This window comes from Enterococcus sp. AZ191, from assembly GCF_051713845.1.
GTDB lineage: Bacteria > Bacillota > Bacilli > Lactobacillales > Enterococcaceae > Enterococcus_B > Enterococcus_B durans.
Window position 1 is genome coordinate 2,343,258 of record NZ_JBIOQS010000001.1, and the last position, 57,671, is coordinate 2,400,928.

The following is a 57,671-nucleotide window of genomic DNA, read 5'->3' on the forward strand; positions in this document are numbered from 1 at the left end:
TACCAGCAGCAATCAGCCCACCGATAATCAAATACCGGCCTGTGTCAAAAAACTCATCGATGCTATGAGTCAAAACGTGTCCTGTTTGCTGTCCGAATCGTTTCACTTTATTTGTCTTTATTCCAGTGATTTCATGATGATGGTGCGTGGATGTTTCAATTTTTTGGCTTATCTTCTCTTTTAATACAGATTCCTTTTGGAAATAGGCTAACCAAATACCTATGATGAGTGCTACAACAAAACTACCAAGCATCCGCCAACCTGCCATTACCCATGAGTTACCGAAAGCGATAAAAGTAGAAAAAATCACGATCGGATTGATGATCGGCGCAGTAAGCATAAATGCGAAAGCAGTATGTACAGGAACGCCTTTTTTTACAAATTGATGAACGATGGGAACGATTCCACACTCACAGGAAGGAAAGAAAAATCCTAAGATCGAGCCAGTTAAAATCGATAAAAACCGATTTTTAGGTAGCCAACGCTTCACTCTTTCTGGTGTTAAAAAAACTTGGAGGGCCCCAGAGATGAGACAACCCAATAATACAAATGGTAGTGCTTCGATCACGATCGATAAAAAGATCGTACTCATTTGCAAAACCGAATTTGGTAAAAAAGAAAACATGATTTCTCTCCTTACTTTAAGCTACATTTGCCAAAATAATATACGCTTTCCACTAAAAAAAAACAAGAGAAGTTGTTATAATTTACACAACTCTTATTTTTTCGTTTTTATCTAAAAAGCAATTCAATTGACATATTCCGTAATTCTGTTTAAATAAGAACAGTATTTTCTTCGTAGCTTTCTTATTACTGGTTAATTTAATAACTTGCTGATTGCTACCAGAAAGGAATGATCCTATGAAAAAAACAACTAATCTATCTGAAGTCCAAGCAGCACTCGCTCAAGCAGAAACTGTTGCTGTTTACTTATCGATGCCAAATTGCAGTGTTTGTCATGCTGTAAAGCCTCGCTTTGAAGAATTATTGTCCCACTACGCATTTCCAAGTTTTCACTTGGATGCTGTAGAAACACCAGAAGTGGCTAGTACGTTCCAGGTATTGACTGCTCCAGTTATTTTGATTTTTCATGAGCAAAAGGAGATCGAACGTCAAGCGCGCTTCATAGATTTCCATCGTTTGACGCGCCTGTTTGAACAATTGGATACAGCGAGTAAACTGAGTTATGAGGACTTATTTAAGTAACTATCAGAATAAGAGCGTTCCAGAGTTAGCTGCAACTCTTGGAACGCTCTTTTTAGGCTCTATACTTTTTGAGGCTGGGACAGAAGTGTTTAACTCCGAGAAATAAGAAGAAATTCACGAAAATTGCTTTTCAAATTTTTGTGAATTTCGGCTTATTTAAGAAGGAGTTGCTTCTGCTCCCACCGTTTATTCGTTTTTAAAGAATGAGACAAAAGTGTTTCTTACTTTTGTCCCACGCTCATCTGGCAATGAGCCATCATTTATTGAAGAGATCATTACGATTTCCAGTTTATTCCTCGTCTAATTCATGGAATTGGCGATAGACTTCTTGCTTTTTTAATCCATTTTGTACGGCTACGGCTTTGATTGCTTCATTGGTTTTTTTGCCTTCTGCAATCAATTGTTCCACTTGCTCTTTCAATGAACCGACAATCTTAATTGTTTCTTCCTGAATCCCTGTACTTCCTTCTATGAGAAGACAACATTCCCCTTTGATTGGTTGGTCCTCGATATACGAAAGCAATTCTTCGATGGTTCCCCGCAAATATTCTTCATGGATTTTCGTCAATTCGCGACATAATACGACCCGACGATTTCCTAAAACAGTTAACATGTTTTTTAAAGTCCCACTGATTCGATAAGGAGATTCATAAAAAATCAGTGTTGCCGTATGATTCTTTAATTTTTCCAATGTATTTTCTTGCTCTTTCTTCTTTCTTCCTAAAAATCCATAAAATAGGAATGGTTGTGGCAGTAGACCAGAAGCAATCAGCGCTGTCATGCCGGCCGTTGCACCTGGTAAGGAAACAACAGGAATACCTTCTTCGATACAAGCAACTACCAATTCGTGCCCTGGATCGCTGATCGAAGGCATGCCAGCATCACTGACTTGAGCAATCGACTGACCGTTTTTCAATACTTCCAGAAATTGAGGAATACGCTCTTTATAGTTGTGTTCATGCAAACTTTTCTGAGGCGTATGGATCTCAAAATGATTCAATAATTTTTGCGTATTTCGCGTATCCTCACTTGCAATCAATGCAACTTCTTGCAACATCCGAACACTTCGATAAGTCATATCTTCCAAATTACCTATTGGCGTAGGTACTAAGTAAAGTGTTCCTGTTGTGTGATTTCCTTTAAAACTTTTTTGGTTGAACATTTTTTTATCTCCTATAAAAAAACTGGAGCAGGATTTTCTACTCCAGTCTATTATTTACTTTGATCAGCGTCCGCTCTCACGGTAGATGACTTCTAAACAAAAGGCACAAGGTTCATCATTTTCTCTTCTTGAACCATAAAGATCATAACAGACATGGAAGCCTTCTTCATAAATCTTTTCTAAATTCATACGTGATTTTGAAAGTTCTTGTTTCACATTTTCTGCTGGTGCTTGTGCTGCTTGGTTCAATTCGCGCAAATGTTCTCTTAAACGCTGATTTTCCATCTCTAGCGTTGTATTTTTTTCAACGATTTCATGTAAGGCTTGTTTCATCTCGACCAATTCAGTCAACGTATTTCTAAGCTCTGATTCTAATTGATTCAAACCGTCATATAATGATCGTTTATCCATTCATCTCACCTACTTTGATGAAACTTTTTAATTCGTCCCATTCATATTCAACAGGATTTTCCCTTCCAACTAATCGTATACTTACAAGACGATTAAGAAGGTTCAATCCAACGACTTTCCCTTTACCATCAGGCGTATCTACTACGTTTCCAAAGTCAGGGAGTTCTTTCTTTGTTCGTTCATATTCTTCGCTCTCATACTGCAAACAACACATCAAACGTCCGCATAATCCAGAGATTTTTGTTGGGTTCAATGACAATCCCTGATCTTTTGCCATCTTGATCGAAACAGGAACAAAATCTCCTAAAAATGAGGCACAGCACAACGGACGACCACAGGGACCAATCCCACCGATCAATTTCGATTCATCTCGCACACCGATTTGTTGAAGTTCGATTCGCGTGCGAAATACCCCAGCTAGATCTTTGACTAACTCACGAAAATCAATACGTCCGTCTGCTGTAAATGAAAAGATCAGTTTACTGCGATCCAATGTATATTCTACACGTACGATCTTCATCGCAAGTTGATGTTTTTCTATTTTATCTTTGGCGATTTTGAACGCACGTTTCGCATCTTCTCTATTTTTGTTATCTTTCTTCAGCTCGTTTTCTGTTGCTTTATGCAAAATGGGACTAACTTTATCTGGCAGGTCCTCTGGATCCATTTCTATTTTGGGAACGGCAACAGTTGCGATATGTAAGGTTTTCTGAGATTCAACCAAAACCTTTTCTTGATAATAATACGTTGAATCACCAGGTGAAAAATAATAGATATGACCTGCATCTCTATAACGGACACCTACTACTTCGACCATTTCCTTCCCCCTTGACCCTTCTTTTGCTACTTTTTAGTTGATCGTTCGTAGCACCAATTGTTCTGCTACTGCTTGAAAGCTGACATTGTTTCTCAGTTTTTGTTCTGCAAATAATATACGCTCGATCGTCTGATTGATTTTTTTTACTTGCATGATTTTGTCTTTCTCTAAGGCTTGCTTCAATGCCTCTTGATAATAAAATAGTAAGATCGATAAAGCCGTAAACTGCTGTGATTTTTCTTTAAATAACTTTATCAGCTTTTTTTGCACATAGATGAATGCTTGTGTATCATTGCTTTGCATGTACACAAACCACTGCTGAATCGAATCCTTAGCATCATTAAACCATTCATTCTGCGATATTTCAACTGCTTTTGTGAAACTGTTGGTTAAGAACGCCAAAAGTTTTGCTTTTTCCACAGGTATCCCCGCTTCTTGCAGTTTGTGGATCAATACCTCTTTAGACAATTCTTGAAAATGGAGGATTTGACACCTTGATTGGATAGTTGGTAAAATTCTCCCGACTGAATCTGTTTCGAGGATCGCCAAAAATTCTCCTGGTGGTTCTTCTAGAAATTTCAATAAACTATTGGCCGCACTACTATTCATCTTTTCAGCTTCTTTAACAAGAAAAACTTTCTTGCGCGACTCATAACCACTTCGACTAAATTCTGTTTGCAGCCGTCTGATTTGATCCACTTTGATGGTTTGACCTTCTGGTTCGATCGTTAACACATCAGGATGTTCCTGATTTTGGATCCGCTGGCAATTATTACAAGTGCCACAAGGAAGTCCGTTTTTCATATCTGTACAAAAAAGATGTTGTGCTAACCAAATTCCCATCTCGTGTTTTCCCGTACCTTTTTCTCCTTCAAAAAGATAAGCATGAGCGAGTCGCCCATGCCAAAAGCTGCGTTGAAGCTGTTGATACACGATAGGTTGCATTTGATCTAGAGTAAATTCTTGATCCATAGCTCCTCCTAAAATTGGTGAAATCCTTCAACTGGTAATACAAAGACTGTTGCTCCGCCTACTTCAACTTCTACTGGATAAGGAACGCCACCATCCATAGAGATGTCTAAAGTGACTGGGGTCGACACAAACTGTTTTCTGGATTCACAAGTTTTTTTGATGATCTCTAACGCATCTTCCACACGGTCATCTTCGATCCCTACGATGAATGTACTATTTCCTGCTTTCAAAAAACCACCTGTTGAAGATAGTTTTGTCGCACGAATATTGGCATCGATCAGTTCATTTGATAAACGGTTGCTGTCTTTGTCTTGAATAATAGCTAAAATGATTTTCATATACAGTCACCTTCCTAATTTTCAAAAAATTGTGGATATTGTTCAATAATCGCTCTATAACTAGTTTGTAAAACCTCTTCAAAACTCTTTCTTGCATCGATCTTATGGATACGTTCAGGATTTTCCTCTGCCAACTTCAAATATGCATGCCGCACACGTTGATGAAATTCAAGCCCTTCAGAATCTAAGCGATCGATCTGATTGTGACGATGTTCTTCAATGCGCCGCAACCCAGTGTCTGAATCAACATCAAGATAGAGGGTAAAATCTGGTGTCGTACCTTCTGTAGCAAACTCATTCAGTTGAGCAATCTCAGAAATACCGATCCGTCTACCAGCCCCTTGATAGGCTAGTGAGCTGTCCACAAAGCGATCGCATAAGACGATATACCCTTTAGATAGCGCTGGTAGGACTTTTTCGACTAGATGTTGTCTTCTAGCTGCTGCGTAAAGCAATGCTTCTGTCCGCTCATCCATTCGATCGTTTTTTGGATCGAGAATCACTGAGCGGATCTCTTCCGCAATCGGGATACCTCCTGGCTCTCTTGTTTGAATGATCGTTGTTTTTGCTACTTTTTTCAAAAGAGGGAATAGTTCATTTAAAACACTTGTTTTACCTGCACCATCTGGCCCCTCGATCGTGATAAATAGTCCGTTCACATTTTTGCCCCCATCTCGTGTTCCTTCTCTATTGTAGCTGAGAAATTTAGTTTATAACAATTTATAACTCGCGTCTGCCCTCGACAGCTTTCAAAAGCGTTACTTCATCGGCATATTCAATATCTGAACCAACGGACAAGCCATGTGCTAGACGTGTCACTTTGATGCCAGCTGGTTTGATCAATCGGGAAAGATACATCGCCGTTGCCTCACCTTCTGTCGTAGCATTTGTCGCAATGATCACTTCTTGGACCTGTGCATCATGTAATCGTTCAAGAAGCGAAGAAATATTGATGTCTTCTGGTCCAGTTCCTTCCATTGGAGAAAGCACACCATGTAGCACGTGGTAAAGGCCATGATATTCACGCATTTTTTCTAGAGCCATGACATCCTTGGGTTCTTCTACCACCAAAATGACTCCTCGATCTCGTGAAGGGTCTTTACAGATCTCACATGGATCTTCTTCGGTGATGTTTCCACAAATACTACAAAAATGCAGATCACGTTTTACACTTAGCAAAGATTTGGCAAATTCGTTGACCACTTCATCCTTCATATCGATCGTATAAAAAGCTAATCTCGTTGCTGTTTTTTGACCGATACCTGGAAGTCTCATATAACTGTCGATCAACTTTGCGATTGGTTCTGGATATTGCATCTTTCATTACCCCTTTAGGAAAAATTAGAAGGGTAGGCCCTTTGTGTATTTTCCCATTGTTTTTTCAGTTTCTACATCGATTTTTGCAAGTGCATCATTCACTGCCATGATCACTAAATCTTGTAACATTTCTGTATCTTCCGGATCAACGACACCTTCGTTGATTTGTAGATCTTTCATACGGCGGTTACCAGTAAAAACGACTTTGACTAAATCATTCGTAGCTGCTCCAGTAAATTCTGTTTCATTCAATTTGTCCTGTGCCTGTACCATTTCTTTTTGCATTTTTTGTACTTGTTTCATCATACCTTGCATGTTGCCCATTCCACGCATCATAATATCATTCTCCTTTAGTTCATTTAATTGCTATTCATTCTATAATCACTTGTTAATCATCGACGATAGTCACAATGTCAGGTCCAAATATCTCTTCTGCTTTTGTAACGATCGTTTCTTCTTGCGGTTCATTTTGAGGAATCAATTCGATTTCTTGTGCTTCATCTTCTGGCGCAAATGAATCTTCTGTGCTACTGTCTTTTGCTTGGATCAGATAATCTTTACGGATCAGAGGCCAGCTTTCTCGGGTGATGTAAACTGGCTCTGGTGCATAATCTTGGATCATCCGACTAAGGTTGTTATGGATCGAAAGCTTTAGTTCTTCATCATTCGCTGCTCGTTGACAGACGATCTCATAGTCAAAAGCAATCACTAACCCATTGGGACTAGCAGCAACAGGTTCACTTGCTTTTAGCATCGCTCGTTGAGTCACAGATAGGCTCATTAGCAGATCATCCCAGACTTCTTTGACATTATTCAAATGTTTTCTTGTCGCTTCTTTTAATACTTTATAGACACGTTCAGTTGGTACGCGATACGTACTTGCTTGCTTTTTCTGAACAGGTGCGTGCGTTTGCTTGGCAGGTGCTTGATTGGCACCTCCATTGGTCTTGATAGCACTGATTTCTTTTTTTAGTTCACTGATTTCTTTTTTTAGTTCACTGATTTCTTTTTGCAACTGCTTCACAAGCTGATCAGCTACTCCGCTTTCTTGGCTTGTACCATTACTAGGAGCCTGTGCTAATTTGACTGTCGCTACTTCTAAATAGATCGTTGCACTGTTCGTAAAACGAATCTCATTTTGTGTGTCACTCAATATGCGGATCATTTGGAATAAGCGATCAGCTGTGACCTCTTTAGATAGTGCCACAAAAGGCTCTCTGATAGATGTCGTTTGTTCCGCTAAAAGGTTCGGTGCTTGTTGGAACATCAATAGATCCCGACAGTATTGTAAAAGATCCTCTAAGAAACGGCGAGATTCCTTCCCGGCTGCCAAAATATTGGTCAACGCCTCTAATGCCTTAGGAACATCTTTATTCACACACGCACTTAGATACGCATCCATCATCTCATTTGTCAGACTTCCGGTCACCTGCATCGCATCATCCAAAGTAACGGTCCCATCACTGAATGAGATCGCTTGATCCATGATACTCAAAGCATCACGCATCCCGCCTTCTGCAGCTCTTGCGATCACGCCCAGTGCTGGTTCTTCATATGTGATATTTGATTGGTCTAAAATAAATTTCAGATGTTCAACGATATCTGCTGCGGTGATCCGCTTGAAATCAAATCGTTGTGTTCTTGAAATGATTGTTGCAGGAATCTTGTGCGGTTCAGTGGTTGCTAAAATAAAAATAACATTTTCTTTTGGTTCTTCTAATGTTTTAAGTAAGGCATTGAATGCTCCAGTAGAAAGCATATGGACTTCGTCTATGATATAGATTTTGTACGCTGCTTTAGTAGGTGCATAATTGGCTCGATCTCGGATAAAGCGGATTTCTTCCACCCCGTTGTTGCTTGCTGCATCGATTTCAATGACATCTTCTTGCGTTCCTGCAGTAATCGATTGACACATTTCACATTGGTTACAGGGTTCACCATCTTTACTATTTGGGCAGTTGATTGCTTTTGCAAAAATTTTAGCTGCACTCGTTTTACCAGTTCCCCGTGGTCCTGTAAACAGATAAGCATGAGAAGTTTTGTGGGAAACGATAGCATTCTTCAAGGTCTGGGTAACTGCTTTTTGTCCAACGATATCGTCAAAACGTTGGGAACGCCAGACGCGATAAAGTGCTTGATATGCCATGAGGATCCCCCTTTTTTTTTAAAAATTCACTATCTTTTATTATACGTGATTTTAGAAAAAAAAACTACTATAGTTCTCGTATAGTTTCTGCTTTTTTATCGTTGCTCATTCATTAACTACCCCCACATAAGAGTACTTTTTCCCTATAAATTCTTTCGTTCGAAGCCTGATTCTACATCTTTCGACCGAGCGCTTTTCATTTCCCCTATGGTATAATGAAATCATCAATTTATTACAAAAACACTTTCATTAGGGAGGAATTTTTTATGGGTCTTATCAAAGCAGCAACAAGCATGATCGGCGGCGGATTAGCAGATCAGTGGGTGGAGGTCATTGAACCTGATGATATGAGCGATACCACCGTCATGACAAAGGGCGTAAAAGTACGAAAAGATGACAAACGTGGGTCAAACCGAAAAGGCACAGAAGATGTTCTAACAGATGGTTCAGTGGTCCATGTCTATCCAAATATGATGATGCTTCTCGTAGATGGTGGAAAAATCATCGATTATACTGCTGAAGAAGGCTACTATACGATCAAAAATGATTCTGCTCCCTCAATGTTCAATGGTTCATTGAAAAGCGCGATTGCAGAAACTTTCGACCGTTTCAAATTTGGCGGTGTCACACCTCAGAAACAACAGGTTTTCTATATCAATCTGCAAGAAATAAAAGAAATCAAGTTTGGGACAAGTTCACCACTCAATTACTTTGATAATTTTTATAACGCTGAATTGTTTTTACGTGCGCATGGTACGTATTCGATCCATATCACTGATCCGATCTTATTCTATACCAATGCTATCCCTAAAAACAAAACACAAGTGGACATCTCGGATATCAACGAACAGTATTTAGCAGAATTTTTAACCGCTTTACAATCTGCAATCAACCAAATGTCTGCAGATGGTCAACGTATCTCTTACGTTCCTTCTAAAAGTTTAGAATTAAGTAAATATATGGGAAATGTCTTAGATGACTCATGGAACGAGCTACGCGGAATGGAAATCGTTTCTGTTGCGGTCGCAAGTATTTCTTATACAGATGACTCTGTCAAATTGATCAATATGAGAAACGAAGGTGCTATGTTAGGCGATCCTAGCGTCCGAGAAGGTTACGTCCAAGGATCAATCGCTCGTGGAATGGAAGCTGCTGGTAAAAATGATGCTGGTGCTATGACTGGTTTTATGGGTATGGGTATGGGCATGAATGCAAATGGAACGTACCTTTCACAAGCTGCACAAAATAATCAAGAACAGATCAACCAACAACAAGCAGAAAAACAAAATCAACAAGCAGCTCAAGGCAACGAAAACACTTGGACTTGTCCTGTCTGCAGCACAGAAAATACAGGTAAATTCTGCTCGAACTGTGGTACAGCAAAACCTGTCGCAAACGTCCAACCGAAATTACAAATGAAATGTAGTGAGTGTCATGAAATCGTGGATCTTTCAAATGGTATCCCTAAGTTTTGTCCAAATTGCGGAAAACCATTCAAAGGTATCCCACTTGATTAAGTATTAGAAAGGTGTGGCGCGGATGGATGTTCTTACGCATAAATGTCCCAACTGTGGTGGTCCCTTAACATTTGACCCCAATGATCAAAAATTCCATTGTGATTACTGTCTAAATATCTATACGGAAGAAGAAGTTAGCCAATACGAACAAGAACAAAAAGAAGCTCGCGGTGCCCAAACACAGCAAACTTCTGCTGAGGAAAACGGAGCCGATCAATTTACCTTTACTGCGGAAGAACAACTAGATCAGATGGACGATGCAGAGAAAAAAGCATTCGCAGAAGCTGGTGGACTATCTGATTCTGCAGATGATACAACACCAACTGGAACGATGGAAAATGAGGATAATGAGGCAACAATGGAATTGTTTCTTTGCCCAAGCTGTGGTGCAGAAATCGTGACAGATGCAACGACTGCAGCAACTTATTGCTATTATTGTCATAATCCGGTTGTTTTGTCCGGACGACTGAGTGGCAAATTTTTACCGAATAAAGTCCTACCCTTTGCTGTAGAAAAAGAAGAAGCCATCACTAAATTCTTAACGTGGACAAAGAAAAAATGGTTTGTTCCTAAAGCGTTTTTCAACAAAGACCAAATAGATAAATTAACAGGAGTCTACTTCCCTTATTGGGCAACTGATGCTACCGTAGATGGTTCTTTGCAAGCAAATGGAACTGTTATCCGTATCTGGCGTGTCGGTGATATCGAATATACGGAAACAAAACAGTTTGCTGTACACAGAGAAGGTTCTCTCTCTTTTAAAGAGTTGGTAAAAAATGCCTTATCAAAAAATACCCAACAAAAAATGGTAGAAACTGTTCAACCATTTCCTTTAGAGAAAGCCATCGACTTTAAAAGTCAGTATTTGGCTGGCTTCCAAGCTGAAAAACGTGATATTGAATACCAAGCAATCAAATCTCAAGTCCAATCTGAGCTTCAAGACTATTCAGAAAAACTGCTACGAGATACTGCAAGTGGCTATACGACACTAACGAACGTCCATGCCTCTGCGGATATCACAAGCGAGAAAAATGAGTATGTTCTTCTTCCTGTATGGCTAGTCACCTACCGTAGCAGTGATAAAAATAAAAAAGTTTACTACTATGCAATGAATGGACAAACAGGTAAAGTCAGTGGTGTTTTACCCATCAGTCACAAAAAACTTGGTCTGACAGCCTTTGGAATCTTTGCCGTCTTAGCAATCCTCTTTATGATTGGAGGGTATCTAATATGAACAAAAAAATTCTCCTATTTTTCTTGACAGCTATCGGCTTGTTCTGGACCTCTTCTGTTCAAGCTACCACACCGCCGATCAACGATGAAGCTGGCCTGTTCACTCAAGAACAGATCCAATCCTTGGAAAAACAGGTTCAGCCTCTAAATGAAAAAATCAAGGGGCAAGTCTTAATTGTGACGACAACTTCGAATTCCGAAGAACCACGTGATTTTGCTGACGATTACCTAAGAGAAGCAGTCGGCAACAACAATAACGGCTCCGTCTTATTACTAGATATGGGCCAACGTGAAATCTATATCTCTACTTCAGGTAATATGATCGACTATCTAGATGATAATCGAATTGATGCGATCCTTGACGACGTCTACGATCAAATGTCAAACGACGCATATTACGAAGCGGCGCAAGCTTATCTGACAAAGGCAAGTGAATATGTCACAGATGGCGTACCAGGCGGTCATTATCGCGTGGATGAAGAAACAGGGAAAATCACTCGCTATAAAGTCCTAACACCTGTTGAAATAGTGATTTCGATTGTCCTTGCTTTGGTTTTAAGCTTGGTCTTCTACTTTGTGACAGTTTCAAGGTATCAGTTGAAATCTGGTACGTATAAATACCCGTTCCGTGAAAAATCAACAATAAAATTAACGGACAAAACGGATCGCTTAACGAACTCATTCGTCACTACCCGCCGTATCCCAAAAAGTCCCCCACCTGGCAGTGGCGGAGGCGGAAGCACCACCCATTCAAGTGGCGGAGGCACCTTTGGCGGAGGCGGACGAAGCTTCTAACAATGATCATCTTTTCAATAGTCCCATTTCCCCATATCGCTGAACTCTAAACCACCCGTTCACACGGGTGGTTTTCTCTACGACTGAAAGCCTATTTTACCGGTATAATCCTCAAAGACTGACTGAATCAGTGCACTTTTACCGTTCTTTTATACTGTAGGATTAAATTCTTTGAGCAGTGTAAGCTGATCTGCTAACTAGTGTTCTCTCGGTTGATTACGAATCATACAAAAAATCTAAGACAGAAATTTGTTCATTCTGTCTCAGATTTCATTTTATACAACTCTTCCAACCTTATTGCCAAAGAGCTAATTAAATCCGTTTCATCAATGCTTTATTTGCTTTAAGCCGGGACTGGTGATACCGTTCTGGTGCTAAATGGATAAGCTCTTTGATCAAAGCATCGATCACATACAGTTGATTGATTGCGGCGGTAAAAGAACCTGCATCAGATGAATATTCCTTTGCTGAAGCGATCAGAGCAACTTGGCTAATTTGAGCGACCGTTGAGCCCATATAATTAGTGATCGCAATCGCCTGACAGCCCTGAGATTGTGCTAACTCTATATTAGCAATCACTTCTGGTGTGTTTCCAGAGGTACTGATTGCAAAACAGACTTCCCCGGGTATCATATATGCTGCATTGATACTTTGGAGATGCCCATCTTGAACGAATTCCACATGTTTTCCCAGACGTTTCAACCGATTCGCCAACTCCGAACCAATCAGGCCAGAACTCCCTACTGCAAAAATCACGATCCTACTCGTGTTATGAATCAGGCGGGCAGCTGCAGCTAAATCGGCTTTTTGGATAAATTCTCGGGTTTCTTGCAAACTTTGTTGATACTGATCATAAATTAAATCGGCATCCGTTTTCTCCTCGGAATCGCTTGCTCGGACAATTGCTGCTTGACTCTTAGCTAACTCAAATTTCAGATCTTGGTACCCGGAGAAACCAATCTTTCTAGCAAAGCGAATGATCGTACTTTCACCAACCCCAGCCATCAATGAAAGTTCATTAATGGATAATTTAGGAATTTCATCTGGACTACTTAAAATAAGTTGTGCCACTTTTTTTTCAGATTTACTCAAAGACGGAAAATAACTGCTAATTTTAGGCAGTAAATCCATACCATCCCCTCCTATCGTTTCTTCCATTATAGATTTGATAGCGCTAAAAGAAAAGGACCTAGTATAGTGTTGAAATAACTAATCAAACTGAAAATTAGCAATTAACAGTTCTTCGGGGAAATCATCCAAAACTAACTGTTGCCAATTCATTCATCCACTTGATGACCTCGACACTACACTAGTTGTGCATCAGAACATTTTTGTCTCACCATTTATCCGTTTTTAGAGATACGAGAAGAGACTAAGACAAGTGTTGTCCCAGTCTCGAAAACCAGATCGTAAATTCTGCTATTCCGCTTAAAACTCGATGGATTCACAAAAACGTTTCACATATAGTTATATCTAATTAGAATAAGCTAAGATAAACGGAAAGATTATAGTGGCTAAAACTTATCCTATTAAAACGTAAGAGAAATCTTAGCCACTTTTTGACAATGTAAGAGAAGAAATACCAAAAAGTTATCTTCAAATTTATTCCGTCATTTTGCGACAGATGCTCTAGTCTTCGGCTCAGAAAATTTCGAGCTTATAGGTACTGGCTGGAAGTTTCCATGCTAAATTTTTAGTTAAAAACAAACTGAATACAGCCTCAAAAAGAGTGTTCAAAAAAAGCACCCGAATAACCTAGATATTACTCTGCAGTCCAAGTGATCAGAAATCACAGTTCCATGACTTTTGAGCGTTTCAGTCTAAAGTTATTCGGGTTATATTAGATATTTTTTAGTTCTATACTTTTTTCTTAAAGAAAGATTGATTAATTTTTTTCTCGATTGGTTAAATAAACAAATGGTAGATAGATGACCACCCCTAAAGCTAATAAAATAACTTGTAAAACTGAAGCCTTCCAATCGCCATTAGTAGCTAAATAACCAGAAAGGATTGGTGGTGTCGTCCATGGTATCAAAGCAGATGTTTTTGCGATCAAGCCAACACTCGTTGCTATATAAGCAATACTTGTCGTTATGATTGGCACCAAAACCAAAGGAACTGCTAACAGCGGGTTGAAAACAACTGGCAGACCAAACATCAACGGTTCACTGACATTAAAAGCTGATGGAATCAAACCAACTTTTGTGATGGAACGATAATCTTCTCGTTTTGAAGCGATTAAAATCGCAATCACCAAGCAGAAAAGCATTCCGCCGCCACCCATCCAACCAAAACAATCTAGGAATGGTTTGGTGACGATATTAGGTAGTTCAGCTCCTTTTTTCAACGCATCCATATTTTGTTGGATCGCTGTCAGCATAACGGGTTCTCCAATTGAACCTAAAATGAATGTTCCATGTAAACCAAATGCCCACAAAAGGTTACTCAAGAATACATAGATCAAAACGCCACCTAAAGATTGAAAAGAAGCCAGTAGCGGTGCTTGAAAGAAGCGTTCAATCAAAGATGGAATATCTGCATGAAGCAACCAAATCACCAAAACTTCAACCAATCCCATAATCGTAGTTACCAAAAATGCTGGAATCAAAATGTTGAAGGAACGAGCGATGGAAGGAGGAACACTTTCATGCATTTTGATCTTCAACTTATCATTTTTAGAAAGTTTATTGAGTAAAGTTACTGAAATCAAAGTAGCAATAATTGCTAAAAACATTCCGGTCGCACTAGTTTGAGTTTGGGTCAAGACTGCCCCAGCCGTTACGCTATTGCCTTTGATATCCACTAATGTCGTTTGGGCTGGTAAGACTAGTACGAAAGACACAATCCCCATTACCCCGCCAAACAATCCATCCTCACCGTAGCTCTGGGATAATTTATAACCAATCGTACATGCGATCAGGATCCCCATGATTCCTAACGTTGCATTATAGACTTGCCCGCCCAAATCCATCCAACGAGCAGCTCCAGCAACGTTTTTCAAAAGACCATTCTGAGGACTTAAGATGAGATTATTGATTAATACCCAAAACGAAGCAATGATAGTCAATGGAATCAAAGCAACAAAACCATCCCGAATTGCTGTAATATGTCGCTGACTTGAGAATTTGTTGGCAAATATTAACAATTTATTTAAAAGTGCATTGTCTTGCATTTATTTCTCCTCCTCTAAAGTAATTTGGCAATTAATCTCAAACATCCGTTTCCACGGAAATTCCAATTTCTTAAAGTGGAACGTCTCCCCTTTGAAGCTATTTGATAAATAAAATTGAGCTAACATTAAAAGGGATTTTTTACAAGCCTCCATAACTTCCTGTTCTTTACCTACAATGTCAAAATAATTTTTACCTAATTGAGGTAGCAAATCATCCGTCAGATTGCGACGAACGCTTGCTTGATAAAAGGCATCTTCAAACAGATTACTAGCTAAATTATCCAACCGCTGTGCCTCATTAGGATGTTGCAAGACAAAAGTCATCGCTGCTAGGGTGCTGCCCAAAGAATTACAATTGGTATTCCACGCTTTGTAACACAGCAATTGATCTAAGATTCCTTGTTTGTCCAACATTGCAATCAATTCCAAGTCCCCACCATTAGCAAAAGCACTGTCGCAGATGGCAACTTTTCGCCCTACTGCCAAATCGAGTTTGATTTCTCTGACAAAGGTCAATAGATGACGATATGAATCATAAGTCACATCCTTTTTCGTTAATTGATCCCACGACTCTTGCATGATTTTCCCTGGCGTGTTATAGGCTAAAATCAAATCAGCCGTTCGGCGATCTGACCATAGCTGCATCCCAGCTACCATGACATGGGCCTTCAAACTTTCGTTAATTATTCGGTCCTCATAAAGCGGTACCAATTCGGCCCCAAAAGTCGAAGCAAAATGAACATAGACTTTTGGTATCAATTGATGGTAATCATTGTATGCACGAGCTAACAACGTAAAGCCTACTTCATCTGCTCCTGGATAAACCATAACCTGGTCTTTGAGATTTTTTTCCGCAATTGCTCCGTAAATTTTCTGCTGATCAATCGCTGTATAGCCATAAGGAGCGGAATCATCTTGGGGAATCGCTAGAAAATCGATTACACCCGCTTCTAACAACCGAATATTAGTCAAATCCACCTCAGCATTGAAGATCCGTCGCTTTTCATAATCAACAAGATACTCAGTTGGAATCTTTTGTTTCAAAAGCGCTAATTCACCGGTTTCTTCCTCCGTTAAGCCTTCTCGTACTGTTTTATCCTGCAACCAACCATGGCGAAAAATCGCCGCGCCATATGTTTCATAATAATCTGGCTCTTCATCGCTGCTGTCATACTTAGGAGTGCGCATAATCAAATTGGATAGATACAGTTTCAGCTGAGGATTTTCCGTTTTCAACTGTCGAATTTTTTGTTCATAGTCGCTGATTTGAAACGTCTCAAAATGATGCAACCGTGATGGTAATACCCCCCCATATAAAAGCATTTCAGTTGAGATTACCGCATAGTCCACCTCTTTAGCTGCTTGAGCAATAAAATCGGCGATTGCTTTCCTATTACCTGGTGTTTTCTTATATCCCATCAATCCTTTTGGCAAAACCAACAGCTCAATATCCTGTGCAACCATCGCAGTATTGACGGGATAATCAATATTACAAGGTCGTTCATCTAATGGTACATATAAAATTTTGACCATTTTAGTTAGCTCCTTTAGTTTGTTGAAAAATATCTTTGACAACCTCACCGACATTGGAACGATAGAACATTGCCTTTGCTCGGATCTGTGCTGTAGCTTCTTGCACGGCATAAGAATTTGGTGTCAGAGAAAACATAGACGTATCACTTTCTGCATCTCCAGCAACATAAACCTGATCTTTTCCCAGACCTAACCATTCGATCACACGTTGCACAGCGGCACCTTTAGAAGCTTTGTTTGAAAAAATTTCCAAAGACGACGAACTCGTCATGACGATATTCACTTTATCTTTTCCTAACGTCTCCTCAATTTTTTGACGAATCACTTCAAATTCCTTTTTTGTGCCAAAAGTCAGATAAATCGTCGGTTGTTTTTCCTTTTCTGCTACAAAAGCCGGTAGATCTTCAATTATGATAGAAGAATCCACAAATTCAGCTACATTTTCAGGATCCCGTGGGCTAGGAAAGAGTCGGTTTGTCAGATTTGAAACCTCCGTCCGCAATCCTTGACTAAAAATCACTTCATTTAAAGCTTTGATATAGTCTAAAGGAATCGTTGCGCTGGCTACTAATTGGTTTTTTTTATCATAGATCACAGCACCATTTTGACTGATTCGATACTCACTTTTAATGCCAAGTTTCTCTTCAATAAATTGAATATCTGTGTCCATACGTCCTGTACAAACAACAAAATGTCCCCCGTCTGCGCAAAATTCTTTGATCAAAGTTAAACTTTTTTCATCAATCTGACCTTGTGCATCCAGTAATGTTCCATCCAGATCACACACTAATAATTTATTTTTCAAACTGGTATTCATGCCGGTGTTCCTTTCTGTGCCGCTGCTACATAACGTTGTGTGATTAAATGCGGACGCGTGATGATTGAACCTACCACAACGGCAAAAGCACCCAATTTAAAAGCTTCGGTCACTTGAGCTGGTTCATTAGTGTGACCTTCCATGATCACTGGCACAGTCACATTAGCAACGATTTTTTTTAATAGATCAAAATCAGGGCTCTCAGTTTTATAGGAATAAGGCGTATAACCTGCTAAAGTAGTCGAAACGATATCAAAGCCATTCTTCTCAGCAACAATTGCTTCTTCCAATGTTGAACAATCTGCCATTGCCAAACGATCAGCATCGTGAATCTGTTTTACTAAGTCTGTTACTTTTTCTTGCTGTGGTCGTACTTGTTTCGTGCCGTCCAAAGCAATAATCTCAGCGTCAGTCGCCAATAGTTCGTTGACTTCTTTTTTCGTTGCGGTAATATAAACCGCTGAATCAGAGTAATCCCGTTTGATAATACCGATAACCGGCAATTGAACTGTTTGCTTGATTTCGTCAATATCTACAACTGAATTAGCTCGGATACCAATCGCTCCACCTCTTTGCGCTGCTAATGCCATGCGCCCCATGATAAAGGGACTGTGGAGTGGTTCATCCTCCAATGCTTGACAAGAAACTACTACGCCACCTTTGATTTTTGCTAAAACTTCGTTCATTTTTCTGCCTCCAGGAATTAAATTCCATTTATAATTTATTTTATGGTGTAATACTACACCATAAAATAAAAAATGTAAACAGTTAAATTACAAAAATATTTTTTCCTAATGATTTCTCATCGATGCCTATTATCAAGTAAATTTAGCCAAGTCTAAATTGGCGAACTTGCAATTCGAACTCCATTCGACTCATTTGGGGATAACCATCTAACCGAAATATTTACAAATAGTAACAGATGGTCCAAATTTTGCTAAGTCGTAGCGCTGAATCTACTTAAAAAGAAAGGGGTATTCGAGGTTGAACAGTATCTTAGATTTATCTAAAAATTGCGGAAATATCCGCACTAGAATATTGAACTTCTGATTTGAACCCACGATTCTATCGTAATTCAACGACTGTTCCTGCCTACATTTTTTTAAAAAACGCATTCCCATCTAATAAAGAATTTACCCAGCTTTTTTGAAGGTAATTCCTTCCTTTACCGCAAAAAGCAATGTTTGATAAAAAGCTAAAGCAACATAATCTTTGTTCCAGATGCAAAGATAATAAACAGTAGACATCATCTATCTTCTAGTGGTGCTGCTAGTTTGTTCGTATATAAAAAAAGAACAGAAAGATTTTTTTGTTCTTTCTGTCCTGATTATTCTAAGATTTCTTATTAACGACATCATTTATCAATGAGCCTAAAAAAGCTAAGCAGTTAAGCTTAACTTTCAATGATCCGTTTTTATAGGTGCATGACGCTTTTTGGGATCACTTCAAAAAGGATCCTTGTTCATCCTTGTTAAGTATATTTTTGTTCTTAGAAAATGATATTGTCTTCTAGTAAGTCCATATTCGTAATGATGATCCGATGGTCTTTCACTTTGATAATCCCGCTTTTTTTCAGCTGCTTTAAAATACGGCTAACACTGCTTGCTGTAGAGATCCCACAGAACTTAGCGATCTCTTCGTTAGTAATAATGAAATCGATCATCAGTCCCTCCTCAGTTCGAACGCCAAATAGGTCATATAATTCATATAATTGTGTACAAACCGCCCCTAACTTTCCATTCAATAACATTTGTTGCATTTTTTTCATTGAATAGAGTAAGCGATAACGATAATACTCTTTGACGTAATGTTGCATCTTAGGATCATCGTTGATCTGCTCCCAAAACTTTACACGATTGATTCGATAAAATTCTGCATATTCTGATTCTACTCGAATATTATAAGGAGAATCAATAAACTGAGAATATTCATCTTTGATCAGTGAGACGATTTCAAGATCTTTTATGTATCTCAGATTGAATTCTCTTCCGTCATTTGAAATGACACTCGCTTTCACCGTTCCTTCTTTCAATATATAAGTGTAGCAATCTTCCACACCTTCAAACGTCAGATACTTATGATATCTTTTTCGTACAATTGGAAAATTATTTCTTTCCAAATATTCCTTCAGTACTCTACTGTCCAATGATGCTCCCCCATCCAAACTTTCATATAAAAAAGATAATACAAGATTTCTGTACTTTTTAAAGTTCAAAAGTATTTTACTAATGATATTAACATTTGTTAAGTACTATTTTATATTACGTACGCGATTTTTTTCTTTTTTTTGTTTCGGTATACTGCGAATGTAAAAACTTTTAAGAATAGAGGGAAAAAAATGAACTATTGGATGAAAACAATCATTAATCGACTTGAGACGGCTTATCAAACAAGATTTGATATGAAAGCATCATTAGTCTTCTTAAATGATGCGTATCAAAACTCTATTGAGTTAGTTAAAGCCGTGGATGAACAACCATCAAACGAGTTAGAAGAATTTCTTGATCTATTTATGACAACTCGTGATTTATTTATTCGTCAATTGGTGGATCGTTATCCGTCAAACTATCATGACGTCGAAGTCCAAATTGAAAAATTAAAAGCATATTCAGATTAAGGGGACCTTACAGAGCACATGGAAAAGAAATTATTCAATAAATATTTTATCGGAATCACACTTATCAACTTCATTGTCTATTTGATCTACTATTTACTTATGGTCATCATCGCAGTCATTGCGCAAGATGATCTACATGCTACCATGAGCCAGGCAGGTTTTGCATCAGGGATTTACATTATTGGTACACTATTAGCTCGCTTATTTATGGGAAAACAATTGGAACTTTTCGGTCGTAAGTTCACATTGCGTGGCGGTGCGATCTTTTATTTCCTTTCAACTCTAGCTTATCTTTACACACCATCAATCGGTGTTTTATATCTTGTTCGCTTTTTAAATGGTTTTGGTTATGGAACAGTTTCAACTGCAACAAACGCGATCGTAACTGCCTATATTCCTGAATCTAAAAAAGGTGAAGGAATCAACTATTACGGTTTAAGTACAAGTTTAGCTGCTGCTATTGGACCATTTTTAGGAATGATCTTACTTAATTTGACAGATTTCCACTTTATTATTTGGTTCTCAATCGTACTTGTTTTTCTTGTAACAATTGCTTGTATATTTTTCCCAGTGAAAAATATCGTATTGTCTGATGAACAAAGAACTTCATTACGTTCTTGGAACATCAACGGCTTTATCGAAAAGAAAGCTTTATTTATTACTGGTATCGCATTTTTGATGGGTCTTTCTTATTCAAGTGTTTTGTCTTTCTTATCTTCTTATACTAAAGTCATTCATTTGGTTTCCGCTGGTTCATTTTTCTTCGTAGTATATGCTTTAGTCATTACCTTTACTCGGCCATTAACTGGACGCATCTTTGATGCAAAAGGTGAACAATATGTCATGTATCCTAGCTACCTATTTTTAACAGCTGGTTTATTCTTATTAAGTATAACAACAAATAGCATTACTTTATTGCTTTCTGGTGCACTCGTTGGTCTAGGATACGGAACATTTATGTCAAACGGTCAAGCGGTTTGCTTAAAGATCGTGAAGGAGCACCGAATCAGTATTGCTCTTTCAACCTACTTTATCGGTTTAGATTTAGGTCTTGGTGTCGGCCCTTATTTGATGGGTATATTGAAATCACTCACTTCATTCAGAGGATTATATGTGATTTCAGGGGTTATCCCATTGATTTGTACTGTTCTTTATTTAGGATACAATCATAAAAAGAAGCAACAAATAAAACTTGAAATGAATTAAGCTGAGCATTTGCCAACAGAATGATTCTCACATAACGCAACGATTTCACAAATAGCCAGATGGTCGCAAAAATATCTTTCATATTTTTGCGACCATCTGGCTTATTTTTTTTCTATAAAAATGATTCGATTCATCTACTCCTAAAAAAGTTTTTATCTTTCCTTTTTAGTTAAGCCATATGCTGCCAATTCATAAAGGCGCACTGCCGAGTCAGCTCCTTGTGTTGGTTGACTAACAGTCAATCGAATAAATCGTGCGGGCGTTGCTGTAAATGTATTGAGGGTATTGCTAGAACTATTGTTTACCGTACGAGAAACTTCATGAAAATTTATTCCATCTTCACTCAGCTCAAGTGTGTACGCTCTCGTGTTCATACTTGCACTTTCTCCTCCTGCTGAGGCATGTGCCATCTGTACTTCACTTACTATTTTTACTGATCCTAAATCAACTGTCAGGGTATGTGGCGCACTACCTGTTGCACACCATTTTGTTCCTAAATCTCCATCAACAGCGAACTTTGGTGCTTCCACTTCACTTACATAAGAAGAAGCTTCTACTTTGGCATCTTTAGATAATAAGGTTAAACCATTTTGTGCTTCATTGGTAATAGTGATGATTCCTTTCATTCTATTCGTGGTTGTACCTGCCTCATTGGTTGCGGTCAATTGAACATCGTAGACCCCTTCTTTAGAATAAGTCACCACAGTATTTTTGTCTTGACTTGATTCTATTGAGGACCCTTCAAACGACCATTGGATATTTTGTGTATTTGCCGAAGAAGTGTTTCTAAACTCAATTTTTTCACCTGGCGCCGCTATCGTTTTAGATACAGAAAAAGAAGCCTTAGGTGGTTGCATCTGTGGCCAGTCAAACGTGACGATCTGTGACGATTGGCCTTGCTTGCCGTAAATGTCAACAGGGACGATTTCGATACCTGTTACTGATTCTCCTTTCCGTTCAAGCGCATCAATAAAATGTTTTTCTGCAGATGTTGCCCCGATAAATGAACGCTCACCATTTTCCAGTACACGGAAAATTTCATAGCGTGCATTTTGTTCTGGATGAATACTATTCCATGTCAATCGAATGCCTGCATGTATCCCTTCTTCATCAAATTTAGCCTCTTCGATTACGGGATTTTCAACAATTGACGCGGATACTTTTCCTTGTGGTGCCGCAACGATCTGTCCAACATTCAATGTATATTCGCTATTGTCAGTGAAAGAAGATAGCTCATAAGAGATGGCAGTCACTACTTTATCCGTCGCTTTATTTAAGTGATAGACAACCGTAGTCCAATCATTTGTCACTTTTTTATTTCCTTTAAATGTTTCACTTGTTCCATCCTCAAATTCCAGTATGAGGTCTAAGTTTGTGCGGTCCGTTGCTTTTGCAGTAGTTGTGAATGTCATATTTTTTTCGATTTTAGCTTTTGTTTGATACAACTTGATTTTATTTGGTTCTTTTGCAGCTATCTTTCCAGCTAATGCAATTGAACTTCCACCATTATAAGCAGTCGTATAATCAATACTGCCGGATAACTCACTGCCGGATCCCTGTTCAATGATCCAGCGATATGTTGGCATGATGTCTTGCAGACTACGATTGTTCCATTCTGTTGTTGAAATCGGTGTTCCATTCAAATAATAGCTATAGCCATTTCCAACATTGAAATTCGTTACAAAAGGCCATTGTGTAATCGCGGTTTGCTCAACTGCGAAGGTAGAGATCCCTGGCCATTCAATCCCTTCTGGTAAAACACCCTTAGTCGGATCATTCTGTTTGTTTACCCAGAAATCTTCTTCTTTTTGTTGATATTCATTTGGATCACTAGCAGAAGAATAGGTCCAGCTTGGAACATATAAGCCTAGCGAGGTATAGGGTGTTCCTTGATTGTCAGCAAAAAGATTCCATCTTACCGGTGTATCATATCCTCTTTCTTGAACATCGATGCCGGCAAACAAATCATATGGATCAATCCCTAATGTCTCAGCTTTTTCTTTTGATTTACGTAATAAATCTTGACTGGCTAGTCGGTCGGTATTCCACCAGAAATTAAGAAACATGCTGTCTGCTACAGGATTCAAATCGGCATCCACTAGATAATCTTGATTTTTCTCTGTCAGTGCATTCTGCCAATCCATCTTCCCCTCATTTGTCATCGAATCATACCACATGACTTCCAATTCATTACTCGTTTTTTCCTTAAATTCAACGATCAGTTCTTTCATAAGATCTGCATGGGTTTTCGTTAAGCCGATCTCTGTTTCTTGGTTGATGAACCATCCATCAAACCTATACTTTTGAGCAACTTCGATCATTTTATCAACAATTGGAAAATGGCCTGTCGCATCCTTTTTTAAAAATGTATCAAGCCATTCGATTTTTCCGCCATGTGCTCCTTGAGGGAAGAAGATCGTTCCAAGTACTGGCACACCGTTTTTGTGCGCTGCATCTGTCACATCTGGACTTGGTGGAACGATTATTCCTTCACCAGCCGAACCGCCCCAGTAAACTAACTGATCAATATATTGCCAATTTGAAAAAACATTCGCATCAAACGTGTTCGAACCTCGTGGCGCATTACCGCTTGTACTACTATTCATGATCGATAAAGCAACCACTTTCATCTGTTCATTTTGCGTTTTGTTTGCTTTTATCAATTGAGATTTTTCTACTCTTTTTGCTAACGGTTCCGTACTGACGTTATATTTAGCATCTGCATCTTTCGCAAATGACCACTCTAACAATTCATCTGGGAACCAGTAAGATGATTCTGGCTGATTCTCCATTGAAGTGGCCACTGCACCTTGTGTTTCAGGTTGTTCCTCAGCAATGACAGGCATAGTTCCAAAAAATAATCCTATGATTCCAAACCCAACTAGTGTTCCTACTTTAAAAGTCTTCGCTAGCTTTTTCATTCAGTCCTCCTATAATATGATGCAACCTTTATTTTAAATAAAAATATTCCCGCTTGATCCTCCTTTCTATACAATAATTGTTACAATTAAAATGATAGCGCTTACTAAAAGGTGTGTACATGAACATATTATAGATTTATCAGCACAAATCATAGATTATGATACGGAGTTCTAGGCATCAATAAAAACAACGAATATGATGCTCATCCATTTTCGCAAATTGATCATTCTTTAGTTCTTTACTTGTCACTAAATAATCAATTTCATGGCACGCAATCGCTTGATGCATGAAGCGCTGCCCTACTTTCTCTTGTGTTGCCAATACCATCAAATGGTTTGCCTGCTTTCGGAACGCTTTTTTTAATAGTGCTTCTCCTTCATGTGTTTCGGTCACTCCTTGAGTAAAATCGAAGCCACGACAACTAATAATAGCTAAATCTGCAGAATATGTCAGTACGTCGTTGTAAGCTTTTGAGCCATTGATCGTCGCTCGTTTTTGAACGATCGTTCCACCTACGATCGATACTTTTGCTGATGTAAATTCGTTTAGCATCGCTGCTGTGATCACGCCGTTTGTAATGATCTGCAATCCTTCATATCTTCCTAGATTTCGAATCAGGTGCAAACTAGTCGTACTAGAATCTAAAAACAAGACCATATCATCTTTGATCAAGGATGAGGCAATGTCTGCGATCTTTCTTTTTTCTGTTTCTTCATCTAATTGATTGATTTTCATCAAATATGGCACATCGATTTTTTGATTATCTACTAACATTGCACCGCCACGAACTCGGCGAATCAAGCCACTCTTTTCTAAGGATACAAGATCACGCTTGATCGTTGCCTCACTGTAATTAACTAAATCGATCAGATCAGTGATTCTTACAAACTGATTGCTTTTTAAATGATTCACGATTTTCTGTTGACGATCTTCTACTTCACTTAGCATTTTCGTCTCCTCCTATTCTTTGTATCTACTTTAACACCAAAAAGAGCTTTGGCAAAAGCCAGCGCTCTTTTGGATCATGACTTTTTAATATAGTTCTGCTTTACCAATCGTATTCAGTACACCCATTTTATGCTTCACTACCTCTTGAACTTTTTTATTTGCGTAAGGATAGACAGCATTTGGTTCATACATTTCTGGATTGTCGCTCAATATTTCTCGTAGTGCATCAAAGAACACACTCTTGAGATCTGAACTGAGATTGACTTTTGCCACCCCATATCTGACTGATTCACTGACTTCCACATCTGGATTACCTGAACCACCATGCAATACAAATGGCTTATCGATTTGCTGATTCAACTCTTTCAATAATTCGATGTTCAATTTTGGCGTTTTGTCTTTAGGATATAATCCATGAGCTGTGCCGATAGCAATGGCTAATGAATCGATATTCGTTTCTTCGACAAAATGTTTTGCTTGTTCAGGATCTGTATAGATGATGTTCGCCGCCCCACCTTCTGCAGAGCCGTTATTGCCAATCGTTCCAATTTCTGCTTCTACTGAGACACCCACTGCATGAGCTAATGCAACGACTTCCTTGGTAATCGCTAAATTGTCTTCAAAAGATTGTAAAGATGCATCGATCATCACCGAAGTATAACCATTTCGTATCGCCCGCAAAACATCTTTCACTGTACCACCATGATCCAAATGAATCACTACAGGAACCTTACTATTATGGGCATACGCTCTAACGGAAGCAACGAATTCATCATTGAGATAAGCAATTTCATCAGGATGGATCTCTAAAATAACTGGAGCATTTAATCTTTCAGATTCTTCTATGATTGCTTTCAACATATCATAACTACAGATATTGAAAGCCGGAATGGCAAATTGATTTTCCTTTGCAACTTTTAGTAACTCTTTCATTGTATATAACATTATGCTTCCACCTCATTTGTTAGTTTTTCTTCTTTTACTTTTTCTGTAACTGTCTTTTCTTCCACTGATTTTTTTAGCAATCCTAAGGAAAGTGCTGTAACCACTGTTCCAGAGACAATCGCGACTAGATACATTGGTAAATCATTCAATACATTAGGGATCAGCATGACCCAAATACCGCCATGAGGGGCCATCGAAGTTACACCAGCTCCCATCGAAATCCCTGCAGCAGTAGCAGACCCGATAATCAAGCTAGGAATAACGCGAATAGGGTCAGATACCGCAAAAAGAATCGCTCCTTCTGTAATATAGGAAGCTCCTAGTATCCAGCATGATTGTCCAGAAGTTTGTTCTTCCTTCGTAAATTTTTTCTTGAACAAAATCGTCGCTAACGCGATACCTAAAGGCGGCGTCATCCCTGCAGCCATACAAGCTGCAATCGGTGCATTCACACCTGCCGACATCAAACCGATGGAAAATGTAGAAATCGACTTATTGATAGGGCCACCCATGTCAGCCGCCATCATGACCCCAATAATCAGACCAAACATCACCCCCGATGTATTTCCTAAACTATTCAACCAGTTAGTCAATGTATCCAATAACCAAGAAATCGGCTGTTCGACAATGAAAACCATGGCTAGACCAACAATAAGAATCGATACAAGCGGCACTACGATCAACTGATAGATCGAAAGAAGTTCTTTTTTGATCGTTACTTTATTTGCTAGAAAATCAGTCAGATACCCCGCTAATAATCCACCGATCATTCCGCCAAGAAATCCAGAACCTCCAGTTGAAGCAAGTAGGCCAGCAACAATCCCTGGAGAAAATCCAGCTTTTCCAGCAATCGAAGTAGCGATACCTGCTCCTAAAGCCGGCACCATCATGGCAAACGCTGTATCGCCACCAATACGTGACAGCGCACCTGCTAATGCATTATAATTTTCTGATTGCGGATCTGAAGCTGTAATACCGAAAGCAAAGCTCAACGCAATGATAATGCCTCCAGCAATTACAAATGGCAGCATATAATTCACGCCACTCATAAAATGATTATAGAGAGTTGGCTTTTGATTTTTTGTTGCTTTTTGTTTCGTTTCTCCTGAAACTTCACTTACTCCAATTCCTTCTAATGCCTCTTTGATCACCAGTTCTGGTTCTTTGATCGCCCGACTCGTGGATATTCTTTTTACTTTTTTACCTGTAAACCGTTCCATATCGATCTCTTTATCAATCGCTAAAATAATTGCTTGTGCCTCTGCAATTTCACTTTCCGTCAGTGTATTTTCAGTTTTGATTCCTTGTGTTTCAAACTTTGCTTCAAGATTCATTTTCTTAGCAGTAATCTCTAGTTTTTCCGCTGACATATACGTGTGGGCAATTCCAGTAGGACAAGCTGTCACACCAATTATTTTCATCGTTTTTCTCCCCCATCTGCTTTTTTACTAGCATACTTCTGATACCTGATAACAATAGTTCATCTTTTGGATAGTCACTTTACTCAGTTAAACACGTGAGGATTTCTGCTGCAGTAACTGCCTCTTTCAATTGTTCTCTAAATACTGGATCAATCAATTTTCGTGACAATGAGCTCAAAATTTCTAAATGTTCGTCTGCTGACTTTTTAGGTACGGCGATTGCAAACACACATTCAATCGGTTGTTCGTCCATTCCAACATAGTCGGTGATCCTTCCACTATGGACAAAACAGAGTGTCGGCTCCAACACATACTTACTTTTTGCATGAGGGATACCAAATCCATCCTCTATCCCCGTTGAGGTCTCATTTTCTCTTTTTAGAAAATCCTTGATGATTTTTTTAGAGTTCTTGACTCTGCCACTTTCTTCCAACCTTCTACCTAAGCAATCAAACAATGAACTTTTTGAACGAATCGTCTCATCGAAAATAATCAATTCTTCTGTAATCAATTGTTCAATATTCATTTCCATCACCTCTCTATTCTCTTTGTTATCGCTTTCTTTTTTAACTGTGGCAAGTATAGCATCGCTAGCTGAACCGTTCAATGCTTTGACCGAATAACGAAAACAATGCAAATTTACTAAAAATAAATCATAAAAATGAACGATTTAGCTCACTTTTTTCACTAATTCATGACACAAGCTAGAGGAATTATGTTCAACTTCGTCCTTTTCTATTTACGACATGATGTAAAAGTGATTATTCGCATCCCATCTTTTCCTGCAACCTTATCAAACTAATCGACATTGACGTAAAGTAAAAAAATAAAACCATAAATCATAAGATACGAATTGAAACCCGTAAAAAAATCCAACGGATGGCTTATTTGGACATTAGAAAGAGATCGAGACAAAAGTCGTTTAGGTTTGAGAAATTGGAGTTAAACACTTCTGTCCCAGCTTCATTTATCCTTGTGAAAATTTTATAAAACCTTTATCAACAAAAAACGGAGTAGATTTCTCTACTCCGAAAAAGTATGAATTTTTGAGGTTGTTTTCTGTTTTGACAGCTTTTATTTAGTACTCAGTTAAATTTTTTCCCATGCCCCCCATTGTTGGACCGTTTCTGGGTTGACGTTTTGATTCCACCATTTTGCACGATATGTTTGACTGTTAAGTGTGACGATTTGTCCAGTAAGATAAATAGCAGAAGGATTCCATTTCCCATCTTTTTCAGATTCTTCTGGATTGACTAGTGACCAAGGCCCCCATTCTCCTGATTCGCTTGGACGATTATTTTGCGTCCAATGATTAGCTATATATTCTTTGCCTTCAAACATCACTTTTTCTCCACCTAAGTAAATCTTATTAGGATCCCACTGTGGAATTGTTTCTGTGCTTTCTTCTTTCGTTACAAACGATTTACTGACTTCATCCGATTCATTGCCAGAGGTATCTACCGCTCTTACAGCTACTTTATATTCTTCTCCTGCTTGCAAACCACTAATCGAATGGTTTAGGGCAGTTACTGTTTTTTCAGTCGTCACCCCTTTTCCAGAAACATTGATGATGTAGTGAGAGACAGCTACATTATCCGTTGAAGCTTTCCAAGAAACAGTTGCGCTTTTTTCTGTAATGTTTAGAATCGATAGATTACTTGGCGCTGTAGGTTTTTGATTATCAACAGGCATCTTTTCTGTTTGTACCGTTAATTCATTACTTAACGCAGAAGTATTTCCTGAAGTGTCAATTGCTTGTACACGATACGCGTATTCTTTTTCTGCTTCTACAGTCGTGTCCGTGAAGCTAGTTGTTTTTGTCGTACCTATTTTGTTTCCATCACGGAAAATCAAGTATTCTTTCACAGCTACATTATCTGTTGCTGCCTCCCAGTTCAGCGCTACTGAGTGATGCGTTATTTTACTTGCAGTTAGATTTTTTGGCATTGTTGGTGCTTCTGTATCTGGCTCAATATCACTTTCACCAAATGTTTGCGCAACTTTCGTAAACTCAAATCGATTCTTGACTTGGCCAACACCGTTATCGATTTTTGCATCTCGATTGATCGACCAGAAGGAAACCATCCCGATGTTCTTCTCAACCGCGTGATCGACAACTTGTTTCATCATTTCTGTCGTAAAGTATGGATGTCCGGTATTTTCAAAACCAACAGATGGTGTTGTTCCTAATTTTGCATAGGCTTGTTCTGTGGTTAAATCAATCCCTGCATATTTTTTGAAGTAATCTTTCACTTGCTTCATTGTATTATCCACAGCATCAATTGATCCTTTTGCATAATCTGGTACACTAGCACCATAACACATCGTCATGATATTTATATTTTCTAGATCAACACCTTCTTCAAGGTATGCTTTCAATACATCAAGCCCCGTTTGGATCAAACCTGTTGGCATTACCGGTAATGTAAGTGTCACCTTCACACCAGTAAGTTCTTGGACTTTCTTTATCGCTTTTGCATTTGCTTTGTTGTGCTGATAATCCATTGCTCCTGCTTCTACATCTAGGTCAATTCGAGTCAATCCGTAACCTTCGATCAATTCCTGATATGCATTAGTCAGGATCGTGACATCTTGTGTCAACTCCCAGAAAGCACCAGAATTTAGTCCACCAAATGAAAGAGCTACATCTCCACCCTCTTCACGTAGTTCACGAATTGCTTTTTTGATTCCTTCATATTGCCACTGGTCATTGTTTAGTTCGTTAAGGTCGCTGAATCCACCCCACGACCAATTTAGTCGACCATTCACTACACCGGTTGCTTGCATAAAGCCAAGATTGAAGAATTTAGTTTCCGATTGTTTTGCAATTTCAGCTAAATTAGGTGCACCGTTATTGCTGAATTCCCTATCAGAAACATAAGCTGTCATGTCGACGAATGGTGCCATGACTTGTGCTGGCCATTGGATTCCTTGTCCAACACCAAAATCAACTGTAGCCTTTTGTTTGACGGTTATCGTTCTTTCTTGACGAGTCGTATTGCTGTCACTATCTGCCACAGAATAAGCTAAGGTGTATACTCCCACTTTCGTTGTATCAACACTACCAGTTACCTTGATCTGATTTGTCAGATCACCATCTTCTTTGTCCGTCGCTGTTACTCCTGCTAATAGATCAAAGCTTTCGCCTACTGTGATGGTTTGATTGTTTACTCCGAAGAATTGTGGTTTTTCATTACTGATTTCTTTCTTCTCAACCGTGATCACGCGTTTCGCAATCGTCTCATTTCCATCAGAATCGGTCACTGAATAGGTAAGTGGATAATTTCCTTCTTTAGCTGTGTCCACCTTACCAGTTACCTTGATCTGACCTGTCAGATCGCCATCTTCTTTGTCCGTCGCTGTTACTCCTGCTAATGGATCAAAGCTTTCGCCTACTGTGATGGTTTGATTTCCCACACCAGAAATCACTGGTGCTTGATTACTTTCTACTTCCCCAATGATTGTTTGAGAGGATAGTTGTGTTTTATCGTCATAGTATTGTTCTAAGACCACCGACTCGATCTGGTCTGGAGAGACCTCTTGACTGTCATTACGCACCAGTTTGAATGTGTATGTATTTCCAGGAGTCAAGAAACGGCCATCGTAAACAGCAGATAAGTCGACGATCGACTTGTCTCCGTCAACAGTTACAGCACCTGCCTTATAATCTCCACGTGCTAAAGTTGCACCATCTTTTAGAGTGAAAATCAGTTTAGGACGTTTTACTGTACTATAAAATTTATCTGCTGGTTGTAACGCGTTTCCAGCGTAATTTTCTAAAACTTCATTGTTTTTAAGTGTGAGTTCAAAACCTTTTTTCCCAGAATCTGTTGATCCTAATCGAATAGCCATATCCACGTCTAACCGTAAATCATAGTCCTGTTTTTGTACTGGTAATGCTTCTTTTCCAAATAGACCTTCTTTAATGGCTTTAGTTAATTCATCACGGACTGCACTATTATTTGTCGCTTTATCTTGTGAGGCCATCCATGAGATCATTCCACCTAATTGATGTTTTTTAACGTATTCTGCTTTCGCAGTTACTGAGCGGACGTTATCGAATGTATAAAAATCTTTTGTAGATTCACTATACATGAATGGTGCTTGTGCCTCTTCATCCCAATACTCTTTTAAGTCAGGCATCTGTGCTTTTAGCTTGTCGATACTGCGATAAGACCACACACCACTCATTCTCCCACCATCACCAATAGCCGCTGGCGCTTCATTGTTTGCTCCTTTTGAAGCAGTTCCGTCCGCATCTTTATTTGTCGCACTAGCAGGTTGAAAAAGTCCTGGTCGTGAAGTATCTCCGCCTTTTTCGACAGTATCCCACCCTCTAGTATAAAATGCTGCACCAATGACGATTTTTTTGGGATCAACATTTTTACCAAGTAAATAATCAACGACAGCATCAATAGAGTAGCTTGTTGGGTCATTTGGATTTGTATACAATGCTGTTTGGTGTCCTGCTTTTTCATCCCAAGCACCATGTAGATCATAGGTCATCACGTTTCCGAAATCAATGATATCGAATAAGCGTTTAACATCCATGTGTTCTGCTAGTTTTTCTTTCGCTCCATGAATGGCTGTTGACAATTCATAGGTCTTACCAATCTCAGCTCCTTGTTTGTCCAGAGCGTTACGGAGATCCTGCATCAGTGTTAGATAATTTTCACGATCTTGCGGCCCTGCATCAGGTGTTCCCTCATCATTTTTATTATCGACTAAATCTGGTTGACGAACACTATTCGGATATTCCCAATACACATCGATAAAATCCATATCTGTATATTTTAGAAATTGCATCACATTTTTTACATATTTAGCTCGCTTAATTGGGTCTGCTGCTACTTTTGAAAAGTCGCCAGATTTCGACCACCCACCTAAACTAATACCCGTTTTGATATTCGGATTTTTTTCACGGAGAGCTGCTAACGCTGGAATGATTCCACCAAGTTGGCTTCCCCATTCATGACCAGAGCCAACCCCTGAAGCAAATGCGGCATCTTGATCCGGTAAAAGCAAATCACCATTGCTGTCCATGTCAACAAAAGCAAAATTGATGTGGGTATACTGATCAGCTGGCATATCTTTTGGAAAATAATTCCCTTGCCCACCATAAATCGACCAGTCACCATAGTACATGACATTTCGATAGGTTGGTTGAGTTTTTTCTTGTGAGTTTGTTTGAATATTTGTTTCCGTTGTTTCATTCGCGTAGGCATCTGCTACTGACGCTACTAGCGACATTGGAATAGCAGACATAACAGTTAGTGCTGCAGAAGATAACGACATTGCCTGTTTGATTTTTTTCTTCATTGTTTTTCCTCCTTTGTATATCTGTGATGAGAACATTGTTATACCTTTGATCAAGGTATAACTTTACTATAGCAATAAATAACTGATACGAAGTTTCACTTTTTTCCATTACCAAGAAGTTCTTGCTTTTCTGTTTGAGGTATTCAAAATCAAGCAAAATAAACAAAAAAGAATGTAGAACAAATCTAAAATTCAGGTTTGCGACAGACTCTCAAATAAACGGCGGCCAAAAATCAGTTTTTTCGAAAATTCCGAAAAAAACAAGCAATACAAAAAGCGTATTGCTCGTTTTTCTCTCCAATTTTTCAAAACTAAGCGACTTTTGTCTCGACCTCATTTTTTAAATGTCTCTCAGTAACACGTCCACGTCGCATTATCTACCGCTTTTGTAATTCGCTGTGACTATCTATCCTTTTATCTTCCATGCTGCTGAATGAGTAGGCTCTTCCCTTTTATTCCACCACTTTGCTTGATAAGTGACACCATTGTAGGTGACCGTATCACCTGCTACTAAACAGTCACTTTATTCTAATTCTTTTTGACAGTATTTGTTCCTCCGATAGGTTCCCAGGCTGGTGAAGTATCTGGTGTTTCCCCTTTTACCCACCATTTTGCGCGATAAGTTACCCCGTTATATATGACAATATCACCTAATACGTATACTTTTTCCTTACTCCATTGCTGATTAGATCCGGGATCATTTATTGCTTCCCATACATCAGAAACACCAGGAACCGCTCCTTTATTCCACCATTTTGCTCGGTAGGTGATTCCTTTATACGTTACGATATCTCCTGCCACATAAGCCGACTCCTTAGCCCAAGTGTCAGAAGAACTATTTTCTTCTTTGGTAACTACTGTTAAACTCTGGCTTTTGTCTGACTCATTGTTTTTTGCATCATACGCACTGATTTGATAAGTATAAGTAGTGTTGCTATTTAAATGAAGATCTGAAAAATTGGTTTGTCCTGTTTTTGCAATCCATTGACCGTTTCGATAAATGTTATACCCTGTTACGCCTACATTATCTGAAGCAGGATTCCATCTCAACTGAACAGAATCAGAAGTAACTGTTGCTACTATATTCGTTGGAATCGTAGGAGCTTGTGTATCTTCTTCGATATTGCCAATTTCTCCAGTCATCTCATCGCGATACTCCCAAATTTTCTTCGTTAGTTTTGGTAATGCCGCTAATTCTTTTTTGCTCTCATTCGTTACTTCAATACCCCATTGCTCAAAAAATGGAGTTAGATTTTTTCCACTGATCTTTGAAGCAGAAACTACAAAATACTGGCGTTTTGCTTGTTCGGACGAAAGAGACTTTTGTTCTTCTCTGTAGCGTTTATGTAAATTAGGATAGAAGTCTTCTCCAAAGGCAAGTTCTAATTGCCAAAACATTCCTAATCGCATCCAAACATCTTGCTGATCAAACTCTTTTTTCGTTTGATTCAGATAGTTAAACATTTCTCTGTAAGTATTGCCCTCTTCTAGTCGACTACGTTGCCCAAACGCTTTTTGTGCCCGTAAAGAATAGATGTTGACCGTCACTTCGACCATATCATGCCAATCCATACGCTCCATTTGATAGGTATGACCAATTTCATGCCACATGCCCCATTGATTTAATTTTTCAGGTTCTAATAAGGCGTCCATTGTTTCCGTATGATAAGCGGTGTGTTGATAAAAAGCATACATAAATGCATCCGCTTCTTTTGTTTCCCGCATATGTTGAACCAAACCAGTTGGCCTACGATGTAGCGAAGAACTTCCGTCCAATCCTGCTGTTTGAGCATGAAGTCTCACCACTTTTTCCTGTGTTTCTAAAATTTTCGTTGGATCTTTGACTAGATGAATAGATTCATTTGAAGCAGTAATCAATACTGTGTCACCCACTAGCTCGTACCCTGGGGCATCGGGATAATTACTTACTAACTCTTGCCACTCCTGATTTGTTGTTTCGCCTAGAATAAATCGCGGAACAGTAATCCCTCCCCTGATTTCTACATGAATACTTCCTTGTGATGTTTGTTCGGTTTCATTTTGAATATGAATGATTCCTTCCATACTCCCAGCAATGATATTCTTGCCCTTTTTTAGTGTCTCACCAGAATTTGCACCTTCGTTATAGTCATTCAAAGCAATACCTGAAATCGTATAAGAAGGCATTTTTCGCTGATCCGTCTGCTCATCCACATAAATTTCAATGACTTCGTGTGCTCGTTTGTAGATACCCGTTGATTGATTCGTACTTGGACCAAACCAATTATCTAAAATTCTTGCGCGATAATTTTCGACATGTTCACTTTGCTTGATTTCCAAATACTTGGCAATATTTTGATTTGATTTTGTTGTGCTTGATACGAACTCTCTTTCATTTCCTTCGACTTCCACACTTAACCTGTTTGAAAAAAGAATGATCCCTAACATTGAACAACAAAAAAGAAGCTTTTTTTTATTTTTCATAGTTTCTCCCCATCATTTTTATTTGTGTACAAAATAACGGTATCATACATAAAGAAAAAGATTTATCCATCTTTTTCTTTGAATAGAAATTAATAAAAAAATACAAAAAATTAGCTTTTTTCTTTTCAGTTCAACATTTCACTGGATAAAAAATAAAATTACTTTCTTTTTAAAATAACTAAAATTACAAATGATATTTTCAATCCGTTAGAGAAATCACTTGTTGCATTTCCTGATTTCATCAGCAATATCCCTATAAAAACAAGGATCTTTTTACAACTTAGATACCTGTTAGATAAAATGCTATTCTTTTGTGTTCAGTAACTTGTTTCAAGAGATTTTACTTATAAAATAATCCAAATAGGAAATTTTTAGAGGCTGGGACAGAAGTGTTTAACTCCGAGAAATAAGAAGAAATTTACGAAAATTGCTTTTCAAATTTTTGTGAATTTCGGCTTATTTAAGAAAGAGTTGCTTCTGCTCCCACCGTTTATTCGTTTTTAAAGAATGAGACAAAAGTGTTTCTTACTTTTGTCCCACACTTTTTTAATTTCCAAAAAACCTGATTTTTGGACGCCGCTTATTCGAGAGTCCGTGGCAAACCTGATTTTTAGCTTTGTACCACATTCTTTTTCGTATTTTCCACCTGTACCAAAGGCCAGCATAACATCACTTGAAAATCCTCTTCTTCTGATGATAGTTCCAGATACCCTTACCAATTCTTGAATAATAAATAGGCCTAATCCTGGAGAATCCTCACTATCCGCTAAATTCTCAGAATAAAATTGAGTAGTCAAGCAAGCTAAGTTTATGATTGGCTGCTGCGTTTTGTTCCGCAAAATCAGCTGCATAAATTTTCCTTCATGATGCAAACGGATCGTCAAATCATCTCGCCCATGTTTCAATGTATTACTAAAAGATTTTGCAAGATGCGTTCTAATAATTCCATATCATTTTCGATCCACAAATCTTCTTCAATATCCAAAGTTACCTTGAATTGATACTGTGTGAGTGAATCATAAATGGATGGCTAAATCTAATGTAGCTTTTTCCTGTTGACTTGTTATTTGCAGCATCTGCAATTCAGAAAAAAGATCATTGATTTCCTAAATCATCTGATTCAAAGCACGACTATACATTTTTGTTGTTAATACAACATTGGAATGATTCTTCCGTTTTTCTTATATTTCTTGTGCACTCTTTTTGATTCCCAGCACTTGTCGCACATATAAAATACCGACTAGCAGACATAAAAAAGTGATAAAAACTGTATAATAGATCATTCTGACGCTCCTTTTAGTCGAACCCCTAGTCCCCAAATCGTTTCGATATACTTTAGACTCTCATCTAGTTGCGCAATCTTTTTTCATAAATTACTTAAATGTGTGTTCAACATATTGTCACCGGTCAAATAAATTTCGTGCCAAACGTTTTCATATAACTGTTCCTTCGTAAAAATTTGCTCAGGATGTTCCACCCACGTCTTTAAAATTGCAAATTCTTTTTTTCCTAGATGAATTTCTTGATGCCCCTTTTTCAAAGTAAAATCTCGACCATCTAAAATCAGCTCACGAAAATTCCAACTGGTGATCTCTTGTTGATTTTTTTCCTGATCCATTACGCAACTGCACTGTAACACGAGCGAGTACTTCATCTAAATCAAAAGGCTTCGTGATATAATCATTCGCTCCATCCAGTAATACTTGACTAACCTTTTTCTTATCACCTAAAGCAGTTAACATAATAACAGGTACATCACTACTCTTTCTTATTTCTCGTAACACTTCTTCGCCATTTTTTCCTGGTAACATAATATCCAGTAGTACTAAATCAAAGGATTCTGTTTGAAAGTAAAGTACTGCTTCTGTACCAGAAAAAGCTGGCTGCACTTCATAATATGCTTGTAAATGCTGACACAGTATTTCATTGATCTCATCCGTGTCTTCTACAACTAAAATCTTTTCCACACTTTTCACCTCATCTTTCAAAAATAGTCCCCTTACTTTCAAAAACAATCGTCATATCCAGCTGGTTGTTTCTCCAGTCAAATTTCAAATGACGCTTCCTGAACTGCGCTCATCCTAACGTGTCCAGCTCTCTTGACACTATTAAAACAAAGCCAGCCCACTGATTTGTCAGTATTAGAGCCACAAAACACAGACCAAAGTAGTATCACTATTATAGAACACAAAAAAACAGACCCCACCGTAGTGAAGTCTGCTAAACCTTGATTGCTCAATGTTTTTATTATTCCGCAGCGTTTGCGTCTTTGAGACCGTATTGAGAGCTGCGTTACTTTCTAGTGTTATCTGCTAAATAGAAAACAGCTTAAGTACAGGATTCTTGAGGAATTACAAAACCTAATAAAGTTCAGTAAAATTTGATTGAGAAGGTCAAAAGTATGGTCAAAAAAATCTCGCCAGTATATTAATTTTTCAACTCACGTTTTATGCTCACAGATTGAATAAATAAGAAGGCTGTAAAAAAAGAAAATATAACAAATTGGATCACACTAAGAAAAGCAAAGGTGATCCGGTTTCCCACGATAAATGACTGATGTACTAGTAATTGGGGCAACATTGGGATAATTGAATAAATCGTAAGTATGATAAAAATTTTCCATGCCCTCAAAAGATAATGATCTTTGATTGCTCTTTTTCGAATCATATAGAGCATTGCGGAAAAGGTCCCAACCAGTAACATCAGCATATCCATAATAGTTGATACACCATCTACACGTATCACCTCTAAATCTGCCAAAACATCTTTGATTACTAGTAACAATACAAATAGCCCGCATCCTCCGACAATAGCTCTCCCATGATAATAAATCATCCGTTTATCCATGCCTTTTTCAAACATCACCTATTCCTCCCAAAATAAGTCATCTAAAGTAACACCAAAAACTTTATAGATCCTGATCCACAATTCTAAAGTCTGTTGTATTCCTTTTTTTTATCGCACAAATTGTTTGCTTCGAAACATTGACCTCATCTGCTAAATCTTTTCGAGTCATGCCATGCTGAGCACGCAATGCTTTCAACTTTTTATTTATCATAGCATAGTAGCTAGTAGCATTTTCCCTAATCTTTTATGACCTGATTATAAAGCATAATTGCCTAAATGCTTATTGCATTTTCCTGAACTATACCAAATCATAAAAACTAGATATCAAATCTCCAACACTTTAGTAACATGAAATTTTAAGCATCCATTATATTACTTTACAATACAGCCTTTAGTATACTAATTTAAAAAGTAAGGTAGTACGTGAGAAAAAGTTTTTTGGAACAAAAAATATCATCACAGATGTTAAAAGGTATTCTCACAGGTTCTATCTTAATTATATCCAAGGATAAATCCTTATATGGATATTGGTTCAGTTCAATGCGACATTACAGACCTGCTTGACGAAGGAAAATAGTTTGTATTACGGAGATTTTCTGGTGTATATGCGACTGGTTGGCTTTATCCGTAATGAACATAAAACCGAGAAATTACTGTTGGGAATTATTGAAAACATTGTGGCTGCTCAACATCTGGGAATATCTGCAGAAGATTTTTTGGCAAAAATCCTAAGAGGTGACAGATGAATTACTTCAATAACTATCAATCAGCTGGAAAGATAATCTTAAGCTAGTTCTATTGAAGATTGGTGCATTCATGCTGTTCCATCTTCTTCCAGCATTGACTTTACGCGAAAAAGGACTCGATTTGGGAAAATTCGCTCTCTCAAGTAGTATATATTTTATGGTCTTAATATTTCTTCTTCTGTGGCTTTTTGGAAAAAGCATTTTTCATTTTTATCAATAATCTTTAAAAGGACTTATTTTTCATTGTTTCTTTTGAGTTACCGATGAACTGGTAATTTGAATAGTATCTCTACTAGTACATCCAAAATCTGATAATATTGGAAATTATCAAACTTTTTTTGGCGTCGGCATCTATGACTAAACCGAATTTTGTTATCTGAGGTGGTATATTGATCACTTTAAAATGAGCCCCTACTCTTGTTTTTTTCATGCTAGAACGCTCAATGGTGGAATCTCATTGCCAAGTAAACCGGTTATTTTGTCAATTTTTATTAATAATTTTTTTGAGTTATTAAGAATACCTGGTGGAACAATAGAACAGAGATACATTCTTTTATTCAATTAAATTTTACTTCTTCTATAGCCTAACTTTTTAGTAATTGTTCAGATTCAGAAACGACATTCTATCTGTGTTTTCAAGAATGTAATTTTCTCGTTGCAAATTCAATATACAACCAGCTATACATCTACAAGTCACGTATCTAATAGACCAAAGAAATTTTTTTCACGCAAAAAATAGTAATTAAAGCTGGAGTAACTAGATTCTCCTAAAGAAAAAACATCGTCAGCGTCAATATAAAAATAATGCTTCCGATTAAATGCCTTGAAACTAATACAATGAAAACTCGTTAAAGATAACTCGCGAGCCTGAAATTCATGAATATCCTCGTGAGAGATTCTCTTTGGGATATCTACTCCGTATTTTTTAAGTATGATTTCACTATGAGTGAAGACCAGCAAATATTGTTTGGAGATAAAAAATTCATACATCGCACTTCCTTTTGCATAAGTGAAAATTGCAGGATTAGGCCCTTTTGAGACTTCAATATAGTTATGGTTCGGAACTATATTAAGACTACTAATAAATTTTTCATATTCAATCTTCTCTTCATATTTAGAAATCATGACTTAATGCTCCCTCATATTGACATCTAATGGCTATTCAAATGCTGTCATCCGGCAATTTATTTCAATACAGTATCAAAATGCTTAATAGCAATAATTTCCAGAGGTTAAAAGAGTTAACATTCTAATGAAACTCAAATTATTTAAAAACAATGGTGCCACTTACTTGCGAGCCGATTCTTTACTATAACTCTAATACAGATTGTTCATTTTAAAGATTTGTTTTATCATCTGTTATTAACCCGTAAAAATTATTTCCTTTAACATTATAAAAGTTAACAGTAGAAAAATCATCTCCATTAGTTTTAGCAACATGAAAATAAAATTTTCTCTCTGCTTCAATGGTCAACAGGTATCCCCAATTAACTCCGAATACTACCCACTCTTTAATTTCAAATTTCTTAATCTGAGACTTAGAAATTCGAATAACATTTTTATCAAAAGTATTCCTTTTTATATCTACCAATGAAAAACCGCTACCAATTTTTTTAATAATTACTTCGTGTGGAGTAAAAATAAGCAGATTGATTTTTGTGATTAATGCTGTCGTGATTGGCTTGACCGGGATAAGTCCTAAAATTGGAAGAGGATATCTATAACACGTAAAATAATTATCTTGTGAGGTGAATCCTAAATAGTGGATAAAATTCCTTACTTGTTGATTGATCTCGCTGTCTGTAAGCATCATTTATTTCAATCCACCTTACGATATGGAGGATAAGCAGGACTCCCACACAGAAATCCTACTTGTTTATTTCTTTCCATTTATTTCATTTCCTATTTCCTAATTCAAAAAAATTATTCTGAATTAATAAATCTACATTACGGCTATTATTAAGGATACTATTTTCAAAAGTAAAATTGCTATTAGGAATGAAAAAATTATGACTTTTTTTCCCTTCAATCTTTAACCAATATCCAGAAATAGCGTTAGCGAAATACTCCTCTTCAACTACGAGACAAGAAATTTCTTCAGCCTTTATTTTACTACTTTTTCGAGAAGCGACTTTTTCTGATATTCTCATAACAGTTATCCCATTTCCTAACTTTATCAAATACAGTCCTTTTTCTGTGAAAGTAAGTAGATATATCCTTTCAAACAACGAGGTCGCCAGAGCACCTAAAGCCAAATATTTGAAGCATTTTTTTGGGTACTTAATTGCAATACACGAAATATGATTTTCAGAAATATCTAACTCATTGATTAAGTTTTTATACAGCTTGAATTCTTTATCCAATTTCAGAGATCCCCTTCTTCAATCATTTAGCTAATTAAAGTAATTATACAAGGAAATGGGCATTCCTCCAATATGGAATATCCATTAAAGAAAAATAGTACAAATTTTCCAAGCAATCTAACGATTCTAATCTATAGGCAACTAACAGCATTAATCGCTGCTGAAGCTGCTATGGTTACCCAGTTTAGTCTTGCAAAATCTGCAGGTTTTAGATACTGGGCTGCCACTTGCTTCAATAAACTAATAGCAGTGGAATAATTGTGACTTTTCAGAGCATTTACTAACGTTTGTAATCTAGAAGTTCCAGATATATAATCATAAATTATTCCTCCAACTACTGGGATTGAATTTACGGCAACACAGAATAGATAATCACCAATAGGTTTTCTTTGCATATTTGGAGCCACTACATTCTCATAGAAAGACTTTGCAAGTATTCCTTCATCAGTATTTAATTGCATTTTTTGAGTTAAAGCTTCTAAATTAGTGACTTGGTAGGTATGATCCTCAAAATTGAAATGTCCGACATCTTCAAAATAAAATTTCATTTCAGCAATTTCTGATGCAGTTGCTTCAGTACTCATATCATTTGTAATCTGTTGCCTTGCTTGAACACCAGAACTCTCTGATGAAGCAGCTTCAGTAGCGTAAACGTTAACTCCAGCAAATATAAACGAAGCACTAGAAATTAGAACAGCAACAAATACAACAATAACTTTTTTCAAATTCATTTTTTTCACCCTTTCTCATTTAGCTATTCATGACCTTCCTATTTCTTATCCTCTTTTTTCAAAATCTCTGGCTTCTTAGGTTCATAAAATCCCAATTGACATTTAGCGCCGTCTCCAAAAATAAATCCCAACTTTTCAACAACTTTTACTACCGTTCTTGCTTTCTCCATGCTTCTCCTCCTCGGAATATATTATTTGGTATTAGAAATATAATTGCCATCCCCATAGCATAAGCCATTAATGATCCAAATTTAATTGGCAACAAATATGAAATACAAAGTAGAATTAGAAAGGTAATCAAACAAGTGTATTTCAAGAATCTTACTTTTTCTTGATTATCAGTATATGAATTTTCAGTAAATGAAGGTGCAAAGAAATAAATAGCGATTGATCCAAACCCACCCAATATTAGACTAAACAATAATTTTCCTCCCCATTGATTTTGTCCTATCACGTTATCAAGGATGAATGGAAGAACCGAAAATAGAAATACACTTGATAAATTACAAATAATACTAGATTTTGCATGGTACCCAAAACCTGATATTCGCAACAAACAAAATGGAATATAACAAACCAAAGTCTCCTTTAAAGAATAGAGCAATACCGAAACGAGTAAAATCAGAAAAATTTTGGATAAGTTGTAAAACAGAATCGTCCAACCATAAATTATTCGTGCTTTTTCGTAATCAGAATGTTCTTGTTTAGCTAAGCTTTTTTTATAGACCCATACTGCCAATTTTTCTTCCACTAGTACGTCCTCCATGCGAACAATTTAACATGAAGAATGTATCTGTAGTTGATTTTTGCCCAAGAGGTTGAAATTTATGCCTAAGCGTAAAAAACAGCCATCTTAATGATGACTGTCTAACTGGCTTAATAAATTTTTTTGAAAACGATGAGACATGTAACATGTTTCACCATTCATAAGCGTTACTATCCGTTCCTTTGTGTTAACGCTCTTAACGTTCTTGATGTTTACTACGAATGACTTATGGCTTGCAATAAATGTAGGATGCATTTTAACTACATCGGACAGCTTTCCATAAATTTCAAATTGTCGATTTTTTAGGTGAACTTCGACTCGGTGTGACTTGTGTGAACTTTCGAAAAACAGAATCTTACTTACTGGAATTCTTTCAATTTGATTGCCAATCTTTAAGATAACCGTATCTTCTTTTGAACTGTTACTTGAAAAGAACCGTTCAATTGCTTTATCTATACAACTTCTTATTCTGTTTTCTACTATTTCATACTGGTCCTTTTCGATATAATCCATGGTTTCTATTTGATACTGAAATACAAGAGAATATAGTTCCCCATGTGTAGTAATAAAGACAATTTTTGCATTTGGATCAAGAACCTTTATTTTTTCCGCTAGTTCTATACCTGTTACATCTGTTTTTAAATCTACGTCGAGAAAAAACAAATTATCTTCCTCAATGTTCTTTTCAACTTCATTCAAAAGTTGATCAGGGTTTGCCGTGCTCATTTTTAGTATTACTTGTTGATTCTTAAAAAGAATATAATTTTGAATACTCCTAACAAGATGCTCAAGATACTGTTGTTCATCCTCACAAACAAAAATATTCACTGTTGCTCCTCCCCGTTTCACTCATGTAAAATTATTACTTTTTGTGTAAAATATTCAGAGTCGACTTTTGTCTCCAGAAAAACATTATCTGCATCACGCATTAATTCTTGCAGTATCGCTAATCCGCGGCCTCTTCCGGTACCTTTAGTTGAGAAACCGCTCTTTTTTATCTGATGCAACGGCGGAATATTTTCCAAACAAGAATTTCGAACAACAATTGTTAGTGAGTTTCCAATATCAAATATCGCAATTCTGATTTCAGGATTCTTACTCTCATCAGCCCCTTCGATAGCGTTATCCAAAATGATTCCTAATGCACGAATCAACAGCATAACCAAATGATCAGGTATTTCTTTTATTACTTTAGGAACTTCGATGATCGTGTCAATACCTTTCTGTTGAGCGATTAATACTTTATTTACCACTAAACTTTTTAGCTCACTACTTTCAATATTTGAAGCCTTTGATATTTTGAAACTGTCTTTCTCTAAATAAGTAATCGTAGGCATAATAACTTTTCGAAAGTAGTGATCAAGTGACGAATAATCTTTTTCATCTAAATAGCCTTCAATTGATAACAAAATATTTTTATAATCATGTCTAAAATTTCTAATCTCATTATTAGTCAATTCCAACATCTTCATATATTCCGCTAAGCTTTGATATTCTTGCTTTAAGTGCCTATTTTTGACAGATTGTTTAATCAATCCTATTGAAAAAACTGATCCAACGAGTAAAATGCCCGTATACATACTAACAAAGAATAAATTAGTTAATCCATGATCTCCAAATAATATTCTTCGATTATTAGAGCATAATAACTAGTAAGTACTAATAAGCAAAGAATACTAAGAACCCAGCCAATTTCTTTTTGTTGAGTTAAGCGTAACAAAATTTTTTTAATTTTGCTGATAAAAGCAACCCAATAATTAAGTAGCAGATAATGACCGTTCCCAATGTCTGACCCATAGTTAAATGATCATAAATATTTAACTTTGTTAAAACAAAACCCACCATATAATTTAAAAAGATGTACATTCCTAAAGATATTGTCCCAGTAATGACAGCAACAAATTTATCTCGTTCCGAATTAAACGATAGTACCAGTAATAATATGCCAAAAAATACAGAAGAAAGGATACCTATGTTATCAAATAGAACCACGCTTGCGATTATTGCTACTAACAACCACCAGAAATATTTTTTATCAAATCCTCTTCCTAACAACCTCCCGTTTATAAACCCAATCGAGAAGTATTCTATTCCTAAAAATAATAGCTCAAATAGGCGCGCCATACAGACCCCTCGCTTTTTCCTTCCAGAAGCAATTTAAGTTAAACTAATTCGCTTCTCCAAACCAATCTTCCAACTCATCGGTATTCACTTTACTATATAATTTAATCAACACTGGTCGCAATGTCTGGAATGCTTCAATCAGCGCCACTCCGCCAAACCTTTCTGTAAAAACTTTATCTGTTAACTCTACAGATAGATGATTGATCAACTGGCTTGTTTGCTGTTCATCCGATAGGATATTTATCAATTTGCCAATCAGGTAGTGATCTTCAAAATTACTATCAGAGAAAAAATCATACTTTGCAATTTCTATCTTCACTAACCTTAGCATAGTTTCTTTATCTTCATAATTGAGTTCACCTGCTACATCCATGTACTCTATTATGCCATTCGCAATAATAAGAATTGCTTCTTCTTTTTTCGTATCAGATAATTCGTTTGCAAATGGTAAACGATTAATCTCCTCGGATGTCAATTTTTGGATTTCTTCCTTGATAACCCCTTGTTGCAACTCATAAAAATAATCATCAATGAATTCTTCACAAGGATATCCGACTTCATTTTCCCAATCGGAATTTTTAAACTCATCGGTATAGAATTCTTCTTTGATGGCTTTCACGACTTCAGGATGTTCTTGAACAATCGCTGCCTGTCCTTTCAATCGCAAGTAGTCTGCGATATATTCTTCAATGTCCCCAAAATAAAACCAACCTACAGGTTTTCCACTGATACTGGATAACTGATTAATGACACTTTCAGGGGCTAACGCATACCCTTGAACATAAGAACTGATCGTTGGCTTCTTTAAACCTAATCGATTTCCTAATTCTGTAAAAGAGAGATTCATTCCCTCTTTGATTTCCTTGATCCTTTGTCCTACCTTCACTTTATCAGGTTGCACTAAACCAAACATATTCTGCTTCCTCCCTGTCATTTTTTTCTATTATATCACTCGTATAAAATTTCGTATATGATAAGGAGGGCTATTATGCCAATTAAAATCAACGATCTCATATTACCAAAAGAAAAACTCGAAAAGGAATACAAAGTCGTTAATGTCACCCGCTGGCAAAAGGATGGTGAAATTCTAGGTTGGAGCTATGAAAGCCTCCTACCCAAACTTCGCTACGAAAAAATCAGCGTGAAAGTCAAGTCGGAAAATCCAGTCATTGCAAAAGAAGAATTGGATCAACAGGGATTAGCTGTTATAACCTTTTCGAATTTAGTCATTAGTCCGTGGGGGCGTGTGAATGGTCAATTTATCAGCTATGGCTTATCTGCTACGGCAAACGCTGCGACACTTGTATCTAAAAAACAAGGAACTAGTTCTGGAAACTAATTCCCCTATGTGTTTGTTGGGTGGTTAGGAAAGGAACGGCGGGGCAACGCCCACAGAGCCGTTCCTTTCCGTCAAGACCGCCCAATAAATACATAGGCTGGAAGGACTGCGAAGCAGAACTTCCCACTTAACTTGATCTATAGAACAACATCAGGAGAAAAATGATGGCTCTTTGACAACTGAATACGAAACAAGGAGTGATGATTTTTGAAAGCTTATAATCAAAAAATCATTGAAACTCCCACGTACCTTGAAATCTATGATTATGAAGCAATCATTACTCCAAAACGTAAAACAATAGAAAATCAAGTGAATCCAGAAAGAAAACAACAATTAGCTTGGCTTTATGACGATGATACTACTATTGAAAACAGAAAAAACTATGATGAACTATCTGCACAAGGACAATATGACAGTTTAAAACGCAAACAGAAGTATTATCAAAATATGCGATTTGAAATTGCCCGACTCGTGGATATGAACTTTGACAATCAGACAAAATTTTTAACCCTCACTTTCAGAAAAAATATTCAAGACATTGCCTATGCGAATAATGAATTCAAAAAATTTATCAAACGACTAAATTACGAACTCTATCATACAAAAAAAGCAAAACTAAAGTATCTCGCCACGTGGGAAAAACAGGAACGAGGTGCGATCCACTATCACATTATCTTATTTGACTTCCCTTTCATCCCCGTCAATCGCTTTACTACAATCTGGGGACATGGATTTATCAAAATCAACAAGATTGATGTGGATAGTATCGAAAATCGCGGACGCTATATCAGCAAGTATTTCGATAAGGACTTGGATATGAAAGAGCATAAGAAAAAAGCATTCTTCAAATCTCGCAATCTCAAAGTGCCTTGGGTCACAAAGCAGCTCGTGGATTATCCCTTTGATGCCACAAATCAAGACGTGCTTTATACCAATGAGTATCTCGTAAGACGTCCGATTTTTTACAGTGCTATAAATGAGTCTGGAACTCCTGAACAAGTGATGGATTTTCAAGAAAGCACTGTTCGCTATACAAAAATAAAAAAATGAATCCCGAAAGTAGGAAAAAAATATGACTGTTAATGTACCGATTGAATTGAATCAAGAAATAATCGAAGAGCTTGTTCAATTAACCAAGCAAAGGATTGAGGAAGAAAACGCACAACAACCAAAAATAAACGAATTGCCTCCCTACCCAACGAGGAAACAATTAAAACAACAACTAAAGATTGGCGATACTCGCCTCAATAATTGGATTGACCATGGTTTAAAAATCATTCCTTTTGGTAAAGAAACCCGATTTGACCGTGAGGATGTAAAACAGTTTTTAGATAGTCTAAAAATCTAACCTTGACTTCCTAGTAGTTGCTGTCTATGATACCGATAAGAAAGGAGTACCCCTTCTCTTTGATATACTGGCGAGTGAATCAAAGGAGACAATTATGATCAAAAAATATCAAAAGAAAAATGGCACAATCGCCTATATGTTCAAAGCATATCTTGGCATTGATCCTGTTACAGAAAAAAAGAAATACACCACCAAACGTGGTTTTAAATCAGCGCAAGAAGCGAAAAAAGCTTACAATCGCTTGATGGTACAAGTAGAGGAAAATGATGTGGTGACGGACTCACAACGCCTTTTTTCAGAATTGGCAGATGAGTGGTTTGAACAATATAAAAATACGGTTCGTGAAAGCACCTATGTCGCCCAAAAATTGGCTTACAAAAAACATATCTTTCCTTTTTTTGGTAATTTGAAAATCTCAAAAATTTCAATTCCTTATTGTCAAAAACAGGTAAATCACTGGTATAGCTATTACAAAAAATACTCAAACTTGATTGGTTTAACATCATCCGTTTTCAAGTATGCCTTGAGTTTACGGCTCATTCGAAATAATCCCATGGATGCTGTTATTCGTCCTAAACGCAAGAAACGTATTGACGAAGAGCGATATTCTGCACCTTACTATGAAAAGGAAGAACTATTAGAATTCCTTGAAATTGCCAAAAACTATCCTGATCCGATTTATCCAATTTTCCGGATTTTGGCTTTTACAGGATTACGAAAAGGTGAACTGTTAGCCTTACGCTGGAAAGATATTGACTTTGAGAAAAGTACACTCTCTGTTAAACAAACTTTAGCCACTTGTGATAAGTGGGAAATCAAATTTCAAGTTCCCAAAACAGAAAAGAGCCTTCGAACAATCTCGATAGACTCTGAAACATTGCAAGTAATCAAACGCTGGCAATTGAAGCAAAAAGAATATTTTCTAAAAATGGGAATCAAGCCTACAAAAGATGGTGAACAACTTTTGTTTTCATCAGAGGAGAATAAACCACTTTATTTAGACTATGTAAATCACAATTTAAAATTTATCATCAAGCAACACAATTTGAAACGAATCACACCTCATGGTTTTCGCCACACTCATTGTAGTTTGCTTTTTGAATCAGGCGCTTCGATTAAAGAAGTTCAAGTTCGTCTCGGACACACCGATATTAAAACAACGATGGATATTTACACCCATGTGACGAAACGACAAACAGAGGAAACAGCGAATCGCTTTGCGGATTTTATGAGTTCTATAGAAGAAAATAATGGGCATTTCCAGAAGGTCAAAAGTATGGTCAAAAGCGAAAAAAGGCAGACTACATCCATAACGTAGTCTGCCAAACGTTGATATATCAGCGTTTTTATTACTCTGCAGCGTTTGCGTCTTTGAGACCGTATTTTTTGTTGAAACGGTCCACACGTCCGTCTGCTTGTGTGAATTTTTGACGTCCAGTATAGAATGGATGTGAGTCAGAAGTTACTTCGACACGGATGACTGGGTATGTATTACCGTCTTCCCATTCAACTGTTTCTTGTGAAGATTTTGTTGATCCTGACAAGAATTTGAAACCAGTTGTTGAATCCATGAACACTACTGGATGGTAATCTGGATGGATGTTTTCTTTCATGCTTTTTTCGCTCCTTTGCCCTGACCCATTTGCTGAATCAGAGTTGATTTGTCGATATACAACAGTAACATCTTAACATGTTTCTTATAAGGTTGCAATTATCTTTTTAGATTTCTTGTTTGATTTTTTTTACTAAAAGATACATCTTGAAATTCTTTGAAGAATTGCTGATTATTCTTAGTTTTTCGTAAAAAACGAATCAATTGTTCTGTGTATTCTAAAGAATCACCTGTCATATTTTTTCGAAGTTTCCAGATTTCTTCTAGTTGTTCGCTTGGCATCAATAGTTCTTCTTTACGAGTACCAGATTTCTTGATGTCGATGGCTGGGAAGATCCGGCGTTCCGACAAGTCACGAGAAAGTTGCAATTCTAAGTTACCTGTTCCTTTGAATTCTTCATAGATGACATCGTCCATACGACTACCGGTATCCACTAATGCGGTTGCTAGAATCGTCAGGCTGCCACCTTCTTCGATGTTTCTAGCTGCGCCAAAGAATTTCTTTGGTTTGTATAACGCTGCTGGGTCGATCCCACCGCTTAGTGTACGGCCACTAGGAGGTACGACTAAATTGTAGGCACGAGCCAAACGCGTGATACTATCCATCAAGATGACCACATCGCGCTTGTCTTCTACTAGACGCATCGCACGTTCTAAGACTAATTCTGAAACCCTTGTATGATTTTGTGGCTGCAAGTCAAATGTGGAAGAGACAACATCTCCTTTGACACTGCGTTCTAAATCCGTCACTTCTTCTGGTCGTTCATCGATCAATAGAACGATCAATTCGACTTCTGGATGGTTTTCTGTAATCCCATTAGCAATTTCCTTTAAGACGGATGTTTTTCCAGCTTTTGGAGGAGCTACGATCAGTCCACGTTGACCGAACCCTACTGGAGAAAATATATCGATCATTCTGGTAGAAAGGCGTTGTGGCGTTGTTTCTAATCGAAGTTGTTCTTGTGGATAAAGAGGTGTCAGCGCTGGAAAATGAGGCCGTTCTTTTGCTTCTTCCGGATCTTTTCCATTAACGCTTTCAACGTGCATCAATCCATAATAACGTTCAGATTCTTTTGGCGGACGTGCTTTACCAGCAACTTTATCCCCATTTCGCAAGCTGAATCGTCTGATCTGTGAGGCAGAGATATAGATATCTTCTACACTCGGTCCATAATTGATGGGACGCAAGAATCCATACCCATCTTGACCGACGATATCTAATATCCCTTCCATGTAATAAAATCCTTGCTCTTCTGCTTGTGCACGAATAACTGCTAAGGATAACTCCTTTTTGTTCATCTTACTATAATAAGGAATTTTAAATTCTTTTGCGTAATTATATACTTCTTTCAGCGTCTTATTTTCGAGCTCTGCCATCGTTAAATAATCACTCATTCAGCTTCCACTTCCTCCACCATTTGAATTTCAGCACCTAATGCTGTCAATTTTTCAATTATATGATCATATCCACGTAAAATATACTCTACGTTATAAATCGTTGTTGTTCCTTCAGCAAGTAAACCTGCAATGACTAAACATGCACCTGCTCGAAGGTCAGAAGCAACTACTTCAGCACCGTGCAATTTATTTGGTCCATTTGTAATGATCAAATTTCCTTCAACGGAGATATCAGCGCCCATTCGAGCTAACTCCGGCACATGATTTACTCGTTTTGCGTAAATGGTATCTGTGATTTCAGATGTCCCTTTTGTCATTAATAAGAGTGGCGTAAGTGGTTGTTGCAGATCCGTAGCAAATCCAGGATAAGGATAGGTCATGATGTTGGCTGCTTCCAAGTTTTTCGATGGAAAGACTTCGATCTCATCTTCACTGATCGTCATATTCACACCGATTTCCTGAAGTTTTGCAATAAAACTTTCTAAATGTTCATAGATGACGTTTTTGACTTTGATCCCGTTGCCGGCCACTGCTGCTAGGGCAAGATAGGTGCCCGCTTCGATCCGATCAGGAATCATAAAATGACGACACCCATGAAGTTGTTCCACTCCTTCGATCCGAATCACGTCGGTTCCTGCACCGCGGACTTTTGCGCCCATATTATTCAGTAGAGTTGCGACATCGATGATTTCTGGTTCACGTGCAGCATTTTCGATCACTGTTTGACCCTTTGCTTTAACTGCTGCAAGCATCACGTTGATCGTAGCTCCGACTGATACAACATCCATAAAGATGCGATTGCCTTTTAATGACTGTTTATCTGTTCGTAAATACATCGTACCATGCTCATTACTAACTGAGGCACCTAAAGCTTCAAATCCTTTTACGTGTAGATCGATTGGCCGAGGACCTAAATAGCAGCCACCAGGAAGACCTACGACTGCTTCCCCAAACTTCCCGAGCAATGTACCCATAAAATAGTAAGAAGCGCGTAAACTATTGATTTTCCCACTTGGCATGGGTACTGAAACGATTTCTCGGGGATCGATTTCTAAAACATTTTGTGAAAAATGGACTTTTGCGCCCATGATCTCTAAAATCTCGATTAACGAATGAACATCTTGAATATCAGGTACACCTTCTAGAATAACTGGAGAATCTGCTAAAATAGCTGCTGGAATCAACGCAACTGCGCTATTTTTTGCACCACTGATCGTTACTTCACCAGTTAGTGGGCGATTTCCATTGATTATGATTTTTTTCATTGATTTCCACCTTGTAATTGTTCAAATTTATTGCATATGCTTGTATTTTATCATAGATGAAAAAAAGAAACGAGTTTCGTTGATTTGATTTAACAAAAGAGTGTAAATTTATGAGTGTGGGACAAAAGTAAGAAAAATTTTTGTCTCATTCTTTAAAAACGAATAAACGGTGGGAGCAGAAGCAACTCCTTCTTAAATAAGCCGAAATTCACAAAAATTTGAACAGCAATTTTCGTTAATTTCTTCTTATTTCTCGAAGTTAAAGACTTCTGTCCCAGCCTCTCCTAGTTACTCATTTGATTCATTCTCCAAAACAAAAAACCGCAAAACGGGAAACCCCATTTTGCGGTATTCTTAATTTTTTTGAAATTAAGCTTTGTTAGCTGAACCGAACCAGTCGATATGAGCTTCTGCATCTTTGATGATTGCAGCTTTACCTGGTGCTAATAATTTACGAGGGTCAAAGCCTTTACCTTCGCGGTCTTTACCAGCTTCGATATATTCACGAGTAGCAGCAGCAAATGATAATTGGAATTCAGTGTTAACATTTACTTTTGAGATACCCATTGAGATAGCTTTTTCGATTTGGTCTTGAGGAATACCTGATCCGCCATGTAATACTAAAGGCATATCTGGACCTACAGCATCAGCAATTGCTTGTAAATGATCAAATGCTAATCCTTTCCAGTTTTCAGGATATTGTCCGTGGATGTTACCGATACCGCATGCTAAGTAATCGATACCTGTAGCAACCATTTGTTTACATTCTTCGATATCTGCTAATTCGCCGTTACCGATGATTCCATCTTCTTCGCCACCGATTGAACCAACTTCACATTCTACAGAGATTCCTTTTGCATGTGCTTTTTCAACAACGTCTTTAGCTAATTTCAAGTTTTCTTCAAATGGTAGATGAGAACCGTCGAACATAACTGAAGTATAACCTAATTCGATACATTCTAAAGCAGCTTCGTAGTCACCATGGTCTAAGTGGATTGCAACTGGAACAGTGATGTTCATTGTTTCAACTAAATCAGTGATCAAATCTTTACAGATTTTGTAACCACCCATGTATTTAGCTGCACCCATTGAAGTTTGGATAAGTACTGGTGCTTGTTTAGCTTCAGCTGCTTCAAGGATTGCTTGAGTCCATTCTAAGTTGTTTGTGTTGAATCCGCCGACAGCGTAACCGCCTTTACGAGCAGCTTTTAAAAATTCAGCTCCTGATACTACTGGCATAATAAATTCCTCCTAATTTTTGTAAAACTAAATTTGTTAAGACTATTCTTAACCAACGAACCTATTTTACCAAACATTTCGGTAGTTTTCTACTAAAATCACCGAAAATGAAAATTTTCAAGAAGCTTTTTGTAAAAATAAGACTTCTACTCGTTATAAATGTGAAAAACTGGTTTAGCCATCCACTTTTTTGAGGCAATCAATAACAAAATATAAAAAGGGCGGAACAGAAGTATTTTACTTCGATAAATAAACAAAAATTCACGAAATTTACTTTTTAAAATTTTTATGAATTCCGGCTTATTTGTGAAGAAGTTGCTTCTGATCCCACCTCTTGTTCATATGTAGAACGAATGTGGGACAAATCTAAAGAACAGTTTTGCTGCAGACTTTAATTTCGAATTGATGGTGTCCGAAAGTCAGTTTTTTCGGAAATAAAAAAAAAACGAACAATACAAAAAACGTATTGTTCGTTTTTCTCTCCAATTTCTCAAAATTAAACGACTTTTGTCTTGACCTCGTTCATTACGCTTTCTAAAAAGCTTTGTTATTTTCCTTCACGTTCAGATAACGCAGCGCCAACAAATGCTTTGATCAGTTTTTGCGGACGGTTTGGACGAGAAATCAATTCTGGATGGAATTGGCAACCCACAAAGAATTTTTTATCTGTCAATTCTACGATTTCAACCAAACGATTGTCTGGTGATACCCCTGAGAATACCAAGCCGTTTTCTTCGAATAATTGACGATATTTATTGTTGAATTCATAACGATGACGGTGACGTTCTTGAACAACATCTTCTCCATCATAGGCTGTCGCTGTTGTCGTTCCTTTTTTGATCTTGCATGGGTAAAGGCCTAAACGTAGTGTTCCACCAAGGTTTTCGATATTTTCTTGGTCTGCCATCAAGTCAATGATGTTATTAGCTGTATCCGGATTTGTTTCAGCAGAGGCTGCATCTTCTAACCCAACTACATTACGGGCAAATTCCACACATGCCATTTGCATTCCTAAGCAGATACCTAAAAATGGCACATCATTTTCACGGGCATAGCGGATAGCTTCGATCTTACCTTCAAGACCGCGATCGCCAAATCCGCCAGGAACTAGGATTCCATCAGCATCTTTCAAACGTTCCTCTACATTTTCTCTTGTTAGATCTTGTGATTTGATCCATTCCAATTCGATATCAGCATCAAATGCAAAGCCAGAATGCTTTAATGCTTCCACTACAGAAATATAAGCATCTGGAAGTTCAACATATTTTCCTACCAATGCAATGCGAACTTTTTTCTTTAAATTCAATACTTTTTCTTCTAATTTTTTCCACTCTGTCATATCTGCTTCTGGTGTGTCTAATTTCAAATATTCACAGACGATCCGATCCATACCTTGCTTTTGTAAAAGCAACGGGATTGAATAAAGTGTATCCACATCTGGAGATTCAATGACTGCTTCTGGTTCGACATCACAAAATTGTGCCAATTTATTTTTCACGTTTTGTGAAACTGGTTGTTCTGTACGTACAACTAAGATATTTGGTTGGATACCTAGACCACGAAGTTCTTTTACACTGTGTTGTGTAGGTTTTGTCTTCATTTCGCCGGCAGCTTTTAAGTAAGGAATAAGGGTTGTATGGACGTACATTACGTTGTCCGCACCCACATCTGCTTTCATTTGACGTAGAGCTTCTAAGAATGGTAGAGATTCGATATCGCCAACGGTCCCACCTACTTCAGTGATAATGACATCTGAATCCGTCATTTTTGCTGCGCGCATGATTTTTTCTTTGATCTCATTCGTGATATGTGGAATAACCTGTACTGTTGCTCCAAGGTATTCCCCTTTACGCTCTTTACGAAGTACTTCAGAATAAATTTTTCCTGTGGTAACATTGGAGTATTTGTTCAAATTGATATCGATAAAACGTTCATAGTGACCCAAGTCCAAGTCAGTTTCTGCTCCATCATCTGTTACGAATACTTCCCCATGTTGATATGGGCTCATTGTCCCTGGGTCCACGTTGATGTATGGATCAAATTTTTGGATAGTTACCTTTAAGCCACGATTTTTCAACAAACGACCTAATGAAGCCGCAACGATTCCTTTACCAATCGATGAAACTACGCCGCCCGTTACAAAAATGTATTTTGTCATAAGTTCAAAAACTCCTTCTTGTTTTATCTGCAGGAAAAGTCTCAGAAAATAAACAAAGCTCCCTATTCTAACTAGAATAGGGAGCCAAAATTTCTGCAAACTTCTGACCCTTTAAAAGGGTGCCCAAGGTGTATGATACATTCAGAATTATTGAAAGTCAAGTACTCATTTCCATTCAATACGTTTTCATTTTGATCTTATTTTTTCTAACGATTTCTGTGAAGTCACTTCTCCAAATCCACTTTTCAAAAGATAACCTCAAAAAACGAGTAAAATAGGAAAGAAAGAAGCGTCAGTTTTACCTTACGCTTCTTTCTTTCCTGTTTTTAGTACAATTCTAAATATTGTTCTCTTTCCCATTCTGAAACGGTTTGTCTGAATGCAGCCCATTCTAAACGTTTGGCTTCTACAAAGTTCGAGAAGATGTGCTGGCCTAATGCGTCGATCATTACTTCATCTTTACGTAATTCTTTGATAGCATTGTGGATAGTTGATGGTAAATCTAAAATATGTGCTTCTGCACGTTCGTCTTCATCCATTACATAGATATTGCGGTCAACTGCAGCGGGAGGAGTGATTTCATTGCGGATACCATCTAAACCAGCTTGAAGTAAAACAGCCATTGCTAAGTAAGGATTAGCAGAAGGATCTACTGAACGCAATTCTAAACGAGTAGACAAGCCACGTGATTCTGGAACACGGACTAGTGGTGAACGGTTGCGTCCACTCCAAGCAACATATACAGGTGCTTCATAACCAGGAACTAAACGTTTGTATGAGTTCACTGTTGGGTTACATACAGCTGTATATGCGCGAGCGTGTTTCAATAAGCCACCTAAGAAATGATATGCTGTTTGGCTAAGCTCTAAATCGCCGTCTTTATCATAGAAAGCATTGCCTTCTTCATTGAATAAAGACATGTTGCAGTGCATACCTGAACCATTGATACCAAATAGTGGTTTAGGCATAAAGGTTGCATGTAAGCCGTGTTTGCGAGCGATTGTTTTTACGACTAATTTGAATGTTTGGATATTGTCACAGGCGTCTACAACATCAGCATATTTAAAGTCGATTTCATGTTGGCCAGGAGCAACTTCATGGTGAGAAGCTTCTACTTCAAATCCTAAGCTTTCTAATTCCAATACGATATCACGACGGCAATTTTCACCTAAATCTGTAGGAGCGAAATCGAAATAACCACCTTTATCATTTAAAGTAGTTGTAATCTCACCGTCTTCGTCTAATTTGAATAAGAAGAATTCTGGTTCTGGTCCTAAGTTGAAAGAGGTAAATCCAAGGTTACGCATATCTTTTAGTGAACGTTTCAAGTTTCCACGTGGGTCCCCTGCAAATGGTGTGCCGTCTGGATTATAGATATCACAGATCAAACGAGCAACTTTTCCATGATCGCTTTCCCAAGGGAAGATCATCCAAGTTGAAAGATCAGGATACAAATACATATCACTTTCTTCGATACGTACAAATCCTTCAATAGAAGAACCATCAAACATCATTTTGTTTTCTAGAACTTTGTCAATTTGGCTAACTGGTACTTCTACGTTTTTGATTGTTCCTAAAATATCAGTGAACATCAATCTTAAAAAGCGAACATTCTCCTCTTCGATAATTCGTTTAATTTCCTCGCCTGTTATCTGTTTCTTTACCATGATATCCCTCTTCCTTTTTTTGTCTATTTCATTCAGTCAAAAAATTGTCTCTGCATTCCTTGTGACTGATAATGCCCTGTTTTGCTTAATCCGCCCTGCGCCAAGATCTCATCACGAAAAATTTGGCGAACGTCATGGTCAGTCAATTGCTTCTTACTTTCTTCTTCCTGTTTTTTCGCTTGAGCCATTTCATACACTCGCTTGATTCCAGCCATATTCAGCCCATCAGAAAGATAATCTTTGATTTCTAACAATATATCAATGTCATTCAATGAATACATACGGCGATTTCCTTCGCTTCTTTCAGGATGAACAAAATCTTGCTCTTCGTAGTAACGAATTTGTCGCGCGGATAAATCAGTTAATTTCATCACTGTACCAATTGGAAATACTGACATTGATCGGCGCAATTCCTTTTCTCCCATCAGACGTCCCCTTTCGTTTCATAAGTTGTGTAAAGTATATCAATCACTAAAAAGCTTGTCAACCGCATATGTTACATTTTCTAACATGGAACTTCGATTTTTTATAAAAAAACACAGATATCTTTTTTTTGATATCTGTGTCCTTATTAATAGGATAAATAGAAATAAATAAATAACTTTAATTTATTCCATTTTTAGCCATTTTGAGGTTTTTTTAGCAAAACCTCTTACTTCGTAGCTATTTTGCGCTTCAATAAAGTGTTCACTCAATACAAGCGTTTGTCGACGTAACGCACTCAATTTCTGACCCTCGTCACTTGCAACAAGTAGCGTGTAAGGTTCTAGCAATTCCATCAGCTGGCGTTT

The 57,671-nt window shown here is 37.6% G+C and carries 55 protein-coding genes and 2 pseudogenes (2 of these 57 cut by a window edge); 11 read left to right on the forward strand and 46 right to left on the reverse strand.

All coding sequences use genetic code 11. From position 1 onward, the window contains the following. Positions 1-625, reverse strand: partial view of a permease gene (locus tag IGI47_RS11365; RefSeq protein ID WP_081134830.1) — the 5' portion only. 299 nt of this gene lie to the left of the window's left edge; the window shows 625 of its 924 coding nt (coding positions 1-625); it begins with the start codon at positions 623-625; its stop codon lies beyond the left edge, outside the window. Between the two features lie 236 nt (positions 626-861). Between IGI47_RS11365 and IGI47_RS11370 the strand changes: the two genes are divergently transcribed. Then, complete coding sequence (locus tag IGI47_RS11370) at positions 862-1,206, forward strand: thioredoxin family protein (RefSeq protein WP_311929561.1); 345 nt, start codon at positions 862-864, stop codon at positions 1,204-1,206. Positions 1,207-1,495: 289 nt separating this feature from the next. Here IGI47_RS11370 and rsmI read toward each other — a convergent pair whose 3' ends face one another. From rsmI to dnaX, 9 genes are all read right to left on the reverse strand, one after another. Next, positions 1,496-2,368 (reverse strand): 16S rRNA (cytidine(1402)-2'-O)-methyltransferase, encoded by an 873-nt coding sequence (gene rsmI / locus IGI47_RS11375; RefSeq protein WP_438784264.1) that lies wholly within the window; start codon positions 2,366-2,368, stop codon positions 1,496-1,498. Between the two features lie 63 nt (positions 2,369-2,431). Further along, a complete protein-coding gene (locus tag IGI47_RS11380; RefSeq protein WP_005878284.1) occupies positions 2,432-2,779 on the reverse strand; it encodes a DNA replication initiation control protein YabA in 348 nt (115 codons plus the stop codon). After that, positions 2,772-3,596, reverse strand: coding sequence for a PSP1 domain-containing protein (locus IGI47_RS11385; protein WP_005878282.1), 825 nt, complete (start codon positions 3,594-3,596; stop codon positions 2,772-2,774). The genes IGI47_RS11380 and IGI47_RS11385 overlap by 8 nt, the downstream gene beginning before the upstream one ends. Positions 3,597-3,629: 33 nt before the next feature. Then, entirely contained in the window at positions 3,630-4,568 is a 939-nt protein-coding gene (holB, locus tag IGI47_RS11390) for a DNA polymerase III subunit delta' (RefSeq protein ID WP_311929563.1), read from the reverse strand. Between the two features lie 8 nt (positions 4,569-4,576). Then, positions 4,577-4,906: a cyclic-di-AMP receptor gene (locus IGI47_RS11395; protein ID WP_005878277.1), complete on the reverse strand. Its 330-nt coding sequence runs from the start codon at positions 4,904-4,906 to the stop codon at positions 4,577-4,579. Between the two features lie 14 nt (positions 4,907-4,920). Then, the gene (gene tmk / locus IGI47_RS11400; RefSeq protein ID WP_311929565.1) at positions 4,921-5,565 is read right to left on the reverse strand and encodes a dTMP kinase; all 645 of its coding nucleotides are present in this window, start codon (positions 5,563-5,565) and stop codon (positions 4,921-4,923) included. A gap of 61 nt (positions 5,566-5,626) precedes the next feature. Further along, a complete protein-coding gene (recR, locus tag IGI47_RS11405; RefSeq protein WP_005878273.1) occupies positions 5,627-6,223 on the reverse strand; it encodes a recombination mediator RecR in 597 nt (198 codons plus the stop codon). Positions 6,224-6,247: 24 nt separating this feature from the next. Next, a complete protein-coding gene (locus IGI47_RS11410; protein ID WP_016177351.1) occupies positions 6,248-6,559 on the reverse strand; it encodes a YbaB/EbfC family nucleoid-associated protein in 312 nt (103 codons plus the stop codon). Between the two features lie 52 nt (positions 6,560-6,611). Next, positions 6,612-8,369, reverse strand: coding sequence for a DNA polymerase III subunit gamma/tau (gene dnaX, locus IGI47_RS11415; RefSeq protein WP_438784266.1), 1,758 nt, complete (start codon positions 8,367-8,369; stop codon positions 6,612-6,614). Between the two features lie 266 nt (positions 8,370-8,635). On the opposite strand from dnaX, the gene IGI47_RS11420 reads away from it, so the two are divergent. From IGI47_RS11420 to IGI47_RS11430, 3 genes are read left to right on the forward strand one after another with little or no spacing between them, the layout of a single operon-like run. Beyond that, positions 8,636-9,886 (forward strand): SPFH domain-containing protein, encoded by a 1,251-nt coding sequence (locus IGI47_RS11420; protein WP_438784268.1) that lies wholly within the window; start codon positions 8,636-8,638, stop codon positions 9,884-9,886. A 22-nt stretch (positions 9,887-9,908) separates the two neighbouring features. Continuing rightward, complete coding sequence (locus tag IGI47_RS11425) at positions 9,909-11,120, forward strand: TFIIB-type zinc ribbon-containing protein (RefSeq protein WP_311929568.1); 1,212 nt, start codon at positions 9,909-9,911, stop codon at positions 11,118-11,120. Then, entirely contained in the window at positions 11,117-11,914 is a 798-nt protein-coding gene (locus IGI47_RS11430; protein ID WP_311929569.1) for a TPM domain-containing protein, read from the forward strand. Before IGI47_RS11425 ends, IGI47_RS11430 begins: the two co-directional genes overlap by 4 nt. 312 nt (positions 11,915-12,226) lie before the next feature. Here IGI47_RS11430 and IGI47_RS11435 read toward each other — a convergent pair whose 3' ends face one another. The 6 genes from IGI47_RS11435 to IGI47_RS11460 all read right to left on the reverse strand — a co-directional run bounded on the left by IGI47_RS11435 (position 12,227) and on the right by IGI47_RS11460 (position 19,582). Then, positions 12,227-13,045: a MurR/RpiR family transcriptional regulator gene (locus IGI47_RS11435; RefSeq protein WP_438784270.1), complete on the reverse strand. Its 819-nt coding sequence runs from the start codon at positions 13,043-13,045 to the stop codon at positions 12,227-12,229. A 754-nt stretch (positions 13,046-13,799) separates the two neighbouring features. Further along, positions 13,800-15,086: a PTS sugar transporter subunit IIC gene (locus tag IGI47_RS11440; protein ID WP_438784272.1), complete on the reverse strand. Its 1,287-nt coding sequence runs from the start codon at positions 15,084-15,086 to the stop codon at positions 13,800-13,802. After that, entirely contained in the window at positions 15,087-16,619 is a 1,533-nt protein-coding gene (locus IGI47_RS11445) for a DUF4127 family protein (RefSeq protein WP_438784274.1), read from the reverse strand. Between the two features lies 1 nt (position 16,620). Beyond that, positions 16,621-17,436 (reverse strand): Cof-type HAD-IIB family hydrolase, encoded by an 816-nt coding sequence (locus tag IGI47_RS11450; RefSeq protein ID WP_311929574.1) that lies wholly within the window; start codon positions 17,434-17,436, stop codon positions 16,621-16,623. Continuing rightward, positions 17,433-18,122 carry an N-acetylmannosamine-6-phosphate 2-epimerase gene (locus tag IGI47_RS11455; RefSeq protein ID WP_311929575.1) on the reverse strand — a complete coding sequence of 230 codons (690 nt, stop codon included), beginning with the start codon at positions 18,120-18,122 and terminating at the stop codon, positions 17,433-17,435. Before IGI47_RS11455 ends, IGI47_RS11450 begins: the two co-directional genes overlap by 4 nt. A gap of 803 nt (positions 18,123-18,925) precedes the next feature. Continuing rightward, positions 18,926-19,582, reverse strand: a complete 657-nt coding sequence (locus IGI47_RS11460; protein WP_311929576.1) for a Crp/Fnr family transcriptional regulator — start codon at positions 19,580-19,582, stop codon at positions 18,926-18,928. Positions 19,583-19,774: 192 nt separating this feature from the next. On the opposite strand from IGI47_RS11460, the gene IGI47_RS11465 reads away from it, so the two are divergent. Then, the gene (locus IGI47_RS11465) at positions 19,775-20,053 is read left to right on the forward strand and encodes a hypothetical protein (RefSeq protein WP_005878249.1); all 279 of its coding nucleotides are present in this window, start codon (positions 19,775-19,777) and stop codon (positions 20,051-20,053) included. An 18-nt stretch (positions 20,054-20,071) separates the two neighbouring features. After that, positions 20,072-21,259 (forward strand): MFS transporter, encoded by a 1,188-nt coding sequence (locus IGI47_RS11470; RefSeq protein WP_311929577.1) that lies wholly within the window; start codon positions 20,072-20,074, stop codon positions 21,257-21,259. A 152-nt stretch (positions 21,260-21,411) separates the two neighbouring features. Here the strand turns inward: IGI47_RS11470 and IGI47_RS11475 are convergent, their stop codons facing one another. The 12 genes and pseudogenes from IGI47_RS11475 to IGI47_RS11530 form a co-directional block, all read right to left on the reverse strand. Continuing rightward, on the reverse strand, positions 21,412-24,180 hold the full coding sequence (locus tag IGI47_RS11475; RefSeq protein ID WP_438784275.1) for an endo-beta-N-acetylglucosaminidase: 2,769 nt from the start codon (positions 24,178-24,180) through the stop codon (positions 21,412-21,414). Between the two features lie 178 nt (positions 24,181-24,358). Continuing rightward, the gene (locus IGI47_RS11480) at positions 24,359-25,129 is read right to left on the reverse strand and encodes a DeoR/GlpR family DNA-binding transcription regulator (protein WP_438784276.1); all 771 of its coding nucleotides are present in this window, start codon (positions 25,127-25,129) and stop codon (positions 24,359-24,361) included. Between the two features lie 84 nt (positions 25,130-25,213). After that, on the reverse strand, positions 25,214-26,074 hold the full coding sequence (locus IGI47_RS11485) for a ketose-bisphosphate aldolase (protein WP_438784277.1): 861 nt from the start codon (positions 26,072-26,074) through the stop codon (positions 25,214-25,216). Then, positions 26,074-27,495, reverse strand: a complete 1,422-nt coding sequence (locus IGI47_RS11490) for a PTS fructose transporter subunit IIC (RefSeq protein ID WP_438784278.1) — start codon at positions 27,493-27,495, stop codon at positions 26,074-26,076. Before IGI47_RS11490 ends, IGI47_RS11485 begins: the two co-directional genes overlap by 1 nt. A 79-nt stretch (positions 27,496-27,574) precedes the next feature. Next, a complete protein-coding gene (locus tag IGI47_RS11495; protein WP_311929583.1) occupies positions 27,575-28,021 on the reverse strand; it encodes a PTS sugar transporter subunit IIA in 447 nt (148 codons plus the stop codon). A 563-nt stretch (positions 28,022-28,584) separates the two neighbouring features. Next, the gene (locus IGI47_RS11500) at positions 28,585-32,814 is read right to left on the reverse strand and encodes a glycosyl hydrolase family 18 protein (RefSeq protein WP_438784279.1); all 4,230 of its coding nucleotides are present in this window, start codon (positions 32,812-32,814) and stop codon (positions 28,585-28,587) included. 406 nt (positions 32,815-33,220) lie between these two features. Further along, a pseudogene (locus IGI47_RS11505) lies at positions 33,221-33,283 on the reverse strand (hypothetical protein); the annotation flags it as partial. 59 nt (positions 33,284-33,342) lie between these two features. Continuing rightward, positions 33,343-35,277 carry a M60 family metallopeptidase gene (locus IGI47_RS11510; RefSeq protein ID WP_438784280.1) on the reverse strand — a complete coding sequence of 645 codons (1,935 nt, stop codon included), beginning with the start codon at positions 35,275-35,277 and terminating at the stop codon, positions 33,343-33,345. Positions 35,278-35,777: 500 nt separating this feature from the next. Next, the gene (locus IGI47_RS11515) at positions 35,778-36,128 is read right to left on the reverse strand and encodes a hypothetical protein (RefSeq protein ID WP_438784281.1); all 351 of its coding nucleotides are present in this window, start codon (positions 36,126-36,128) and stop codon (positions 35,778-35,780) included. Positions 36,129-36,556: 428 nt separating this feature from the next. Continuing rightward, positions 36,557-37,244, reverse strand: a pseudogene (locus IGI47_RS11520) (response regulator transcription factor). A gap of 460 nt (positions 37,245-37,704) precedes the next feature. Further along, entirely contained in the window at positions 37,705-38,139 is a 435-nt protein-coding gene (locus IGI47_RS11525) for a hypothetical protein (RefSeq protein ID WP_438784282.1), read from the reverse strand. Between the two features lie 46 nt (positions 38,140-38,185). Beyond that, positions 38,186-38,335 (reverse strand): helix-turn-helix transcriptional regulator, encoded by a 150-nt coding sequence (locus tag IGI47_RS11530; RefSeq protein ID WP_311929592.1) that lies wholly within the window; start codon positions 38,333-38,335, stop codon positions 38,186-38,188. Positions 38,336-38,702: 367 nt separating this feature from the next. Between IGI47_RS11530 and IGI47_RS11535 the strand changes: the two genes are divergently transcribed. Then, a complete protein-coding gene (locus tag IGI47_RS11535) occupies positions 38,703-38,870 on the forward strand; it encodes a hypothetical protein (protein WP_438784283.1) in 168 nt (55 codons plus the stop codon). Between the two features lie 693 nt (positions 38,871-39,563). Here IGI47_RS11535 and IGI47_RS11540 read toward each other — a convergent pair. From IGI47_RS11540 to IGI47_RS11585, 10 genes are all read right to left on the reverse strand, one after another. Then, positions 39,564-39,995: a hypothetical protein gene (locus IGI47_RS11540; protein ID WP_438784284.1), complete on the reverse strand. Its 432-nt coding sequence runs from the start codon at positions 39,993-39,995 to the stop codon at positions 39,564-39,566. A gap of 211 nt (positions 39,996-40,206) precedes the next feature. Then, the gene (locus IGI47_RS11545; RefSeq protein ID WP_438784285.1) at positions 40,207-40,683 is read right to left on the reverse strand and encodes a hypothetical protein; all 477 of its coding nucleotides are present in this window, start codon (positions 40,681-40,683) and stop codon (positions 40,207-40,209) included. An 82-nt stretch (positions 40,684-40,765) separates the two neighbouring features. Then, entirely contained in the window at positions 40,766-41,233 is a 468-nt protein-coding gene (locus tag IGI47_RS11550; protein WP_311929595.1) for a hypothetical protein, read from the reverse strand. 131 nt (positions 41,234-41,364) lie between these two features. Further along, complete coding sequence (locus IGI47_RS11555; protein ID WP_438784286.1) at positions 41,365-41,964, reverse strand: hypothetical protein; 600 nt, start codon at positions 41,962-41,964, stop codon at positions 41,365-41,367. Between the two features lie 38 nt (positions 41,965-42,002). Beyond that, a complete protein-coding gene (locus IGI47_RS11560; RefSeq protein WP_311929598.1) occupies positions 42,003-42,134 on the reverse strand; it encodes an AgrD family cyclic lactone autoinducer peptide in 132 nt (43 codons plus the stop codon). Then, positions 42,113-42,715 (reverse strand): accessory gene regulator B family protein, encoded by a 603-nt coding sequence (locus IGI47_RS11565; protein ID WP_311929600.1) that lies wholly within the window; start codon positions 42,713-42,715, stop codon positions 42,113-42,115. The genes IGI47_RS11560 and IGI47_RS11565 overlap by 22 nt, the downstream gene beginning before the upstream one ends. Before the next feature lie 102 nt (positions 42,716-42,817). Beyond that, the gene (locus IGI47_RS11570) at positions 42,818-43,558 is read right to left on the reverse strand and encodes a LytR/AlgR family response regulator transcription factor (RefSeq protein WP_311929601.1); all 741 of its coding nucleotides are present in this window, start codon (positions 43,556-43,558) and stop codon (positions 42,818-42,820) included. A gap of 17 nt (positions 43,559-43,575) precedes the next feature. Next, positions 43,576-44,196 (reverse strand): GHKL domain-containing protein, encoded by a 621-nt coding sequence (locus IGI47_RS11575; RefSeq protein WP_438784287.1) that lies wholly within the window; start codon positions 44,194-44,196, stop codon positions 43,576-43,578. 241 nt (positions 44,197-44,437) lie between these two features. Next, on the reverse strand, positions 44,438-44,854 hold the full coding sequence (locus IGI47_RS11580) for a hypothetical protein (protein WP_438784288.1): 417 nt from the start codon (positions 44,852-44,854) through the stop codon (positions 44,438-44,440). Positions 44,855-44,897: 43 nt separating this feature from the next. Then, complete coding sequence (locus IGI47_RS11585; RefSeq protein ID WP_311929607.1) at positions 44,898-45,767, reverse strand: helix-turn-helix domain-containing protein; 870 nt, start codon at positions 45,765-45,767, stop codon at positions 44,898-44,900. 75 nt (positions 45,768-45,842) lie between these two features. On the opposite strand from IGI47_RS11585, the gene IGI47_RS11590 reads away from it, so the two are divergent. From IGI47_RS11590 to IGI47_RS11605, 4 genes are all read left to right on the forward strand, one after another. Further along, positions 45,843-46,193, forward strand: a complete 351-nt coding sequence (locus IGI47_RS11590; protein ID WP_438784289.1) for a hypothetical protein — start codon at positions 45,843-45,845, stop codon at positions 46,191-46,193. A gap of 207 nt (positions 46,194-46,400) precedes the next feature. Beyond that, complete coding sequence (locus tag IGI47_RS11595) at positions 46,401-47,243, forward strand: rolling circle replication-associated protein (RefSeq protein ID WP_311929611.1); 843 nt, start codon at positions 46,401-46,403, stop codon at positions 47,241-47,243. Positions 47,244-47,265: 22 nt separating this feature from the next. Next, positions 47,266-47,541, forward strand: coding sequence for a DNA-binding protein (locus IGI47_RS11600; protein WP_311929613.1), 276 nt, complete (start codon positions 47,266-47,268; stop codon positions 47,539-47,541). A 94-nt stretch (positions 47,542-47,635) separates the two neighbouring features. Next, on the forward strand, positions 47,636-48,859 hold the full coding sequence (locus IGI47_RS11605; RefSeq protein WP_438784290.1) for a tyrosine-type recombinase/integrase: 1,224 nt from the start codon (positions 47,636-47,638) through the stop codon (positions 48,857-48,859). 31 nt (positions 48,860-48,890) lie between these two features. On the opposite strand, the gene IGI47_RS11610 is transcribed toward IGI47_RS11605, so the two are convergent. From IGI47_RS11610 to hflX, 8 genes are all read right to left on the reverse strand, one after another. After that, positions 48,891-49,154 carry a type B 50S ribosomal protein L31 gene (locus tag IGI47_RS11610; RefSeq protein ID WP_005875735.1) on the reverse strand — a complete coding sequence of 88 codons (264 nt, stop codon included), beginning with the start codon at positions 49,152-49,154 and terminating at the stop codon, positions 48,891-48,893. A 98-nt stretch (positions 49,155-49,252) separates the two neighbouring features. Next, complete coding sequence (rho, locus tag IGI47_RS11615) at positions 49,253-50,548, reverse strand: transcription termination factor Rho (RefSeq protein WP_005875733.1); 1,296 nt, start codon at positions 50,546-50,548, stop codon at positions 49,253-49,255. Beyond that, the gene (locus IGI47_RS11620) at positions 50,545-51,816 is read right to left on the reverse strand and encodes a UDP-N-acetylglucosamine 1-carboxyvinyltransferase (RefSeq protein WP_438784291.1); all 1,272 of its coding nucleotides are present in this window, start codon (positions 51,814-51,816) and stop codon (positions 50,545-50,547) included. Before IGI47_RS11620 ends, rho begins: the two co-directional genes overlap by 4 nt. A gap of 369 nt (positions 51,817-52,185) precedes the next feature. After that, positions 52,186-53,055, reverse strand: a complete 870-nt coding sequence (locus tag IGI47_RS11625) for a class II fructose-bisphosphate aldolase (RefSeq protein WP_005875729.1) — start codon at positions 53,053-53,055, stop codon at positions 52,186-52,188. 547 nt (positions 53,056-53,602) lie between these two features. Beyond that, complete coding sequence (locus IGI47_RS11630; RefSeq protein WP_311929617.1) at positions 53,603-55,213, reverse strand: CTP synthase; 1,611 nt, start codon at positions 55,211-55,213, stop codon at positions 53,603-53,605. Between the two features lie 326 nt (positions 55,214-55,539). Further along, positions 55,540-56,880 (reverse strand): type I glutamate--ammonia ligase, encoded by a 1,341-nt coding sequence (gene glnA / locus IGI47_RS11635; protein ID WP_311929618.1) that lies wholly within the window; start codon positions 56,878-56,880, stop codon positions 55,540-55,542. A 32-nt stretch (positions 56,881-56,912) separates the two neighbouring features. Further along, positions 56,913-57,305, reverse strand: a complete 393-nt coding sequence (locus tag IGI47_RS11640; protein ID WP_438784292.1) for a MerR family transcriptional regulator — start codon at positions 57,303-57,305, stop codon at positions 56,913-56,915. A gap of 183 nt (positions 57,306-57,488) precedes the next feature. Next, on the reverse strand, positions 57,489-57,671 hold the 3' portion of the coding sequence (hflX, locus tag IGI47_RS11645) for a GTPase HflX (RefSeq protein ID WP_311929619.1). The gene runs 1,053 nt beyond the window's last position; the window shows 183 of its 1,236 coding nt (coding positions 1,054-1,236); its start codon lies off the right edge, out of view; it ends in the stop codon at positions 57,489-57,491.

Excerpts from the sequence above, each read along its gene's own strand:
- rho (WP_005875733.1), bottom strand. The coding sequence starts at position 50,548 with ATGAGTGATTATTTAACGATGGCAGAGCTCGAAAATAAGACGCTGAAA.
- IGI47_RS11475 (WP_438784275.1), bottom strand. The coding sequence starts at position 24,180 with ATGAAAAAGCTAGCGAAGACTTTTAAAGTAGGAACACTAGTTGGGTTT.
- IGI47_RS11640 (WP_438784292.1), bottom strand. The coding sequence starts at position 57,305 with ATGGGAGAAAAGGAATTGCGCCGATCAATGTCAGTATTTCCAATTGGT.
- IGI47_RS11575 (WP_438784287.1), bottom strand. The coding sequence starts at position 44,196 with ATGTTGGAATTGACTAATAATGAGATTAGAAATTTTAGACATGATTAT.
- IGI47_RS11555 (WP_438784286.1), bottom strand. The coding sequence starts at position 41,964 with ATGAATTTGAAAAAAGTTATTGTTGTATTTGTTGCTGTTCTAATTTCT.
- IGI47_RS11630 (WP_311929617.1), bottom strand. The coding sequence starts at position 55,213 with ATGACAAAATACATTTTTGTAACGGGCGGCGTAGTTTCATCGATTGGT.
- IGI47_RS11395 (WP_005878277.1), bottom strand. The coding sequence starts at position 4,906 with ATGAAAATCATTTTAGCTATTATTCAAGACAAAGACAGCAACCGTTTA.
- glnA (WP_311929618.1), bottom strand. The coding sequence starts at position 56,880 with ATGGTAAAGAAACAGATAACAGGCGAGGAAATTAAACGAATTATCGAA.
- IGI47_RS11540 (WP_438784284.1), bottom strand. The coding sequence starts at position 39,995 with ATGATTTCTAAATATGAAGAGAAGATTGAATATGAAAAATTTATTAGT.
- IGI47_RS11420 (WP_438784268.1), top strand. The coding sequence starts at position 8,636 with ATGGGTCTTATCAAAGCAGCAACAAGCATGATCGGCGGCGGATTAGCA.
- IGI47_RS11480 (WP_438784276.1), bottom strand. The coding sequence starts at position 25,129 with ATGCTAAGTGAAGTAGAAGATCGTCAACAGAAAATCGTGAATCATTTA.
- IGI47_RS11470 (WP_311929577.1), top strand. The coding sequence starts at position 20,072 with ATGGAAAAGAAATTATTCAATAAATATTTTATCGGAATCACACTTATC.
- IGI47_RS11370 (WP_311929561.1), top strand. The coding sequence starts at position 862 with ATGAAAAAAACAACTAATCTATCTGAAGTCCAAGCAGCACTCGCTCAA.
- IGI47_RS11580 (WP_438784288.1), bottom strand. The coding sequence starts at position 44,854 with ATGGCGCGCCTATTTGAGCTATTATTTTTAGGAATAGAATACTTCTCG.
- IGI47_RS11525 (WP_438784282.1), bottom strand. The coding sequence starts at position 38,139 with ATGTTTGAAAAAGGCATGGATAAACGGATGATTTATTATCATGGGAGA.
- IGI47_RS11455 (WP_311929575.1), bottom strand. The coding sequence starts at position 18,122 with ATGAACGAAGTTTTAGCAAAAATCAAAGGTGGCGTAGTAGTTTCTTGT.
- IGI47_RS11515 (WP_438784281.1), bottom strand. The coding sequence starts at position 36,128 with ATGCAGCTGATTTTGCGGAACAAAACGCAGCAGCCAATCATAAACTTA.
- IGI47_RS11590 (WP_438784289.1), top strand. The coding sequence starts at position 45,843 with ATGCCAATTAAAATCAACGATCTCATATTACCAAAAGAAAAACTCGAA.
- IGI47_RS11490 (WP_438784278.1), bottom strand. The coding sequence starts at position 27,495 with ATGAAAATAATTGGTGTGACAGCTTGTCCTACTGGAATTGCCCACACG.
- recR (WP_005878273.1), bottom strand. The coding sequence starts at position 6,223 with ATGCAATATCCAGAACCAATCGCAAAGTTGATCGACAGTTATATGAGA.
- IGI47_RS11440 (WP_438784272.1), bottom strand. The coding sequence starts at position 15,086 with ATGCAAGACAATGCACTTTTAAATAAATTGTTAATATTTGCCAACAAA.
- IGI47_RS11450 (WP_311929574.1), bottom strand. The coding sequence starts at position 17,436 with ATGAATACCAGTTTGAAAAATAAATTATTAGTGTGTGATCTGGATGGA.
- IGI47_RS11495 (WP_311929583.1), bottom strand. The coding sequence starts at position 28,021 with ATGAATATTGAACAATTGATTACAGAAGAATTGATTATTTTCGATGAG.
- IGI47_RS11430 (WP_311929569.1), top strand. The coding sequence starts at position 11,117 with ATGAACAAAAAAATTCTCCTATTTTTCTTGACAGCTATCGGCTTGTTC.
- IGI47_RS11530 (WP_311929592.1), bottom strand. The coding sequence starts at position 38,335 with ATGATAAATAAAAAGTTGAAAGCATTGCGTGCTCAGCATGGCATGACT.
- IGI47_RS11385 (WP_005878282.1), bottom strand. The coding sequence starts at position 3,596 with ATGGTCGAAGTAGTAGGTGTCCGTTATAGAGATGCAGGTCATATCTAT.
- IGI47_RS11425 (WP_311929568.1), top strand. The coding sequence starts at position 9,909 with ATGGATGTTCTTACGCATAAATGTCCCAACTGTGGTGGTCCCTTAACA.
- IGI47_RS11625 (WP_005875729.1), bottom strand. The coding sequence starts at position 53,055 with ATGCCAGTAGTATCAGGAGCTGAATTTTTAAAAGCTGCTCGTAAAGGC.
- rsmI (WP_438784264.1), bottom strand. The coding sequence starts at position 2,368 with ATGTTCAACCAAAAAAGTTTTAAAGGAAATCACACAACAGGAACACTT.
- holB (WP_311929563.1), bottom strand. The coding sequence starts at position 4,568 with ATGGATCAAGAATTTACTCTAGATCAAATGCAACCTATCGTGTATCAA.
- IGI47_RS11600 (WP_311929613.1), top strand. The coding sequence starts at position 47,266 with ATGACTGTTAATGTACCGATTGAATTGAATCAAGAAATAATCGAAGAG.
- IGI47_RS11410 (WP_016177351.1), bottom strand. The coding sequence starts at position 6,559 with ATGATGCGTGGAATGGGCAACATGCAAGGTATGATGAAACAAGTACAA.
- IGI47_RS11435 (WP_438784270.1), bottom strand. The coding sequence starts at position 13,045 with ATGGATTTACTGCCTAAAATTAGCAGTTATTTTCCGTCTTTGAGTAAA.
- IGI47_RS11465 (WP_005878249.1), top strand. The coding sequence starts at position 19,775 with ATGAACTATTGGATGAAAACAATCATTAATCGACTTGAGACGGCTTAT.
- IGI47_RS11620 (WP_438784291.1), bottom strand. The coding sequence starts at position 51,816 with ATGAAAAAAATCATAATCAATGGAAATCGCCCACTAACTGGTGAAGTA.
- IGI47_RS11560 (WP_311929598.1), bottom strand. The coding sequence starts at position 42,134 with ATGGAGAAAGCAAGAACGGTAGTAAAAGTTGTTGAAAAGTTGGGATTT.
- IGI47_RS11485 (WP_438784277.1), bottom strand. The coding sequence starts at position 26,074 with ATGTTATATACAATGAAAGAGTTACTAAAAGTTGCAAAGGAAAATCAA.
- IGI47_RS11500 (WP_438784279.1), bottom strand. The coding sequence starts at position 32,814 with ATGAAGAAAAAAATCAAACAGGCAATGTCGTTATCTTCTGCAGCACTA.
- dnaX (WP_438784266.1), bottom strand. The coding sequence starts at position 8,369 with ATGGCATATCAAGCACTTTATCGCGTCTGGCGTTCCCAACGTTTTGAC.
- IGI47_RS11610 (WP_005875735.1), bottom strand. The coding sequence starts at position 49,154 with ATGAAAGAAAACATCCATCCAGATTACCATCCAGTAGTGTTCATGGAT.
- IGI47_RS11605 (WP_438784290.1), top strand. The coding sequence starts at position 47,636 with ATGATCAAAAAATATCAAAAGAAAAATGGCACAATCGCCTATATGTTC.
- IGI47_RS11445 (WP_438784274.1), bottom strand. The coding sequence starts at position 16,619 with ATGGTCAAAATTTTATATGTACCATTAGATGAACGACCTTGTAATATT.
- IGI47_RS11510 (WP_438784280.1), bottom strand. The coding sequence starts at position 35,277 with ATGAAAAATAAAAAAAAGCTTCTTTTTTGTTGTTCAATGTTAGGGATC.
- IGI47_RS11585 (WP_311929607.1), bottom strand. The coding sequence starts at position 45,767 with ATGTTTGGTTTAGTGCAACCTGATAAAGTGAAGGTAGGACAAAGGATC.
- IGI47_RS11545 (WP_438784285.1), bottom strand. The coding sequence starts at position 40,683 with ATGATGCTTACAGACAGCGAGATCAATCAACAAGTAAGGAATTTTATC.
- IGI47_RS11380 (WP_005878284.1), bottom strand. The coding sequence starts at position 2,779 with ATGGATAAACGATCATTATATGACGGTTTGAATCAATTAGAATCAGAG.